This is a genomic window from Tolypothrix campylonemoides VB511288_2, assembly GCF_045999855.1.
GTDB lineage: Bacteria > Cyanobacteriota > Cyanobacteriia > Cyanobacteriales > Nostocaceae > Scytonema > Scytonema bouteillei_A.
In genome coordinates this window covers 115344-173014 of the sequence record NZ_JBFPMW010000005.1, presented here as the reverse complement: position 1 = coordinate 173014, position 57671 = coordinate 115344, and the positions used below count along the sequence as shown (strand labels likewise).

Here is a 57671-nt window from a genome sequence, read left to right as displayed (position 1 = left end):
TACCCTACTTAATATTTCACAAATCAAAGAGGTGAGAAAATGGCTCTAGCTCGATCCAAACAAATCACTTTTGAAGAATTTATAGCTTGGTATCCAGACAATTCCGAGCGTCGTTATGAACTTCATGATGGAGTAATTGTTGAAATGACACCACCGTCTGGCGAACACGAACAAGTCAAAGGCTTTTTAGCAGGAGAATTAACTGTAGAATTCAAACGTTTAAAACTTCCGTACTTCATTCCCAATCAAGCGATAGTAAAACCTCTAGACAACGAATCAGGATATTTACCTGACATTCTAATATTAAATAGTGACAACTTAGTCAATGAGCCTTTGTGGAAAAAAGAATCGACAGTCTGCCAACCCATATCAATTCCATTAATTATTGAAGTTGTCAGTACTAACTGGCAAGACGACTATTATTTGAAACTAAGCAAATATGAAATGATAGGTATTCCAGAATATTGGATAGTAGACTACGCTGCTTTAGGCGGAAGGAGATTTATAGGTAATCCCAAACAACCAACTATCTCTGTTTACAATTTGATAGAAAACGAGTACCAAGTTACTCTCTTTCGAGATAGCGATCGCATACAATCGGCAATATTTTCCGAATTGGATTTAACAGCGCAACAGATTTTTGATTCTGCGAAGTAAGTACAGTAGGGTGGGAACTTATGTCAGTAGACTGCAAATTTTTGGACACTATTGTAAGTGTAGTTAAGCTGAATCTTGTGTTTTATGAGCAAGATGAGATTTAGCTGTAGCACGAACTATACGGTTAGCGTCTTGGACAAGTTGCTGTAAAATTTCCGTTGGGGTTCTGGGATTTTGAGCTATGGCATATCGCTCCAACCAATACCAAGAACGAAAGTGTTTTGCAAGTAGTGCTTTAGGAGCCATTGGATGTAACAAAACGAACAATCGAGCAAAAGTCAGGCGATCGGAACCTGCATATTGTTCTAGAAGTGCTGATGCAGTTTCTACTTTGCGATCGAGGAGGTTTTTGATAGCGGCTGTTCTCAGCTGCTGGTTTTCTCCTGAATTATTTATGAAACTATTGAGCAAATCAATGGGTGTATGGGGGTTTTGAGCAACAGCCATGCGAACATCAAGGCACGTATCTGCTGCTAATTGTTCTAAAATATTAGCTGGAGTGTTAGAATGACGGGCAACAAGAACGCGAATTGGCAAAGAATTACTACTAGCAAGTTCTGCAAGGCTATCTGCATCAGTTTTCAAATTGTTTACGGCTACAAACTGTTTGATAATATCGCGATCGTCCGCTAGCCAACTCAAACTCAGTATCGCTTCTTCTGCAACAATATAATTTTCATCTTCTATCAATTGCAGCAAAACGTTTACAGGTGTATTTGAGTTATAAGCAACAGTAGCACGAACTTGCCAATGTGAATGTTTTCCCAATAGTTCTAGGGCTTGCTTTGGAGTGTTAGGATGACGGGCAACAACTATGCCCAAGCGCCAATCTTTATCAAGAGCTAATCTTGTAAGTATATCTCCAGATAGGTTTTGGTCTTGAGTAAAATGATAGACAAGATTTACTACCGCTAATTCCCGAACACATTCAACGAATCTACCAGCATATACAATATCTGTTCTACAATCAGCCTTATCTTGTAATAAATTTATAACAAGCATTATGGGAGTATTTGGATTGTAAGCTACAGCTCCACGAACATCTCCATGATTATCTTTTGCAAGTTGCTTGAGAATGCTACTGGATGTTTTGTTGTTGGCAGCAACTGCCTGTCTCACCTTATAGTCTATATCCCGTGCTAACTGCTCTAATATTTCTAAGGGTGTTTTGTTGTTGGTAGCAACTGCCGTTCTAACTGCATAGAATTTATCTTGCGCCAGTTGTCTTACAAGCTCAAAAGTGACATTCGGATGAGAAGCTACCGCAAAACGCACGAATTCTCCATAAGGATAGTTTAATAGCTGCTCCAGTATACTTGTGGGAGTGTCGGTATGTAACTCTATATTAAAGCGATCGTAAGATCCTAATTTTAGCTTAACATCATGGGGACAGAAACAATCAGATCTTAGTATAAAATTAGCGGTTTCTCGAACATGGTTATTGCTATCTTTTGCTAGTTTTTCTAAAGTCATTCTAGAAATATTGGCATTTTGACTGACAAACAAACGCACGTTTACTTCTGAATCTCTGCTCAAATACTCCAAAACACTTTCCGGTACATTTGCATGACAAGCAACAGCTTCACGTACAAAAAAAGTCTTATCTTGAGCTAGTAGTGCTAAAATTTTCCCAGAAGTCTTAGGATTTTTTGCTACAGCATCACGGATATAATCTTTTTCATCTGTTGCTATTCGTTGCAAAATATCTTGTGGTGTTGAAGGATTTTTAGCTATTTTTAGCAAAATAGCTTCATGACGCTTTGCTAATAACTCATTTAATAAATTAACAGTTACATTGGGATTTTCTGCTATTGCTGCACGAACTCTCCAATTTTTTTCTTGACTCAATTTTTCTAAAGTTTGTAAATGAGTATGATGATTGTTTGCTACAGATACTCTAACCTCTTGACTTTTATCTTCCGCCAATTGTTCTAAAATTTTAGTAGAAATCTTGCTATGACTAGCTACTATTTTTCTGACTCTCCAATCGTCATCTCTTGCTAACTGTTCTAAAATTTCTACTGGTGTATTGGCATGATAAGCAACCCGTTGCCGAATCAGTAACCATTGACTTTTAGCAAGTTCTGTCAGTAAATTAACAGTTGCATTTACATCTGCTACTGCTTGTTGCTGTAAGCAGAACTTTTGCAATGCCTTGAAAGATAATTTAGGATGAAGAGTAATTGATTGGCGAACTTCTACAGAATCATCACCCACCAATTGTTCTAATATATTTAAAGGTATGTTTGGGTTTTCAGCAGCGTAACATCGTACATATTTTTTTGGAGATACTGATAGCTGTTCTAAAACTGATAGAGCAGTATATGGATTTTTGGCAATTGTTTCAAGCATTTCTGGCATTAATATTGGCAGTACAAACTCAGGAAGAACACCAATTTCCCACAATAGTTGCTCGTTTGACGAGTTAAGAGTTGTTTTAAGAATTGATGCTTGTACCACTGCATCAATGTCTTCATCAATTTCCTCTACCCAGTTGATATGTAGTTTTGCGGACTCAGCAATTTCAAGGTTACATGAAGCGTCACATGCCTCAAATTCGCCGTCATAGCCGCCGTCCCCCCACATTGGATCTCTTTGAGCAGAAATATAACCTTCTTCTACATCAAAATATTTATTATGAACAATTTTTTCTAAATAATTTTTAGAAGTTTGAGGATTCATAAGGAGTGTCATTAGCACTGTTCGATCGGAATGTTGTGACGCAAAATCAAGTAGTATTTTTGGCACGTTATTCTGCATTAACAAACCTTGCAATGCTTCTACAGATAAATCTTCAAATATATTTGTTTCTTCCAGACAAAGAAGAGGAAAAATTGGATTTTCTAACACTTGTTCCGGGAATTCTTCAGCTAAATTTAGAAAAATATCTTTAGATATATTAGGATTAAGAGCAACTGCTTGACGAATTGTTCGGTCTGGGGATACTGCTAATTTAGAGAGTAATTCAGAGTCAGCACCAGGGTTTTTTGCAACTAACTGAGCAAGAGAGGAACTTTGTTGGGCAAGCTGACGTAGTTCGCTACTAGGTGTAGTGGGATCGCAAGCTCTTTGCTCGGAACTCGGTTTTTGAGTAGACATTATAATAATCTTATATGAAACTTTAATTACCACTTACGAGCAATTGTATTTTAGCAATGCGGATATAAGCTCTGAGAATTACGAGCATTGCCAACAAGCTTGTGAAGAGCTAATGGCTAATTGCTAATGGCTAATTGCTAATGGCTAATTGCTAATGGCTAATGGTTAATGGTTATGGAAAGTCGAGGAACTCGCATTCAACTCTAGCAAAAGCCTTTTGAGGATCTCAAGCTCGAGAAACGCCCAATCACTTTTGTGCAAATAAACTGTCTGAAAAAAGAACCACGTACATACAATAGTCATCAATTGGCTAAAAAATTAGAAAGCGATCGCTAAAAACTTTGGGGAGTTGGTAATTTAAGGCTAAAATTGTAGTTACACTCGTAATTACATTGGGGTAATTTTAATGATCCAGACCTTAAAGTTACACAAAATTGGTAATTCAGTAGGGGTGACATTTTCTAAGGAGTTGTTAGAAAAGCTCAACCTTTTTGAAGGAGATACTTTATTTGTGACGGAAACTGAACATGGAATTCAGCTTAGTCCTTACGATCCTGAATTTGAGAAAGCAATGGCCATTTATCGGGAAGGTAGCCAGAAGTTTCGTCATGCGTTGAAGGAACTGGCTAAGTGAAAAAAACCACGATAGCGAAATTCTAATAAGTGAAGCTCGCGATCGCAAAAAGCCATAGTGTCATTATAGTTATTGACAAAGAAGACAGCGACATAAGAAAAACTCATATAACTACACAGTAGCCAATTAACCCATTCCTAACATATAACAAAAATCAGTATGCTTATGTGAGATAAGTATTATGTCTGTTCTTCACAAACAGATAATTCTTCTATTTTGTGTAATTTTGTATCAATAAATGAATTCAAGCAATCCTGTATTAAATCGCCTTAATCAAGAACTCAATCAAGTTGTTGTCGGTCAATCTACCCTGATACAGCAGTTATTGGTAGCACTGCTAGCAGGTGGACACGTTATTTTGGAAGGAGTACCGGGAACGGGTAAAACTCTTTTAGTCAAAGTGTTGGCGCAGTTCATTCAAGCTGATTTTCGCCGCGTTCAACTGACGCCAGATGTTTTACCTTCAGATATAACAGGTACAAATATTTTTGATTTGACGACCCGCAGTTTCAGCTTAAAAAAGGGACCGGTGTTTACAGAAGTATTGCTTGCAGACGAAATAAACCGTACTCCCCCAAAAACGCAAGCAGCACTGTTGGAAGCAATGGAAGAGACGCAAGTCACGCTAGATGGTGAAAGCTTGCCTTTGCCAGATTTATTTTGGACGATCGCAACGCAAAATCCCCTAGAGTTTGAAGGGACGTACCCTTTGCCAGAAGCTCAGTTGGATAGATTTTTATTTAAACTGGTGGTCGATTACCCAGATCAAGCTGCAGAAAAGCAAATGTTACTCAATCGTCAAGCAGGATTTGCCGCACGACGAATGGATATTTCTGGTTTGCAACCAGTCGCAACCGTAGAGCAAATTTTGGAAGCCCGACAAGCTGTTAGAGAAATCAAAGTTTCTGAGGCGACGATTGACTATCTTTTGGCATTGGTAAGATCGTCGCGACAGTATCCCGATTTAACATTAGGTGCATCCCCTCGTGCGGCTGGTTCTTGGTTGCAAACATCCCAAGCAGCTGCCTATCTAGCAGGAAGAGATTTTGTCACTCCTGATGATGTAAAATCTGTTGCACCTCCTTTGTTGCGCCATCGTTTCATCCTTAAACCAGAAGCAATGCTAGATGGGGTACAAATTGATGGGGTTATTTCATCAATTTTGAATAAAGTTCCAGTCCCAAGGTAAAACGAAATCAATAGTAGTGAATTATATTCGCCAAAACTTTGCGGAAATCTTCTAAATAAGCATTTATGGTTCCATCTAAGCGAGTTTATTTCTTATTAATATTAGGAATTTTTATTGCACCAACCATAGCCATCTTTCTTGGCGTTCCAAATAGCATCTTGTTGACTTTGCTGTTTGATGTAGCAGTGCTGGTGTTAATGCTTGTCGATGGTTTGCAAGTGCGACGCCACCGAGTGCAGGTAACGCGGGAGTTACCATCAAGATTGTCCATTGGGCGGGATAACCCAGTTGTTCTTAAAGTCAAATCGGGAAATGCTACAGCAACTCTTCAAATCCGCGACTTTTACCCAACTGAATTTGGAGTATCTGTAGCACTTCTAAATGCTACTGTCCCCAGTAACAGTCATCAAGAACTGACTTACACGGTTCACCCAAGTCAACGTGGAGAGTTTTCTTGGGGTGATATCCAAATCAGACAACTCGGTGCTTGGGGTTTAGCTTGGGATAATAGAAAGATTCTTCACAGTTTGAAAGTTAAAGTGTATCCCGATCTGATAGGGTTGCGATCGCTTTCCATTCGCCTGACACTACAATCTTCTGGAGTCAACCGCCAATCCCGACAGCTGGGGATCGGTACTGAGTTTGCCGAACTGCGTAACTACCGCATGGGCGACGATTTGCGGTTTATTGATTGGAAAGCTACAGCCCGTCGCGTGGGTACTCATGGCAATACACCCCCTTTAGTTAGGGTTTTGGAACCAGAACAAGAACAAACTTTGCTCATTTTGCTTGACCGGGGAAGGTTAATGACTGCACGAGTGCAAGGTTTGCAAAGATTTGATTGGGGCTTGAATGCGACATTATCCCTAGCTTTGGCTGGATTGCAACGAGGCGATCGCGTAGGCGTAGGGGTCTTTGACCGTCAAATGCATTTGTGGATTCCTTCAGAAAGAGGTCAACATCACTTGAGCCATCTTATAGATCGCCTGACTCCCATTCAACCCGTATTACTAGAATCTGATTATGTAGGTGCAGTCACGAGTGTTGTGCAGCAGCAGTCCCGGCGTTGTCTTGTGGTTGTCATTACCGATTTAGTTGATGTGACTGCTTCTGTGGAACTTCTTGCAGCACTCACCAGACTGACACCCCGCTATCTACCCTTCTGTGTCACCCTGCGCGATCCGCTTGTTGACCGCATAGCACACACACCAGAAAGTGAAGTCACGGCTGCTTATACCCGTGCTGTCGCCTTGGATTTATTGGCACAAAGGCAAGTCGCATTTGCCCAGCTCAAACAAAAAGGGGTATTGGTACTTGATGCACCTGCAAGTCAAATAAGTAACCAATTAGTCGATCGCTATCTAGGACTCAAAGCACGCAATTTATTGTGATTTTACATTTATAAAGTTTGCGTGTGCTCTCAGTATTCTTTCCGAAACCGCCGAAAGCCCCAGTGTAGATACGGATAGATTGATTTAATAAAACGCACCGAACTATCTATACTGGAGTCCTATGAAAAACCTTCTAACACAACAACCCAAATTCAACACCCGCAACGTTGTGAAGTTAGGCTTGATTTCGTTGGCGCTCTCTCTGTCACTAGGAACTTATACTCGAGCATATGCTGAAGAAGTTGAAGTTCTATCGATTCCACCTCAAGAAGCATTCTTTATAGAAGATAAGACAGCAACAACTTCCGGTAACGATGAAGCGCCTTCACAAGGTGTTACAACCTCCACCGATGAGACAACATTGCCGGATATGCCCCACAATACAGAACACTTGCAAAGCTCTGGAAATACAGCTAACGCAGTGCCTGCAACGTCTCAAACCTCGAGCCAAGTACAAATGTAGAATTTACACCGATCGCGGAGGATTGTTGCAATGGTTATGATGGATTGTTCGTTGTTTGAATTTTAATTGAATGCAGCAGCTTAGCATCGGTAATGTTGTTAACTTAAGTTTTTATTTATACCGCTCTCACTTAAAACAGTATTTTCAATTAGCATTCACTGCACATTTATGGGTGTTAGTTCCCATTTACGGTTGGGCTAAATTTTATGCGATCGCTGGTTTAATATCTCGTTTAGCTTTTCAAGATTTAATCGGTCATCCAGAAACTATTCAAGCTGCAAAAAGCCACGTAAATCGTAACTTTTGGAAGTTTTTATCAACAGTCATAATTGTTTTTTTAACAGTCTGTATACTATTTTTGGTCTTTTATATCTTATCTTCTCTAATTGCTGGACTTCTCTTCATAATCATTTCTTTGGTTACAGGCTCTTCGCCAAGAACGATGGCAAATCCATTTAGTAGTTCTTTATTTCTCGCAATTATAGTACCAACAGTTACTGCTATATACGTTAGCCCTTTTTGGTTTTATACTTACTTTTTTGTTACAGATTTACCTTTAGTTTTAGACAAGATCAACTCCTTTCAAGCCATTAATAGAAGCTGGAAGCTCACCAGAGGTCACATTAAACGTATTTTAGGAATTATTTTTATTTCTCTATTGATAACATTCCCTCTACTCACGTTATCTTGGTTTGTTTGCAGTTTATTGATAGGAGGATTTTTAGGTATATTTTTTCAATTTTTCTTAAATAATCCTAACAATGATTCTTCTTTAGGATTCTTATTGTTTTTTGTATTAAATACAGTGACAGGAATCTTAACAATGCCTTTTTGGCAATCAGTCAAAGCTGTTGTTTACTACGATATTCGCTGTCGTAAAGAAGGTTTGGATTTGAAGATAGTGAGCCGTAAAGTTTAACTCATTTTGGCTACTTTCGCTTCCACAATGAGCCTCTTAAATAGGGAGCATCCCAATGAGTGAAAAAACACGCCTGCGATTGAAATCACGCCTATTATACAAACGCTCGTCCGCCTGTAAGGACTTTATTTAAAGCCTGCGCAGGCAGGCTTTGTTTGTGTAGCCCCAGAATTCTATTCTGAGGCAAATTTGGGATACTCCCCACTAAACAACAATAAAGTTGTTTGCACTCAATTGAGAGACGTTAACTTTTTCCAACACCAAGAAGTTATCAAACTTACTAAATTTGGTATCGCCATCCCTGTCAATACGAACTGCTGTACCGGAAGCAACTTGTTTTAATTCAACGTATTTGGAGAATCGTTGCGATGAGTTGTCATACATCGAGCTGTTGAAGATGCGACGCAAGTCGATAGTATCCTGAGTGGGGTCAAAATCAACAATTGTGTCTCCTCCTTCTTTCAAGCTGTTGTAGACAAAGCGATCGCGACCCTTACCACCGGAAAGCCGATCTTCTCCTTCACCACCGATGAGATAGTCATTCCCCTGACCACCCCAAAGACGATCTTTGCCCGAACCCCCAATCAAAACATCAAAACCTTCTCCTCCTACAAGTGTGTCATCACCCTTGCCACCGTTGAGGATATCGTTCCCTTGTTTCCCTCGCAAGGAGTCATTGCCACCTTTGCCATTTAAGATATCGTTGTTATTGGTACCATTCAATTCGTCGTTCCCATCAGTTGCCTTTGCGTCTTTGATAGGAAGAGGGGTGGTACTGGGGTTACTATGAGTTTCAATGAAGTCTTGCAGCGCTTCCCACTTTGAGGAAGTAGGTTGGTAAAGGTGTTCCAAAGCACCCCAAGAACCCCATTTATTTGGCGTGCCAATATCAGAAAAATTCACAAACGCGCTACCATCGGTCAGCTTATCCCAACTCTCTAGGTACTTGCCATACAGCTCTCCCATACGGGGATCGCGGTTGGCATTGATAAACATTTTCATAATGGCTTCATTGTTCTCGACGCCTTTGATGCCAACTAAGTGCTGTCCCCCTTCATAGGCAACTAAATTTACACCATATTTATCAGTGATTTCTTTATTGTTGGTGATGTGCTCCAGTGTTTTTGGCAGTGCAGTCTTATTCAAGTAGTCAAAAACTTTCGCTAAACCACCATCTGATTGCTTTGTCCAACTCTCTACTTCAGCTTCTTGTTGCGGTGATACATTGAATCCAACATAGGGAGCAATACCAACAGCATCAACTGTGAAGTTGGGATCGTAGGCTTGCACTTTCTTCATCAATTGCTCGGTAACCCACGGGTTTGCAGCTTGGCTACCGAGGACTGTCACGACACGATCTTTCTCGTTGCCAAACTCCTTATCCCAAATATCACCTACCTGTTCGGTACGGCGGCTTTGCCAATCCAACCAGTCGCCACCAATTTTTTTTCCTTGCTCGTTTGCCCAATGAAATTGCTCGAACTGAGAATTCCAAACCTCATTGGAATATTCCACGTAAACTTTGAGCTTTGGATCGAGCTTTTCTTTGACGATCTTGGCAAAGTTGGCGACATACTCATCTGTGGCTTGATGGGGAATTGTAAACCAAGGATTTGCTCCCGTTTTATTTGCCAGTTCCACCATCACTTCTACTGGCACGCCTTTATTGCTGTAAGTGTAGTTTGACGTTGCCGTTGTTGGTCGATTCTTCCACTCGCCTTGGTCGGAACCATTAGTTCCCATCCAATCCATAAACCTGAGTGTAGAAAAATTATCAATTTTCTCTACAAAGGTGGGATTAAAAATTTGGGTCTTGTAAGTTTTTTCGTAAGCTTCCGGTACGATGCGAACATTGCGAATGTAATTTCCCGTACCGTTGGGATCTGTTTCGGTCAGTTTCAGATAAATGCCCGAACCTGAAGGATTGACATCAATAACATCTCGACCTGGCTTGGAACTCGCTGCATCTAGTTTGGCATCAAATCCATACTCCAATTTACCTTCGCCTTCGTACAGCACCACATATTTGCCCCCAGGATAATTTTCTTTTACCCCAGGAGCAAGGGAAATGCGATTGATTAACGTTGCAACAGAAGTGTACTGGGGATTTGGGTCTCCTACCTTGGGTAATGATTTTACCCAACCATTCTCATCCAAGTTGAGTTTTATATCGCTTCCAGCATTCCAGAGTCCCGGCTTCTGTGGAAACCACGAGGCAGCTGTTTTGAAGACATCTAAAAATGGTAGTTCACTGGACCAGTAAGAAACTCCACTAAGATTTGTACCTAAAAGGCTCGACACGATCGATCTCCTTGAGTAACGTCAGTTGGTAGAAGCCGTTATAAAAGACCTACTCAAAGCTAATCAATGCTAGACATTTCTCGTCACTGGTATCTAGCTTTCACTTTGATGCTTAATTCCTGCTTCACTCTGGTGATGTCGGCATCCTCCAGTCCACAGGCTCACACTGCCTAACTAGCAGCGATGGACGAATAATTCTTAAGGTTGATTGCAGCGTTCAAGTCTCTGTTTAAACTCAGACCGCAATCACACTCAAAAGTCCTTTCTTTAAGAGACAGTTCTTTTTTAACTGTTCCACACTTGGAGCAAGTCTTAGAACTGGGGAACCATCTATCAGCAATGACAAGCTTTGAGCCATACAGTTCGCACTTGTAGGTTAGCTGTCTACGAAATTCAAAAAATCCCATATCTTGAATGCTTGCTGCTAGCTTGCCGTTAGCCATCATGCCTGATACGTTCAAGTCTTCAATAACTATTACACCGTGGTTCTTGGCTAATAATGTGGTCAACTTGTGTAATGTATCTTTTCGGATGTTGGCTATCTTTCTATGCAGCCTAGCTACTTGCATTTGGGCTTTTTTCCAGTTAGCTAAGCCTTGAATTTTATGGCGATTCAGCCATTGCATTCTAGCTAACTTGTCTTTGTATTTTTTGTACGATTTAGCTCCTTCAATAATCTCACCAGTGGACAATGTTGCTAAATTCAAAACACCAAGGTCAACGCCTACAATGCTGACATTGAGTGATTCTTGTTGCGAAGTCTGCCGGATAGAATCTTCTACCCGGAGAGCTTCGCGTGGTACATCAAACCTGAGTGAAATAAACCATCTATCAGCTTCACGACTGATGGTGACTGATTTCGGTTGAACTTGGGGTGAGACAGCCCTGCAGGCGGGAAACCCGCCGTAGGGGACTGCGAACCCGAAGGGAAGTCGTTCATAGGTTTTCAATACACCAATCTTTGGAACTTGAATTTTACAATTCCCGAGAATTTTGACAGTGCCTTCTAAAGTAAAATTGTCGTGCTGTCCTTTCTTTTTAAATTGTGGAACTCCTTTCTTCTTTTCAAAACAATACTTCCAAGCAATTCTCAACGCTCTTAGAGCTCCTTGTGGTGTAGATTTAGAACATTCGTAATACCAAGGGCACTCTGATTTTACTAATGCTACTAACCATTTATGTAAGTCAATTGCCGTCGGAAACTTGATTTTCTCTGTAGGATTTTCTTCGTTCCAATCAAGAATTTGCTTGGTTAAACCTAATCCCCAGTTCCACGCATGACGTGCCACACCACAATGTTTTAGTAACTCTGTTCGCTGTTGGTTATTTAATTTCAATTCTGTCTTAAAACCTAACAGCATTTACTTGACTCCATTAACAACTTGTGTCATACCATCAATTAATTTCTGGTTTTTCTTGCTACGTGAACATAATTATCATTATACAGCCAAGGGTAACTATTTGAGTCTATTTAAATTTTGTATTATTTTTTCTCAAAATATATTAATTCACAATGACTGGGTGTTGCAGTATGCTCGCGCAAATTTGGGATGCGCGAGCATTGTCACCTGAAAAACTTTCCACTGACATTCCCCTAAAGCTTAGCAGGCAATAAGTTCCTGCATTATTCATTTCTGTTTAATTCAGGTTAGATTTGAGAAGTGATATTAGTCAAATCACCGCATTTTTAAAAAATTCGAGGATTTTCCAGACCCTGACAATTTATTTTGACAAATGTTAAATAGCTTTTTGCCGACGGCTGAAATAAGCTACTAAAAACACAAATAATCCCATGCCCACAATATACTTCACCGGATCTGGCACAGAGGGATTGGGAGAGAAAAATCCTTCAATGATACCAGCAACAACTAACATTGGTACAATCCCAAAAACTAGCTGTACTGCCTTAGAACCATAGAACTTAAGCGCATCCATGCGGCGGTATTTACCGGGAAATAAAATGGCTCTTCCTATTAAAAAACCTGCCCCACCTGCTAAAAAGATTGCAGGTAACTCTAACGCTCCATGTGGCAAAACAAAAGCCCAAAATGGATACGCAAGATTATTTTGCCCCACAAGTGTAGCAATGGCACCAATTAACAAGCCGTTAAACACCATCAAGTAAGCCGTGTAAAATCCGGCTGTCATCCCACCTGCAACAGCACCAAAAGATACCGACAGATTATTGATTGTAATACCGCTTGAAGCTAAAGGTTCAATACCCACGATCGACCCCATCCAAAGTTTATGCTCGTCTCGCACCATTTTGATTAACCGTTCTGGCACTACACCAGACAAAAAAGCCGGATCATGCCATGCGTACCACCAAGCGACTAATGCTCCTAATAAAAACGTCCCGAAAGCTGCAGCAATGTAGGGAAAGGTTTGCTGCACGAGTGATGGTAGTCCCCAACGATAAAATTGCAGCACTGCTTGCCATTCCTGACGGCGCGAACCTTGATAAATTTGTGCATAGGCTCTGTTTGTTAAAAGATGTAAATTTTGTAGTAATGTGTTACCAAGTTGCTGGGTGCGGGCGCGTGCCAAATCTGCAGCAACCGAGCGATACAAACTTGCTAATTCTCTAATTTCACTGGAATTCAGCGATTTTAACCCTTTTTTCTCAACCTGGCTTAATAAGGCATCAAGACGCTGCCAATTTGGTTCTCGTCGAGCAATCCAACGTTGAATATTCATAAAGTTTGGGAATACTAAGTATTAATTAACTTAAGATAGCCTCAAATTCACTGCTCCACTCGATCGGCGTCTTTGAAATTATGTCCTATAATCCCGGTTCTCCGAGCCCCATACAACCTCTCAGTCTTGGTAACGTTGTCAGTGCAGGACTGAAATTATACAGTTCTCATCTTAAGTCTTATCTTACGCTGGCATCTATTGCGTATTTATGGATATTTGTACCTGTCTATGGTTGGGCAAAATGTTCGGCTAATTTGGCTTTAATATCCCGTTTGGCATTTGGTGAATTAGTCAGTCAACCCGAAAGCGTTGAAAGCGGTCGTCGTTTTGTGAATTCTCGACTGTGGCAATTTTTAGTTATGGGCTTATTAATGTTTGCCATTGGTATGGGATTGGCTATAGTTATAATCATCCCCTTTGCTATTTTTGGTGGAATTTTAACTGGGATGTTTGTTGCAAGTCAGACAAGTGGCGCAGCTGTCAATCCTGTAGTTGTCATGACAATTTTATTATTAGTACTTCTTTTGATCCCACTTATTGCAGGAGCTATATTGTGGGTACAAGCCCGGTTTTGTCTTGTTGAAATTCCCCTTGCTATTGAAGATAATGTTGATGGAACTTCAACTATCAGTCGAAGCTGGGAATTAACAAAAGGACATGTGTGGCGAATTGCGGCTATATTATTTGTTGCCTATTTAATTACTTTTCCCATACAACTTCCGTTTACTTTTGTGAGTGCCATTATTCAAGGAATATCAGAGGCTATAGTCCGGGATAATCCGGGCTACGCCATACTCTTATCTTTGCTACGTCTAGTTATTACTTTGATTGGTGGTGCTTTGGTCGTTCCATTTTGGCAGTCAATTAAAGCGGTTATTTACTATGACTTGCGAAGCCGTCGTGAAGGATTGGGCTTGAGAATACGAGATTCAGAAATTTAAACAATGGCTTTCCGGGTTTATTAGTTCCCTTCGCCCGGACACCTGCTAACAGGACTGGATTTACCAGTGACTGATGGCAAATAACGCTCCTCACTCATTCATTTTCATTATGTCAAATTACTTATGCATATATTTAATCGTGTAAAATTTCGTACACCGGAAAGTGTGGAATTAGAATTTACTCTAGCTGGTATTGGCAATCGTGCGTGGGCGTTACTGATTGACTATCATGTTTTAGCTGCAATTATGGTGGCGTTAATTGTTACGTGGACAACGGTATCCGTCCAATTGAGCGCGATCTGGACATCTATTTTTGGTAGCAAAGCCGCTCTCTGGTTGATTGCGATCGCATCCCTCTTTGGCTTTACAATTTATGCAGGATATTTTGTAATTTTTGAAACACTTTGGCAAGGCCAAACTCCTGGTAAACGAGTTGCCAAGATTCGCGTTGTTCGAGATGATGGTAGACCTGTAGGGTTGCCACAAACGACATTGCGTGCTCTGCTAAGACCGATTGATGAGTTTTTATTTATTGGTGCTTTTCTGATTATGTTTGCTCGAAGTGAAAAGCGTGTGGGAGATTTAGCAGCCGGTACAATTGTCATTCAAAATCAAACTGTACCTGCGTCGAGGACTTTTACTTTATCAGAACAGGCGAAGCAAGAGGCAGATAAATTGCTACAAGCTACCGATTTCTCAGTCATACTACCAGATGATTTTGCTGTGATTAAAGAATATTTGCACAGACGAGGTGGTATGACAGCAAAAGCAAGAGCTTCAGTCGCTTTGCGACTTGCTAAAGATGTTCAAGAAATTCTTCATTTGGAGACAATACCTGAAAACACGTCCTCTGATGTGTTTTTGGAAGCGACGTATATTGCTTATCAAAATTTTCGGGGCTAGTAACTTCTAGTCGCTACCAACGACTAACACTCCCAAGCCAGGGTAATTAAAGCATTAACAATCGCAGCAGCAACTGGAGAACCGCCTTTGCGCCCTTCCACTCGAATTTGATGCACGGTAGTATTTGCCAGTGCAGCTTTTGACTCTACAACAGAAATAAAGCCCACAGGAGCACCAATCACTAAAGCAGGAAGTTGCACTGAAGGTGTTGTCAATTGTTGGCAAAGGGCGAGTAAAGCTGTAGGAGCATTACCAATGGCAAAAATTGCTTCTGGGAATTCCTTATAGCATTGCAATAAACCAGTTTCCGTGCGTGTTTTGCCTGGAAGTGGTGTTTGAGCAATTTCCACAGCACTTATTAAAGGATTGCCAAAGGTTTGGGCTACTAACCCTGCAACTCCTTGCTTGACCATACCGACATCAGTCACGATGGGGACACGTCGATGTAGAGCTTCGATTCCCACTTGGATCGCTTTTTCGGAAAATTGTATGAGGTGCTTGAACTCAAAATCAGCGGTGCTGTGAATAACCCGGCGAACGATGGCGTACTCAGCACTGGTAAAATTATGGTCGCCAATTTCGCTGTCAATGACAGCAAAACTCTGTTCCATAATCGGATGGATGGGCAAATTCATTTGAAAACTATGTTAGTGGTTAGTGGTTGGTGGTTAGTGGTTAGTAGCTATCAACTAACCACTAACGACTAACTCATCCGAAATTCAATATTGGCCAATCTGGTTCCCGATAATAGCGAGTCATATCGTCAAATTTTCGTAACTCAGCACGGTGTATGAGAAATGCGGGTGCATTTTCTATCAATTGCTGATTGAGATTGTCAAATATGGAAGCTAAGTTATCGCGCTCTACACTGGGGGAAACGTCCCCGAAGTATCCTAAAGTAACGTGTGCTGTTAAGTGATAGTGTTGTTCAATTCCTAATGGCAGAAGATTGGAGTTTTGATAAATTGTGCGACGAAAGTTAATAATTTGCTCGTAGGAGTACTTATCTTGAGGTACTAAACATATACCTATAGCTCTTGGCATAACTGTTAGCCCTTGCATTTGCCAGCGTATTGGTTGAGATGGGGGTGTTATTGATTGCTGGTACTGTTGGAAAATTCCCGCAAAGAGCGATCGCAACTGCTCGTCGAACTTTGGATTCTTTTCACAAGCGTCTCGGTAAGCACTATCCCAAATTAAATCCGCCAGCGTCAAATGAAAGCTAGCAGGAGGAACGGGTACGATCGTTTCCGTGTTGTTGACAGGTAACTTTAAAAGTTCCTCTTGGTAGTTTTGTAAATATTTGTAGAAATCTGTGTTTTGTGAGTCCTCTTCTTGGGGAGGGGTTATAACTGTATAACCGGGAAAAGGGACTGCTTTTCTTCCTCCAGTCGGAAGCGGCTGAAATTTGGAAGATTCCTGAATATGCTGAATTTGTGTTCTGTAGGCTTCTAACAGCGTCATCCGCGCTACTCTATTTAAGTAAGTTTGATAGTTGTCGTCCAACCTATATATCCTCGCACTCTCACGCTTATTGATTGTAGGCAACAGCAGTCAACTTCACTACTTGATTTAAGAAGTATTTAGTTTTTGATATGCCAATCCATGTCTACTGGGGAGAGGATGATTTTGCCATCGAAAAAGAAGTTTCTCTCCTGCGCGATCGCCTACTCGATCCATTATGGGCTAGTTTTAACTACACTGTAGTGTCAGATGAGGACACAGATGCGCCAATCCAAGCCTTAAATCTAGTCATGACACCGCCATTTGGTGCAGGTGGTCGTTTGGTATGGCTTCCAAATAGTACCATTTGCCAGCAGTGCCCGGAAAGTTTACTTTCTGAATTGGAAAGAACTTTGCCTGTCATTGCTCCTAACTCCTACTTATTGCTAACAAGCGGCAACAAGCCTGATGAGCGTCTCAAGTCTACCAAACTTCTGAAAAAGTTTGCTGAATTTCGAGAATTTTCTCTGACGCCACCTTGGAAAACGGAAGCCCTGATACAATCCGTCAATCAAGCCGCCCAAACTGTAGGTGTCAAACTGACGCCTGGGGGTGTGGAGATGTTAGTAGAAGCAGTGGGAAATGATACACGCTTACTATATAACGAACTCGAAAAACTACGGCTTTATGCTGAGGGTAGCACGAAACCTTTAGATACAGACGTTATCGCTCAGTTAGTTAGAAATACGACTCAAAGTAGCTTAAAATTAGCAGAAGCAATTAGAACAGGAGACACAGTTCGAGCTTTGATGATTTTGACAGACTTGATCGATGCTTGCGAACCCCCTTTACGGATCGTGGCTACCCTCATCGGTCAGTTTCGCACTTGGTTGTGGGTTAAGCTGATGGTGGAAAGCGGAGAACGCAATCTGCAAGCGATCGCTAAGGCTGCAGAAGTAGCCAATTTTAATCGAGTTTATTTTTTGCAGAAAGACGTTAAGTTTATCTCTGTAAAACAACTGATCTCCTGTTTACCGATACTACTGGATTTGGAAGTTAGTCTCAAACAGGGAAACTCAGAAACATCAGTACTACAAACTAAAGTCATAGAACTTTGCCTAGTCTGTCGGGGAAAATAACATTAGAAATCAGGGATAGTACAGAAGAGTACACCTTTTGTGGAACTTCTTTCTCACAAAATAATTCAGAGTAAATTAAGATATCCCCGCTGTAGTTGTTTTGTATAAAGCTGATGAAGAAAATTTCCCATCGATTGCTCCGACTTAATCTAATTCGGATACTCTCCCAGTCTATTTTTGTGGGCTTTATTGCTACTGCTAGTTTAGTTTCTAGTGTTTGGATCTTAAACTCAAAAGCTTACGCTCAAAATCCGCCAACAGTCACTTCCAATGAAGTAACCAGCTACGCCAAAACAATGTTAACAATGGAACCCTTGCGCCAACAGGCTTTTGATGAAATTAAAAAGATGGTTGGTAGTAAAGATGTTCCTCAAATAGTTTGCAACAATAAAAACAGTTTTAATAGTTTGCCAAACAAAGCTAAAGATATTGCAGTGAATTATTGCCAGCGCTATCAAAAAGTTGTTGAAGATAATGGAATGACTATTGATAGATTCAACCAAATTACTTTAGAAGTTCAAAATAATGAGGAATTAAAACGGCAAATATACAATACATTACTGCGATTGCAAAAGAATCCCCAATCATAATCAATGATTTTTTTAAGAGTTGAATAACTGACTGTTAGACCCGTCTTGCTACGATCCAATCGTACTTGGCTCGAGATGGATATTGACAGGCGTCGCGCACAATATTTGTCTTGAAATGACCCTTCTCTAATCTCTAACCCCTAATTCCTGACCCCTATTGTTTCTGGAAATCACTCTTCCGGAGTTCCTATTTTCAACATTAAGGTAAAAAGTCAAAAGTCAGTATCGAGTTGACTTTTGACTGAGTATGAAAGATATCCCGTTTCTGTAGTAGACCTCTTGTAAAATTACCCAATGACTGCGATCGTAAAACTACAAAGACACGATTCACCTAAATTGCTTGTAGATAAGAACTACAGAGAAGGAGTCATGAAATGTGTAGATTCAGACTTTAGCCTCAAAGGGTACGTTAATGTTTACAAGGTATCTAAGATTACAAGATAAAGGATTATTATCTGTGAGGGTAGTACCCGTAAGGGTAATGTTTAATTTGAATTTTTTTAAAATTACCCATCTCAACTGAATGAACTGGAACTGGTTGTCGAGCGCTAGCGAGTGGTGTTGTTAATTTCATAAATTTGTAGTTGCGCTGTGGCTAACACCACTCTTGTGCGAACAGCATCGTAGAAATCAGTTACAGCTCGGACCGACCGAGCAAAATTAATCTGAGAGGTCGTTAGTATCGCTGTTATGCCGTTTTGCATGAATGTTCTTCATATGTTTTTTGACGGTATTCACAGTAATGTAAAGCTGGTTAGCGATTTCTTTGTAGCTGAATTTAGCCCGATAAAGACACCAAATTTCAGCTTCACGCGGTGTTAGGTCATATTTTTTAATCTCTGTAAGAGCAATATTCTTGAGAGATTCATATCTATTTTCAATAGTGACTAAAAAGCAAGAATGATGCAATCTATCTATGTTTAACCATCTGATACGTACTCGAAAAACAGTTGCTTTATCTAAAGCTATTTCATTAGACAAAACGATAGATTCTTCTGGAAAAAAGTTTTTATTTTCTAGTAATGATTTGCATAGGCTCCAAATAGCAGTTGGTACAACATCAGAGCAAGCACTGTTTTTGTTTAATTGAGCTAGAATATGATGAGCTGATGTATTAGCGTGAATAAGTTCGCCTGTTTTTGTTAATATCAAAATCCCGTCTTGTAAACTTTCAATCACTTCTTGTAGAAAAGAAGCTGCTTGTACATCATAAGATGGAGTGTCATATGGTTGTTGAGTTTGAACTAGTTTTGTTGGGAAGGTTTTTGTTATCGTTATCATATAAGGTAACTCTTCTTGCTCACCACTGTTGATTTAATAGTTTCATTTAAATTAAGATATGCACCCTGACGCGTAGTCGTTTACCTTTAAGTCATTACAATAGAAAATTAAAAAAATGTATTCGCTATTACACGGTATTTTCCGATCCCAAGTTTCTCAAAAATTTCGCAGTTTTTATGAAGACAATTTTAAATACAAGTCTGAGATCGCCTATTTCGGATGTATGTAAGTAGTCTTCATGGACTGCGTAGATCGCAGCACAAAAAAGGCGTTGGGTATTGACACGCAAACAATACCCAACGCCAGTGAAAACTACAAAATTCAACAATTAAATGAGCGTGTTAACAGTTGCTCGAAAACTGAGTTAGGTCGCAACACAACTTGTATTCCAGACCTGAAGGGGAAACACCCGACCCACACGCAGACGAACAAATTTCCTAAAACTTCAAACTCCAAGCAGCGAAAGCCAAAGCACCCCACCCAGCAATTAAAGCAGCACCTCCTAGCGGTGCAATTGCTCCTAAAGACTTCACTCCACTTAAGCTCAAAGCATACAAGCTGCCTGAGAAAATGGCAATACCAATAATAAACAGCCATCCACTCGCTAAAAGAGTAGGTGATGGTGAGTCCGTGCGAGTGAGTAACAGTGCCACTACCAAGAGTGCAAGAGCATGGTACATTTGGTAGCGAGCACCAATTTCAAAGATTTCTAGCGATCGCTCGCTGATTTTTTCTCGCAGTGCATGAGAGGCAAAAGCACCTGAAGCTACAGACAAACCTCCCAATACAGCTGCCAAGCTTAAAAAAAGTCGTGTCATACAAAGGAAACAATGTAAAGTATAGAGGATGAGGTTAAGAGCCGACAGATTCCATTGTCATCCTTTATCCTTTACCCTTCATACTATAATTTAAAGATCAAAGTGGTAAGAAATTCCTCCATCTTCACTCACCTTAAAACTAGCATTAAATATTTTTGCTTGCTCGTCTAAATATTTTCTAGCAGTTGCAGGAGGGAGTTGTGACTGCATGGCAAAGCTTAGAAGTGTAACGCGTCCGCCATTGTCCTGGAGCATTCGGTAAAAAGTCGATTGCATTTCCTCGCTAGCCTGCTGCTTGAGGACTTTTTTATCCTGCTGACTTTGACGGAACAATCCCATTGCCAGCCATACTCCCAGAATTGAGGTAGGAACACCAAAAACTAGCCCGTGCAGGGTAGTATTATCCAGTACATATATAGCTTCTTTGTTGAGAATTTCTTGTGGCTCTCCATATGGAGATGGTGGAAATGGCTTTTGCATGGAATTCTTCTGGATGGCTGCAGATGCTGATAGTGTCAAAAACATAAAGCCCAGTGAGAGCAGCCAACCCGCCGCCAATTTTTCAGCAGTCTTCATAATATCGCTGTATCTCTAAATAGAAACCTTGCTTGTGATTCTAACCTCACTTTTTGTAAATAGTTAGTAGTTAATCGTTAGTGGTTAAAATAACTAACGACTAACTACTAATGACTAACTATGACGATTCGCTTCGAGCAAGCGGGAGAAGTAGAAGCTAGTTTTCGTCATGGATTGACGTTGCACTGAAAATCCGTTACTTTCCAAAATCTTGACCACATCAGCCTCACGGTGTAAATAAGCACGAGTTGCTTTGCTAGGACCGGGAAAGAAACTGCCGATCTTCTTCAAGATACTGAGGGCAAAAGTTTTCGGTGCAAAACTGAGAATAAGTCGCGACTGCGATAAAGAACAAAGGTGAGAAATCATCTCTGCTGCTTTATCTTGAGGATAGTGAATGAGAACATCCAAGCAGATAACAGTATGGTAGCTACCACTTAAGGTTTCTAAATCCTGCACGGCAAACGTGGGGTTTTCACCCTGTCCCAAGGTATTTAGAGCCCGTTCCTTGGCTTCTTCTACCATTTTGTCAGAAATATCACTGGCATAGACCTTCGCTCCTGCTTGTGCAAGAGGAATGCTGAGACTACCTACACCACATCCAGCATCGCAGATGGACATTCCTGCTAAGTTATTGTCTGCTGTCAACCAGGATATGACTGCATCAACGGTTTGTTGATGACCGTTACGGATATCTAGCTGAACTTTGTTGACTTCGCCATCACCATAAATCCGTCTCCAACGGTCAAAGCCTGTGGAGTTAAAATAGTCTTTAACAATGGTTTTATCGTCAGTTACGTTCATGAAGTTTGGTGTTCGAGGTTTCCCAATGGATCGCGATCTCATGCCAAGCTTGGCAACGCATATGGCAACATCCTTTGCCAGGACAGTTCTTTTGAGGATTCTTTTAAGTGCCAGCGCAACAGTTGAGTCGCAGGAACGTTAGACATTATAGTCGATAAACCGATCGCACTTCTCGGTGCAACAGTCGCAAGGGCGATTGCTTTATCCACGTCACATATGTCCCACTTCACTAAGTTTTGCACGCCTGCTAACAGAGGAAGAGTTGTTCCTGATAAAGTTCCATCAAACAGTCGTGCCGTTCCCTGCTTCACTTCTATTTGGCGATTATCCCAAGGATACACCCCATCGGGTAACCCTAGAGGGGCTAGGGCGTCGCTGACAAGGAAAAGCCCGTTCCACAAGTTTTCGTGTATCTTCTGACTGGTGCGAGAAACACTAGCGCGAAGTAAAATTTGTAACATAATTGGCGATACGTGCTGACCATCGGCAATAAAACCGCACATGACATTGGGGTTGATAATTGCTGCACCTAACAATCCAGGTTCGCGATGGTGTAATGGAGGCATAACATTAAAAGCATGAGTCACCATTGTTGCGCCTGACTCAAAAGCCTTTTGTGCTTGGGCGGCTGTAGCTTGAGAATGCCCCAGACTAACGGTAATATCCAAAGAACGTAAAAACGGAATGGCTTCACCCGTGAGATCTAACTCTGGTGCTAGGGTTATAACTTTAACGATGCGAGCGCGATCGCCCAAAATCCGTTTGACTTCTTCTACACTGAGTGGTAAAAGATACTCTGCTGGGTGTGCGCCACGCTTGCCATAGTTCAAAAATGGTCCTTCTAAATGCACGCCAAGAATCTTTGCACCCACTTTTTGGTTTGCCATATACTCAGCAAAGACAGCCAGCGATCGCTGAACGTTTTCTACTGAAGTTGTAACAAGCGTCGGTAGAAAAGCATCTATACCCAAATTCCACAAAAATTGACAAATATTTGTCAGTCGGTCAGCATTTTCTGTTGAAAGGTCAGTAAACGCCAATCCTAACGCGCCGTTAATTTGTAAATCGACACCGCCTAAGGAAATCCAATCACCACCGACATCCAAAACTTGTAAATTTTCTGGTGGAACTCGTTCGAGAACTTGAGACATTGGTAAAACGTGCTCAACCATACCCCGATCGTTCACCAAGAGCATCTGTAACTCTTTGTATCCAGGTACCCTAGCGTTAATAATGTCTATCGGAGTAGCAAAGGGGTTATGCGTTACTTCAGTCATAAGATTTTGGATTTTAGATGCATGGATTTTGGATTTTTTGATTCGGAGTTGGGTATTAGTATTTCTTCCTTGTTTCCCTTGTGCCTAACCGCTTCTAAAAATCTGTACAAACCTATCCATAAGTAGATAAATATGGACAGCAACAAAAACTCTACGGTATAAGTTTTCAGCAATATCCATTAACGATCAGCGCTTGGAACTCGCCCGACTTTTACCAGTGGCTACTCGCTCGGCATAGTCCTTAACCAATGGACTCCAGTTAGAAACAGTATAATACGAGTGCCTAGACCGTATTACATCGCATTGCTTGACGAAATTATTGACTTTGACCCACCCGTGCCATACGTGTTTTCTAGAATTCATTTCCAGATAAGCGGACATGGCACGCGGTAATCTTTCACTCAAGTTCATACCTCTACGAGCAATTACAATTGCAGCAGCGATCTCACTTGAAACACCATACATTCGTGAATATTTAACTAATCCAATTAAGCTTGTAAATGCTGGATTTTTCTGGATTAGGCTAATACCACGATTACTTAAAATACTTGTCTTAAGTTCATAAAATCGGTTGTATGCCCAGCTTGATAACATTCGAGCATACTTTCTACCTTTTTCGCGTAACTCCGCTTTTTTAGATGAAAAGTCTAACTCCTCACATATAATTGGACAAGCATACTTTTTCGCTAATTCTGCAAGTTGTAAACAGACTTTAACTATTTGTCTGGTTTGTTTATTCTGAGGCAATCCCATCTGCAAAGGAATGGCACCTTTAGCTTTGAGATTACCTTGGCAATCGACATATGCCCAGCCGATAGAGCCGGGATTTATATCAATTCCGATGCATCCATATTGAATGGGTCGGCTGACACGTTCTACAGTTTTAGGTGTAAACTGAATGGCTGCAACCCATTTACCGGAAAGCTCGCCGGACAGAAGCTTCTGTCCTTTAGACTTTCCATCTTGACGATAAAAATGCCAAGTTTTAGCACCGTCATCGGGTAATCTGTTAATGTTTCTGTCAAAGTTACCAAGCTTAGTTTCAACGTACTTACCGAATTTTGGTTCTAAACAGTAAGGAACTCTGAACCGGATCTTGTCACCATCCCACTGACAAGTTTGGTTTCCAAAAGATTCATCTTTAGAACCAACTACAAAAACGTTATTTCGGGGAACAAATACTTGTAGAGGAGCATTTTTCAGATATTTTAGTTGTTGTTTTGTTTGATAAATATATCGGTTTTTATTGTGAAGAATAAACTTGAGATAACGCCAATTGGTAGATTTAAACTGTAGCGAACACGATAATGGGAATTTACAACCCATTTTTGATTTTTGCCAGTTCTTTTTAGTATAAAACTTTTGAGCGTTGAATAATCGTTTTTCAGCAGCTTTGACCCAATCAAGAGCAGATTTTAACTTGGCTTCTAACTGATTAATATGATGGAGGCGACATTTTTTAGCGGAGTCTACACGTCCAGTAGCATCAGAGATAATACCATTAGCATGGCGTTTATTGATGTTATAGGTTTTCTGTAGATAAGTGTTCCAATCAGCTTTATTAAACTTTTTTCCCGTCAGTAAATGATTAACTGTCTCACAAGTCGCTTTGTGAACTATTGGCGAATACGCTGCTAAAAACATCTCGAAGTCTGTAAAACCAAGGTTATTTAACTCGTATTCTGGTGTAGGAAGTCCTTTGCAATATGTGAGCGTAACCATTGTTCGACCTTTTTTCGTGCTATATATTAATATAGCAATACTTTGACTCGTTGTGTATGCCTTTTCAAAAAAAACATCAGTTGGGCGCAAAACCATTGAATGACACACCATTTGACCGAACACCTGTTTGTTTCAATGTCAGAGTTGGTGTCCGCGAAAAATTAAAAACCATCCCTGATTGGAAAGAACGGCTAAGAGAGTTTGTTGACCAACTTATATCAGACCTACCCAATCAAGAGTAGCAATGGGTAGAGATTGGTAGGAATTAAGTTACAGCATATTACCCTTTGTTGCTCATGATAATTTATCCTACTAAAGACAGTATGCATTATGTACGTCAATAGATGAGATGATCTTACATACAGCCTATCTAATCCCCAAGTCTAATATCCCCAATCTACGCATCTAAAATCCAAAATCCTATGACCGTTCGGTAAAACCTACCCAGAGTTGGACATAAATTGACAACTCTACCGAACGTGCAGGAACAGGATTAGACCTACGATTTTTGAGTCATGACACCAATAAATGAACGCCAGTTTATTGCTCTGTCGATTGCCATTAAGGCACGGATTAACGGTTTACAAATCCGCGTGTGGTAGTCCTAACAAGCTCTTAAATCATTTCCGAGGCAAACCTTAGTAATTAAGGATGGATACGACTATGCCTATACCTGTACAAAATGACAAAAATGTACAACTATGTCAAACAATCAAGTTACAGTTTTAAACCCCCTTGTCGGCATTATTATGGGTAGCGATTCAGACTTACCAACCATGCAAGGAGCGATCGCAATTTGTGAAGAATTTGGCGTTGTCTGCGAAGTCGCAATTGTTAGCGCTCACCGAACTCCAGAACGCATGGTGGAGTATGCTAAATCTGCACACCAACGCGGTTTGAAAGTTATTATTGCTGGTGCTGGTGGTGCTGCTCATCTTCCAGGAATGGTTGCATCTTTAACTCCGCTTCCCGTTATCGGCGTTCCCGTTCCCAGCCGTCACTTGCAAGGAGTTGATTCGCTGTACTCTATAGTACAAATGCCTGCAGGGATACCAGTTGCAACAGTTGCTATCGGTAATGCTCAAAATGCCGGTCTTTTAGCAGTACAAATTCTAGCAACCCATCAGTCGGTATTACTTGAGCAAGTGCAGCAATACCGCCAAAACTTATTGGAAACAGTTATGGCAAAGCAAGCAAAGCTAGAAAATCTTGGTTATCAAGAATATCTCGAGCAAATGCGATAAGTCGGGTACGGATTGCGCTAAGGGCGATAAGCTTCGCTTAACGGCTATACTACCGTATCGCACTCACAAGCGAGGGAGTTTGTAAAAAATGAACTCCTACAGATTTTGCTGGAGAGAAGTTTACTGCTGTCTCGTTTGAAGATTACCTAATTAAATGAACCGCAAAGGAGAAGGAAGTCAACAGAAATCTGAAAGCAAAATTAGAATTTTTTCAAAAAAAACTGTATTGAAATTTACAGAATGAAAAGAGAATTTTCATTTTGACCTTAGATTTAATTGAGAGCTTTTGACAGTCCCCGGTTAACAGTTCATAATTTTGCGAAATGAATTTTAACTATAGAGCTAGAGAGCAAACGGCAAAGCAGTAATCAGTAAATCCAAGTAAAAAGTATTAAGTGTAGAAAAATAGGAGTTCCATGAGGTAATTTTCCTAAAAAAGCCTTATAAAGCTTCTTAAAATGGTGCGCTCGAAATGGTCGGTGAGCTAACAAAGTAGCTAGTTTTCATTAGATCTCTAGATTCCTGAGTTCTTAGATAGATCGGGGTTTTGACCCATTTTTAGTCATTTCAAAAGGTATTGAGTAAAGAGTCAATAAAGCGGTCTTGACTGTTTCGCAAAATACATAATAATTTTTTAAGAATATTAGTAAAATCTGTAGAGGTAGCAACTTTAGTTTATTGACGACAAACTCATTTATTGACATACTGGTGTTCACTTAACCGCTTGAGGTCATGAAAATCAGTTAGTGTAAGCAGCCGACTTGCCCAAATGTCGAGTATCAAAAACAACTTCTACAAGCTTCAGACGTTATCCAACCTTTACTCAACGTGTTTTTACGGTATTTCTAAGGATTGGTTGAGAGCATGATGATAAAGAGCACAAACAAAAACAAATCGAGAAAAAGAAACAGGCGGCGGTTGTTACATCAGGGTAGCAGCGCACAAAATCAGCTAATTGTCAAGCAATTGAGTGCAGCTATCAAACGGTTGTCACCGAGCTGGCAAGCTTGTATTCCAGTAGCTTGCATGATTGTCCTGGCTTGGGGTTGTGCGGCGGTTGCCCAAACCCCTGCACCCGCAGGACCAACTACAGCAGACTTGAAAGTTGCTCTCGATACGCTATGGGTAGCGATCGCAGCCTTTCTAGTATTCTTCATGAACGCTGGTTTCTGTATGTTAGAAACTGGTTTCTGCCGTCAGAAAAACGCAGTTAACGTTCTTGCCAAAAACCTAATTGTATTTGCTCTTGCCACTGTTGCCTTTTGGGCAATTGGTTTTGGCTTAATGTTTGGCAATGGCAATGATTTCATCGGATTAAGTGGCTTCTTCTTACAAGGCGCAGACAACAGCCCTGCAACAGGAGATGCTTATAAGGGAGTATTTAGCGCTCTTAACTGGGCTGGTGTACCTCTTGCTGCTAAGTTTTTATTCCAACTCGTGTTTGCAGGAACAGCAGCAACCATTGTTTCAGGTGCTGTTGCCGAACGGATTAAGTTTGTTGACTTTTTAATTTTCAGCCTTTTGCTTGTAGGGGTTGCCTACGCTATTACCGGTCACTGGATTTGGGGCGGGGGCTGGCTTTACAAAAAAGGTTTCTTTGATTTTGCAGGTTCCACAGTCGTTCACTCGGTTGGTGGATGGGCTGCGTTGATGGGGGCTGCAATACTCGGACCGCGTATTGGCAAATATCAGGATGGGCAAATTGTTGCCTTACCCGGTCACAACATGAGCATTGCTACCTTGGGATGTTTAATTCTGTGGTTGGGCTGGTTTGGTTTTAACCCCGGTTCCACAATGGCTGCAGATCCCAATGCCATCACTCACATTGCTTTAACAACTAACATGGCAGGTGCTGTTGGTGGAATTGCAGCTACAGCAACAGCTTGGCTGTACTTGGGTAAACCAGACCTTTCCATGATTATTAATGGTATTCTGGCTGGTTTGGTTGCTGTCACAGCACCCTGTGCTTTCATCACTATTCCGAGTTCCTTTATCATTGGTCTTGTAGCGGGAGTTGTAGTTGTTTTTGCTGTCACCTTCTTTGACAGAATTGGTATTGATGACCCAGTAGGAGCCACCTCCGTTCACCTTGTATGTGGTGTTTGGGGGACTCTCGCAGTCGGTTTGTTTGCTGTAGGTCCCGGTAATGCAGCTTTCCCCTGGTACACAGATGGTCTTGGTCCCGCAAAAGGTTTGTTTGCTGGTGGTGGTTTGGGACAATTGGGCGTTCAGTTGCTCGGTGTCCTCACTGTTGGTGGTATGACCGTTCTTCTCAGCACAATTTTCTGGCTTGCATTGAAAGCAACTTTGGGTATCAGAGTTACTAGAGAAGAGGAAATCGAAGGCTTGGACATTGGCGAACACGGTATGGAAGCTTATAACGGATTCGTTAAAGAAGCTGGTGCAACCGGATTTACAGAAGGGAGTATTCATTCATCTGGAGTGACTCGTTCGGGAGACATACCCAATACTTTGTAGGCGTCTCCTACTCTCAAGTTGTGAGTTTCTACAGGTCTTCTATTTGATTTTAGATGGACTGAGAAAGATTTCAAAAAACAAAGCCTGCTCGAGCAGGCTTTTTATTTTTCAATCACTTTAGGACTACTCCCTTTCCGCCATAAGACTACCGATCTTCTTCTCCTCTTTCCTCTGTGTCCTCTGCGCCTCTGCGGTTCATTTAATTTTCGAAATCTTCGAGCGGGAAGGGAGTAGCCTTTCAAGATACACAAGTCTTCTCAATTGCATTCATTGCGGTTTCGATCCCCCCTAACCCCCCTTAAAAAAGGGGGGAACTTCATTCCAATTCTCCCTTTTCACGATGTTTCATCTCTTTTCTATAGATCTGTACACCACCGTAGCTTTTCAAGAAGGGGGTCTAGGGGCAATACTTGTCGGGTTTTGCCGTTTTTTCCTCCCCTGCAACCCCTGCACAAAGGTGCTTGTCTGCCGCGACAATTTTCGAGAGCCCTTGCAGTATTGGGTCTAGGGGGGATCTTCAAGGATGAGACATTGTTAACAAAACCGTATTGAGTTATAAAACCTTAAGCGACAACCTCACTCTTAAGACAGATTCTTACTGGGGATCTATTGAGATTCAATAAAAAAAACCGTGTATGTATACGGGTAAATCTTCATGAAGCGCGACGCCAGTGGTAAATTTGTTAGGAATTGGGGCTCAGAAACGAAACAACGAGTTAGCGTGTCTCTTACCAGTACAGCATGGCGATTGCTTGATGAGGAGGCTCGGTTGCGAGGGCTTTCCCGTTCCGAAACAATCGAACGCATTGCCCGCAGCTTTGGAGGTGAACCGCATCCTAATGTTAATGTTGATGGGGCGAAACAAGCTCAAAACGCTTTGCTAGAATCACAAATTATCGAGCAACAGCAAGCGATCGCACGCTTGGATCGTGAGAAACAAGATCTGTCAGCACTACTGGAAAACGCCCCAGATATTATCAGCCGAATTGATAGAAAGTTTCGCCATCTCTATGTTAGCCCTTCTATAAAACTGGCAACGGGTATTCCATCAGAGCGTTTTATTGGTAAGACCAATACCGATCTAGGAATGCCAGGGAACGTCTGTAGTATTTGGAATGACGGTTTACAGCAAGTTTTTGCAACAGGTCAGGAACAGATTATTGAATACAGTTTTCCAACTCCAAAAGGTATGCGATGGTATCAATCGCGTATCGTCCCTGAATTTGCGAGTGATGGTTCTGTGGAAACAGTCCTCAACATTGCTCGTGATGTAACTGACTACAAATATGTTGAACGGGCATTGCGAGAGAGTGAAGAGCGCCTGCAGCTATCACTGGCTGCAGCAAAGATGGTTGGATGGGACATGGATTTAAAAACCAATCGAGTGGTATGTACTCCCAATGCTTGTGAAATTTGGGGCATTCAAGAAGGTACAAAAGAAGATTTTTTTGCAGTCATTCATCCAGAAGACCGAGACCGGATGAAACAAGCAATCCAACAAGCGTTTGCTGGAGAAGCATCCTACTACAATCAAGAATACCGCACCATCAGTCCAGAGGGTGTCGTGCGCTGGCTTAACAGCCAGGGAAAAGTCTATCATGATGCGACCGGACGGGGAGTTCGCATGATTGGCGTTTCCGTCGATATTACAGAGCGCAAACAAATTGAAGCAGAGCGCGAGATGTTACGCACGCGGAGCGAACGCCTTTTAAGACAGCAGCAATTCTCGATCCAATTAAATGATGCGATTCGGACCATCCAAGACCCAAAGGAAATTATGTGGCAGGTCGTTTGTGCTACAGGAAAGCACTTCCAAGTCACACGCTGTACCTACGGTGATATCGACCCAACACAAGAATACGTCATTGTCAATCGTGACTATTGTAATGGTGTTATCAGTGTAGTAGGCAATCACCACATGAATTCCTTCGGTGTTGAAATTATTGCTGAACTCAAGCAGGGCAAAACGATCGTTGTGGATGATGTTGATGTCGATCCGCGCACGTGCGGTTCGGGTGAGGCTGCTTTTGATGCAATTCAGACGAAATCTCTTCTGTGTGTTCCCTTGGTAAAGCAAGGACGTTTTGTAGCGCTATTTGTGTTGCATCATGTTTCTCCCCGCCAGTGGACGGAGGAGGATGTGGCACTAATGGAGCAAATTGCCGAACAAACGTGGTTAGCTGTAGAGCGATCGCGAGCAGAAAAGGAATTGCGAGAAAGTGAGGCGCACCTGCAACTGGCACTGAAAGTTGGACGTATGGGAGCTTGGGACTGGGACGTGCAAACTGGTGCAATGCTTTGGTCGGAAGGGCATTTCACGGTGCTAGGGCTGCAACCCAATGAATGCCAACCCAGTTATGAGGTTTGGGCAAGCCGGGTTCATCCAGATGATTTAGCACAAACTGAGGCGAAACTTCAGCAAGCTATGCTCGACCAGAAGGAATATCACCACGAATATCGCCTGCTTTGGTTGGATGGCTCGGTACATTGGGTAGAAGCAAGAGGACAGTGTACTTATGATTCTCAGGGCAATCCCAAACATTCCATCGGAGCCGTTATTGACATCACAGGACGCAAGCAAACCGAACACGAGCGCGAAACATTGCTAGAACGCGAGCGAATTGCCCGTACTCAAGTCGAAGCAGCACAGCGTCAACTGGCAAACATTTTTGAAACTTCTCCGGTGGGAATTGGATTGTTAGACGCACAGCAGCGATTTGTTGCCATTAATGAAGCATTAGCTCAAATCAACGGACTCACACGCGAACAACACTTAGGGCATTCCATTCCAGAACTTTTTGGTCAGTCAGATCCAAAATTAGTCGAAGTCTTTTACAACATTTACACCACAGGGAACTCTTTTATCTCACCAAACTTTGCTGTAAGTGTTCCCGGACGCAGCGATCGCACCCCCGGTTACCACAACGTTTACTATCTGCCAACAATCAACTCCAACAATGAAGTAGAAGACGTTTTAGTTTATGTCGTAGACATCACAGAGCAAGTCCGGTTAGAGCAAGGTCAACGCTTTCTCTCAGAAGCAAGTACAGTTCTAGCTTCTTCCCTCGACTATCAAACTACCCTAGAGCGAGTCGCACAGCTTGCCGTACCTGAGTTAGCAGATTGGTGTACGGTGCATATAGTAGAAGAAAATGGTTGTATCGAGCAGATTGCCGTCGCTCATAACGACCCTGCCAAACTTCTCTGGGCGCACGAAATCAGACAAAAATACCCCCTCAATCCCAACGATCCTCGGGGTACTGCACTGACATTGCGAACCGGACAATCCGATATATTACCGGATATACCAGATGAGTTGCTCGTACAAGCAGCCCGCGATCCAGAACATTTGCACATTTTGCGTCAGGTTGGATTCCGCTCGGCAATGACAGTACCGTTGCGAACGCAAGACCGCATTTTAGGCGTTATTACCTTTGTAAGCTCCGAGTCCGGGCGAAGATACAATACCCGCGATTTGCAATTGGCAGAAGAACTAGCTCGCCGTGCTTCCTTAGCGATCGACAATACCCAGTTATACCGAGTCGCTCAACTCGCTCGTGACAAAGCAGAGTCGGCAAACCGGGTAAAAGACGAGTTTCTGGCGGTATTGTCTCACGAACTGCGATCGCCCCTCAATCCTATCTTGGGTTGGACAAAAATGCTGCGAAGTCATCGCTTAGATGCCACAAGAACCGAGCAAGCCTTAGAAACCATCGAACGCAACGCCAAGCTGCAAGCGCAATTGATTGAAGACTTATTGGATGTCTCGCGCATTCTACAAGGAAAAATGGCGTTAAATGTCGCACCCGTCAATTTAGCAGCCACAATCGAAGCAGCCAAAGAAACGGTACGGTTGGCTGCTGAAGCTAAGAACATTCACATCCAAACTACGCTTAAACCCATTTTAGGAACCGTTTCAGGCGATCGGAATCGACTGCAACAGGTTTTTTGGAACCTCCTGTCCAATGCTGTAAAGTTCACACCCTCTGGAGGACGGGTTGAGGTGCATCTAGAACAGGTAGGTATGTATGCTCAAATTCAAGTGAAAGACACGGGAATTGGTATCACTCCAGAGTTTTTGCCCTACGTGTTTGAGTACTTCCGCCAAGAAAACAGTACTATAACAAGACAATTCGGTGGGTTGGGATTGGGGCTGGCGATTGTTCGTCATTTCACGGAATTGCATGGAGGAACTGTTTGGGCAACCAGTCCGGGTGAGAATTTAGGAGCAACATTCGCTGTTCGGCTACCGTTAAACGCCATCGAGCAGGAGTTATCTTCTGATGAGAACCCGTCAGGAAGTACAGCACACCTTACTGGTATTGAGATCCTGGTAGTGGATGATGATGCGGATATGCGAGAGTTGGCAAAATTTATCTTGACGCAATCGGGCGCACGAGTAACGACCGTTGCTTCGGCTGTAGAAGCATTAAATTTCTTGAATCGGTTTGTTCCGGATCTGCTACTGTGTGACATTGGTATGCCAAAAATGGATGGCTACTCCCTGATTCAACATATTAGAAAGTTGTCTCCCCAACAAGGCGGAACGATTCGAGCGATCGCACTCACAGCTTATGCAGGAGAAATCAACCAACAAAAAGCTGTCGCCGCTGGATTTAATATGCATCTGTCCAAACCTTTTGAACCGGAGAATTTAGTGGAGAAAATTGTCCAACTGCTTCATCCGTTGCACCAAACAACAGACCAAAGTGATTTTATTATCTAAATGTTTGATTATATTATGAGCAAAGTTTTGTCATACCAAACACTTAATTTTGTGTCTAACTCAGGTGACTCAGTAACAAAAATTTGCAATCTTTCTATAATCTCATAACCTTTGGCTACTTGACAACTACAAGAAGAAGTATTAAATCTATAAATCTTGCTAAGATATCAAGATTTTGTAACTTTCGCTACTGTTTTAGGTATCAAAAGTTACTGAAATAAATATACTCACACAAAAAAATCACTGGTGCGCGGGAACGAAAGTAAGTGTTGAAAAAAGTGATGACGATTGGGGTTATGACCCTACTATTTCTGGGTGGACCGTTGATGGCTAACGCCGTTGCTCAAGGAACGACAACTCCACCTCCAGCCGATACAGGGTCTACAGCTTTTATGCTGATTTCAGCAGCATTGGTATTGTTGATGACGCCCGGTCTTGCGTTTTTTTATGGAGGATTTGTGCGATCGCGCAACGTTCTCAACACGCTGATGATGAGCTTCGTGCTCATGGGAATTGTGGGTGTCACCTGGATATTGTGGGGATATAGCCTATCCTTTGCACCTAATGGGTCCTTCCTGGGAAAATTCATTGGTGGGTTCCAGTGGCTGGGTTTAAATGGGGTAGGTTTTGAGACAACCGAATACGCAGCCAAAATACCCCATCAAGCATTCATGATTTACCAAGCCATGTTTGCCATTATTACCCCGGCGTTGATTTCAGGTGCGATCGCCGAGCGAATGAACTTCACGGCATACTCTTTGTTCGTCTTGTTGTGGTCAACGTTCATTTACACTCCCCTTGCCCACATGGTATGGGGTAAAGGAGGGTTCTTGGGGTTATTGGGTGGTATAGGCGCTCTTGACTTTGCAGGTGGAACAGTTGTACACATCAGTTCTGGAATTTCTGCCCTCGTTGCGGCGATTGTCCTCGGACCTCGGAAAACTTTTCCGGATCGCCTGAGCCCCCCTCACAACGTTCCCTTTATCCTGTTAGGTGCTGGTTTGTTGTGGTTTGGTTGGTTTGGCTTCAATGCAGGTAGTGCTTTAGAGGCAAATAATTTAGCAGTAGCAGCTTTTGTCAATACCAATACAAGCGCCGCCGCCGCCGCTTTAACCTGGTTGATTCTAGAAAAATCTTTGCGTGGTAAACCAACAGCAGTTGGAGCAGCCACAGGAGCAGTTGCAGGATTGGTAGGTATCACACCAGCGGCAGGGTTTGTTACACCCCTAGCATCAATCTTAATTGGTAGCATCACCACCTTTGTCTGCTTTTATGCAATCAGCTTCAAGCACAAAGTTCAAGTGGATGATGCTTTAGATACCTATCCCGTACATGGAGTCGGCGGGACAGTGGGAGCAATTTTGACAGGTGTATTTGCAACCACAACAGTCAACTCAGGAGGAAAAAACGGTTTATTGTATGGGAATCCTGGAGAATTACTGATAGAACTAGTAGCAATTGTGGTTGCATATGTTTTTGCCGGTGTTGGCACTTGGATTATTTTGAAAATTCTAGATGCCACAGTGGGTTTGCGAGTCAAAGAGGAAGAAGAATTCCAAGGTTTGGATATTAACGAACACGGTGAAGAAGGTTACAACGAAGAGTTCGGAGACCGAATTAACATTTCTCAAAAAGGATGATAAATTATGGATTATGAATTATGAATGATGGATGATGAAGTAAAAAATTTCATAATTCATCATTCATCATTCATCATTCTTAGAGTTAGCCGTGAACACTCGTGCAAAAAATCTTCCTACCTGGGCGTATCTATCGCTAGCTACCAATTGCATTTTAATCTTTGCGATCGCCCTGCTGATTGGCCGACAGCAGGAATTGGCAGCGTTTTTTAAGATCGTCTCCAACCCCAGTACGCTCGATCCAGACAGTCAATCCAAAGCTCAAGCAGCCACCTCACCCGCAGTGCCTAAATTGGGACCGCGTCACAAACTCAGTTACTGGCAATGGGTAGATGTTCTCAAACAAGAAGCCAAAGTCGCTGCTCAAAAGAACCCACAACGTTTGACAATACTTGCGGGAGATTCTCTCAGTCTGTGGTTTCCTTCCGAGTTATTACCCAAAGACAGAAATTGGCTGAATCAGGGAATTTCTGGAGAAAAAACCACAGGATTATTAAATCGATTGGATTTATTCAATGCCACCAATCCAGAGACAATTTTTGTCATGATTGGTATTAATGACCTCATTCGAGGGGTCAGTGATGAGACAATTTTAGAGAATCAGCAACAAATTGTACGTTCCTTGCGAAAGAACCATGCAACAGCGCAAATTGTAGTCCAGTCCATTTTGCCCCATGGAGTCGAACAAGTGACTTGGGAAGGCAAAGAAAAACTGCTAGCGATTCCTAACAGTCGCATTCGTCAGTTGAATCAGCAACTAGAACACTTAGCCAAAAAAGAAGGCGTAAGGTATTTGGATTTATATCCATTATTTGCTAACAGCCAAGGCAATCTGCGTCCCGAACTCAGTACTGATGGGTTACACCTAAGTCAGGAAGGTTATTTGGTTTGGAGTTCTGCTATACAGTTATATAGTCAAATAAAATTACAACAAACACCCAAAATGGCTCAACAGGTAAGCTGACATAATATTTTGTGCATCAGCTTTTGAAAATCCTTGTAAGCTCCTATTGAATTCACCTCTTTGCAAGGGAAAATAAAAAATGACAATTTAAAAGAAAAACAATGGATACCAAAGCTTTTAAACGCTCTCTACAACATTCAGAAAATTACCATCGTAAAGGGTTTGGTCACCAAGCAGAAGTCGCCACACAGTTACAGTCAGAGTATCAAAGCCATTTGATTCAGGAAATTCGCAACAGTAACTACACCCTAACTCGTGGAGATGTTACCATCCACCTAGCTCAAGCTTTTGGTTTTTGTTGGGGTGTAGAACGCGCTGTAGCAATGGCTTACGAAACCCGCACCCATTTCCCAAACGAACGCATTTGGATCACAAACGAGATTATTCACAATCCTTCTGTGAACCAACGCATGCAGGAGATGGAAGTAGAATTTATTCCTGTCGAGGGAACTAAAAAAGACTTTTCTGTTGTCGAACCGGGCGATGTTGTCATCCTACCCGCTTTTGGCGCAAGCGTTCAAGAGATGCAAATTCTTAGCGATAAGGGTTGTAAAATAGTCGATACAACTTGTCCTTGGGTGTCTAAAGTTTGGAACACTGTTGAAAAGCACAAAAAAGGCGAATACACTTCCATCATTCACGGTAAGTACAAGCACGAAGAAACAGTTGCAACCAGTTCTTTTGCTGGTAAATATTTGATAGTGCTGAATATGGGGGAAGCTGAGTATGTGACTAACTACATTCTCAACGGTGGTAACCGCGAGGAATTTTTAGCAAAATTCAATAAAGCTTGTTCTCAGGGTTTTGACCCCGATAAAGACTTAGAACAGGTGGGTATTGCCAACCAAACTACCATGCTCAAAAGTGAAACCGAGCAAATTGGAAAACTGTTTGAGCGGACTATGATGAAAAAATACGGACCTGCTGAGTTAGACAGACACTTCCAAAGCTTCAATACCATTTGTGATGCTACTCAAGAACGCCAAGATGCAATGTTGGAGTTAGTGGAACAAAAACTGGATTTAATGATAGTGATTGGTGGGTTTAATTCATCCAATACGACACAATTGCAACAAATAGCCGTTCAAAGAGGAATTGTTTCATATCATATTGACAGCGTTGCACGGCTTTTATCGGGTAATAGAATAGAACATAGAGAACTCAACGGGCAATTAGCGATCGCAGAAAATTGGTTACCTGAAGGGAAAATAGTAGTAGGAATTACCTCTGGTGCTTCTACACCGGATAAGGTGGTAGAAGATGTGATTGAAAAGATTTTTGAATTTAAGGCGATACCCGTTGTGGTGTAAAGGTAGGGCGTTGGGCATAATTCCGACGCCCATTAAAAATCTATAAATAAAAAAACCCGGTGGTGTACGCAATACCGGGTCTAATGGTTGTTGAACTTGTTTTGGTTGACCTACTTAACATAAGGTAGATCGGAAATTAGTTTTATGGAATCGTTATAAAAGAACTTTGCTAAAAATTTAAGTGAGGTTCATTCAAATTTATAGAACTTTGGATTTTGGATTGAAAAAGCCTTGCGTGTCATGAGTTTACCCCAAGCATAGCAGTCTTAAATCATTTGTCAAAATTTTCAGTACTTTAGGGTGAGCAATACCCAACACCACTTCTCCAGACGAGGGTTTGCCTGTGCGTACTTCATAAATATCTAATAGGATTGCTCTATATAGAATGTTTTGTAAGATTGGTATGATTTTTATGGTTTGCGATCGAGCAATGATATGAAAAAATTGTTAATTACAGGGGCGAGTGGTTTTTTAGGTTGGCACCTTTGCCAGTTAGCGAAGCAAGAATATGTTGTCTGCGGAACCTGCTTTTCCCACTTTGCAGACATTCCAGGTATAACCACAATAAAAGTTAACTTGACAGATTTCCAGGAGCTGAAGCAGGTTTTTAGCGATATCAAACCAACAGCAGTGATTCATACTGCAGCACTGTCTCAACCAAATTTTTGCCAAACTCATCCTCATGAATCCCATGCAATTAATGTAGAAGCCTCATGCAATATTTCCGGGCTTTGTGCGGATGCTTCTATTCCTTGTGTTTTTACCTCAACAGACCTAGTTTTTGATGGTTTAAACGCTCCTTATCGAGAAACAGATTCTGTCTCTCCTGTCAACATTTATGGAGAACATAAAGTGATGGCCGAGCAGGGTATGTTAGAGCGTTATCCTAAGACAGCTGTTTGCCGAATGCCATTGATGTTTGGTATGGAGACACCCACAGCCACAAGTTTTATACAGCCCTTTATTCAAACTCTTAAAGAAGGAAAAGATTTAAATTTGTTTATAGATGAATTTCGGACTCCAGTCAGTGCAAAAACTGCGGCAAAAGGGTTGTTATTGGCATTAGATAAAGTGCAGGGATATATTCATTTAGGAGGAAAAGAGCGAATTTCGCGATATGATTTCGGTCTAGTGATGGCAGAGGTATTTCAACTGCCAAGCAGTCAGATTAAAGCTAGCCGACAGCAAGACGTGAAAATGGCAGCCCCAAGACCTTCCGATGTTTCTTTGGATAGTTCCAAAGCTTTTGCATTGGGGTATGAACCTTTGTCTTTACGAGAAGAATTGGCTAGAGGCTAGGGCTTGTAAAACCTGATGCGATCGCTATATGTATCACAATTGTAATAAAAAGTATTGATGGAAATTGAAGACTACCACTAACACAAAGTAGCAGGGGGAGACGCAATCTGAGAGACGCGGGGCGTAGAGACACACTCCTACGCGGGGTTGCCGCCCCAAGGATCGCTGAACCCCATCTTCTATAAGTTGCTTATTTCAGTTAGGATTCAATCCCCATATGTAATATCAGAGCGCTACTAGCGTCCCACGCAAGGCGCGTATCTTCGTTGAAGGAGCGTCCAGTTGAAACTATCAACGAAATTATCGGGAAAGCAAATTCCACTAAAATAGACAAATGCTCACTCGAAAAAACAGAGGTAAAATTCATGCAAGGAATATCTAATTATATTCAAGAACTAACAAACCGCATCTTACCAATTGTAGAAAATTTATTTAAAGGCAATAGCTTTTACATGGTGAACCTAAAAAAACAAGAAAGAATTCAAGACTTAGTCAACCTTTTTGGTAACTTTTCACCTGAAGAATTTAGAGCCATCCCTAATGCTGAATTAGCACGTAGAATTGATAAGCTTCTGGCTCTAGAAGCTGTTTCCGGAACGCTCAATGACTTAACACCAGAACAAATAAAAATATTTGATGAAGCAGTGGAAGGAAGATAAATAGAGTGGCATATTTACTGGATACAAATATTGTTAGTTATCTTTTGAAAAAAAAATATAACTATAGAACAAAAGATAAAGCAGATAACTCATAGAACAAAAGATAAAGCAGATAACTCGTTTAGAAGAAGAAGTTTTTATTAGTTGCATAACCTACTATGAGATAAAAAGAGGTTTAATCGCTGTCAATGCTATAAAACAGCTAACAGGTTTGTGCGCTCGGCTGAGTACAGCTTGCGCTTCGCAAACGCGCAATCTTGATACTATGTAGTGCTTTTATACTAATAATGGTTAAAGCGGTTATGTAGCTTATATCTTACACTTGTAAAATAGACTCACTTAAAAAAATATAGTAAGCAAGTAAACAGGAACTCAAAAAATGGCTTTGACTATACCCAAACAAGTAACCTTTGAAGAATTTATAGCTTGGTATCCAGAAAATTCTAATCGCCGTTATGAACTGCATGATGGAGTAATAGTTGAAATGACACCACCAGTCGGTCCACACGAAGAAATTATAGGTTTTTTAGCTCGAAAATTAACTATTGAATTTGACAGACTAGACCTGCCCTACATTATACCTAAAACAGCCTTTATAAAACCTGAAGAAAACGAATCTGGTTACTCTCCAGATATATTACTATTAAATCGTCCTAATTTAGTAAATGAACCTTTATGGAAAAAAGAATCGACAGTGAGTCAAGTTGCATCAATCCCGCTAGTTATTGAAGTTGTAAGTACCAACTGGCAAGATGATTATTATATAAAACTTGGTAGATATGAATGGATGGGCATTCCAGAATATTGGATAGTTGACTATGCAGCACTAGGCGGAAGGAGATTTATAGGAAATCCCAAACAACCTACAATTTCTGTGTACTCCTTAGTCGATCGAGAGTATCAGGTTCTTCAATTTCGAGGTAATGACTGTATACAATCAGCAGTATTTCCAGAATTGAATTTAACAGCAAAACAAATTTTTGATTCTGCCAAATAATAGGGTAAATTATTTCATGGGAAACTTTAACTACTCCCGAATCACTATAGCAATCCTACTTCATTTATAAACACGCTTTAATTAGCCAAATTAAAAATCTGTTGTGCGGTGAGATTAAATAGTGGGAAGGTAGGAGAGACGATCGCATCATTCCCTCTAAACGTTGTTTTTATATATTCCCCATCAACCAGCTCGTGTACAAAAATAGTAGGTTGTTTGGGATAACCAATAAAATTACGCCCTCCCAAAGCAGCATAATCTACAATCCAGTATTCAGGAATACCCATGCCTTCATAATCACGGAGTTTATCGTAATAGTCGTCCTGCCAATTGGTACTAACAACTTCTACTATTAAGTTGACCGAAGTTGCATTTTGGATAATTGATTCACTTTCCCAGCGTGTCTCAGTAGCGATAGTTTCTTTATTTAAAACAATGATGTCCGGTTCGTACCCAGACTTCTCTCGGTACGGTTTTACAATCGATTCTCTGGGTATTGTCCAAATATCCCCTTTCCCCATCTCTCTAATAGCTATAAGTAATCTTTCAGCCAGAGAACCCGTCAAATTTGAATGCTTCCCTTTAGGTTTTGGCATCTCCACAATGACTCCATCGTGCAATTCGTACCGGAATTCTGACTTTTCTGGATACCATTCGATAAATTCATCAAAGGTATATAACTTTACTTCGGTTTCTGCTTGAGCTTGGGTCATAGTTACAACCGCCACATAAGATATTTGACTTTAACACCCATAGAAAATCAACGCTCAACGTGCATCTGCGTTCATCTGCGGTAGGTAATTCATTTTTTGAACTTTTGCAATCAGCTCATTAATCCGCGCCAAATCCCCATCAATCAGCCCTTTGTAACTGAGCTACTTTAGGATCGATAATTTTTTGACCCAAGTTAGCAAATTTAATGGCTAATGAAACCTTACTGTTAGAGCCAAAGATGTGAGTAATTTCTCCAATACCAAAGGTTTTGTGAAAAACTCGATCGCCCACCTGCCAATTTTCTGTCACGCCTTTTTTCCCACGGGCTGCACTCTGCTGTAGGTTAGCACTTGCACGTTGAATATAAGCCATTTGACTTTTGCGTTGAGACGCCATAAGTTCTTCTGGCAATTCATCTAAAAATTGCGATCGCAGAGCAGGTTCCCTAGATCCATACAGACGGCGTTCTCTCGCATGGGTTAAATACAACCGTTCTTTAGCGCGAGTAATTCCGACATAACACAGACGGCGTTCTTCTTCTAATGCTGCGGGATCGTTCATGGAACGGTAATTGGGAAATAACCCTTGTTCCAAACCCACCAAAAACACCACGGGGAATTCCAGACCTTTAGAAGCGTGTAAAGTCAGCAAAGAAACTGCCGTTTCTCCTTCTTTTAAATTATCTAAATCGGAACTCAAAGCCGTACTTGAAAGGAACGATTGCAGCGTTACATCATCGTTTTCTTCTTGAAATTGCAGTACAGCATTGAACAATTCTTGGACGTTTTGCACCCTATCTTCTGCTTCATCTGTCCCTTGCGACATCAAATCTTGGATGTAACCCGAACTGTCAAGTACTCCTCGTACAACTTCTGAAACAGGAACTTTATCTAATTGTTCTTGCCATTGACGAATCAAATCCGCAAAGCCATTGACGGCTTTGGCAGAACGTCCGGCTAATGTATTGACTGATGTCTCATCGCTCAGTATTTCCCACAAGGTTGTGCCTAATTCCTGAGATGCTTTGATGAGTGAATCTACCGTAGCTTTTCCAATACCGCGTCGGGGAGTGTTGATAACTCGTAATAAACTCACAGTATCCGCCGGGTTTGCGATCGCTCGCAAGTAAGCCAAGACATCCTTAATTTCTTTGCGATCGTAAAACTTAATTCCTCCCACCACAGTGTAAGGAATATTATTCCGAACCAGTAACTCTTCAAACGGGCGTGATTGAGCGTTGGTTCGGTAAAGAACAGCAAAACTACCCCAGTTCAACTCCGGGTGTTGATGTTCCAAAGTCTGAATTTGATTGATGACAAAGTGAGCTTCTACAAGTTCATCATCCGCTTTGTGACAATAAATTTCTTCTCCCGCACCACGTGTAGGTCTGAGGACTTTATCAATTCTTTGGGTATTGTTCTCAATCAGGTGGTTTGCTGCTTGTAAGATATTTTCACAAGAGCGATAGTTTTCTTCTAGCTTAACCATTGTCCTGGTGTCTTCATCTGGTAAGCCATCGCCAAAATCTTGCTGAAATTCCAACAAAATGGTAAAGTCAGCCATCCTAAAGGAATAAATGGACTGATCCGCATCACCGACTACAAACACGGAACGGTTTGTCCAGTCCCATTCACTCTTTTTCGGTTCCCCGTTGGTTGCTAATAAGCGAATTAAATTGTACTGAGTCCGGTTAGTATCTTGATACTCATCTACCAAAATATGGCGAAATTTGTTGTGCCAATAACCCAAAACTTGCTCGTTCTGCTCAAACAATTTTACAGGGACTAAGATGAGGTCATCAAAATCAAGGGCGTTATTTTCTGCAAGTCGATTTTGATAAGAAGTATAAACCTCTGCAATCACCCGTCCCCGGTAATTAGGTTGTTCTCTTTCAAATTCTTGAGGTGATAGACCCTGATTTTTAGCATTACTGATAGCATAGCGGACAGAACGAGGTTCAAATTTCTTATCATCTAGGTTCAGTTGTTTAGTCACAATGTCTTTGATAAGACTTTGAACATCAGACTCGTCAAAGATAGAAAAATTCTGCGTCCACCGCCGTCCTTTTTCATCTTCATATTTTGCAATATCAAAGCGAAGAATCCGCGAACATAAACTGTGGAAGGTACCGCACCATAAGTGTTTAACGGTTTTTTTCCAAACTTTTGACTCGAGTTTTGTTTGTTCGTATTCTGGTAGCAAGTCAAACCGTTCGCCGTGTTCCGTCATAGCCAGCTGTTCGGCGAACAGCTTCTTAATCCGTTCTTTCATCTCTCGTGCGGCTTTGTTCGTGAAGGTAACCGACAAGATATTCTCCGGATCGACACGGTGATGGGAAATGAGGTTTGCAATGCGATAAGTCAGCGCTCGTGTTTTGCCAGAACCCGCACCAGCAACAACTAGTAAGGGACCGCAAAAATGTTCAACAGCGCGGCGTTGACTGGGATTGAGGTGACTGAGAAAGTCAGTTGTTGACATGGGATAACAGTGACAAGCGATCGGTGACCAGTGACCAGTTAATGGTTACATTAATAAATAGTAGCTCCTACGAAGGCTACTCAATCCAAACGATGCTCGGTTAAAAGTTAACGTCGGCGAATCGCGGTTAAAATTCCCGAACCTATCGACAGCAGCACTAAACCCCAAATTGCTTCTTTGGGAATGTTCTTGACAACTCCAAAAGCTTGTAGGAGAAGAATGATAGCTAAAATTACTAATAAAATACCAGTAATATATAAGAAAATACTGACACCAAGGCTCGGCGGTCTAGTCACAAACTTTACTCCTCACATCCAAAATACAAGTATTTATGTATCCACTTTTTAATGCAATCTAGATATTAACGTACTTACGAGTTTTCCTTTATAAAATTCCTGAAACTCATCGAAGGTATTGTCAATAACTGCTTGTGCCAAAAGCTGTTTCAAAAATTTAAAATCATAATTTTTATTTAGATCTGCTATTGACTTTGAAAGTAATTCTCCAAATCGTACACGTAAAACTATCATTGACTGAAGTCAAACTTTTCTCCTTTGCTGTTGCTTGTCTACAATCTCCATTGCCAATGAATATAATTCTCAGACAACGCTCACCATTCTACATAAAATTGTGGATAAAAAGCTGGCTGTCGCCGTTGCAATGTATTTGTTAGAACTTGCTCAAGCGAATGTAACCCTGAATGTTTTTGCCCCCATGTCGGTAGAAAATTCCCGATTGGTTCATGACATTGCCTTCGGCTGAAACCACCCCTTGTGATTTAACGTCTACCACAATACCTATATGGTCTAGCTCTACGTTCTCAAGCAAGCAATTAAACAAAACAATGTCACCTGGTAGTGCTTTAAAACCAGCAGTGTTAGCTGAATAATAGAACTGATTCTCGGGTAAGCTTGCCCAATCATACCAAACTCTCACAATTCCTAACGTTGAACGGTGGGATGCGATCGGTTTTACAGGAAATGAAAATCCTGCTTGAAGACAGCAATAGTAAACAAAAGCACAGCACCAATCAAATCCAATAGTTTTATCAGAGTATTTTGTTGTGCTATCAATCCTGTTAAAGGCATTTCGGAAGACATTAAGATATTTTTCAATCTCTAACCCTGCTTTGTTTTCATCTCCTCGTAATTTGAGTTGTCCCTCCTGAAGAGCTACTTTAGCAAGCAATGCTCGTTTTTCCTCATAACTTTCCGTCATAAGCTTTAAAACGTTGACCTAAAATAACGGGAGCCTACATTAGCAAACAGCAAAAAATTCTAAAGCTTTTTTGTCATAAACACGCTATTTGGATCGTCAGTATATCCAACGAAAGGACCTCGATACTCAAACCCGTATTTTATGTACAAAGCTCTTGCGGGAGCAAACTCAGGCGAAGACCCTGTTTCCAAATACAGGCAATCGTAAGCACGCTGTTTGGCTTCTTGAATGATGTGTTCGAGAATCTTTGAGGCGACACCTTGATTGCGGTAAGCTTTGGTAGTACGCATGGATTTGACTTCACCGCTTGTTGAGTCTAGTTCTTTGAGCGCCCCACATCCGAGTAATTCCGATCCTTCCCAAGCCGACCAGAAAGTAATATCTGGAGATCTCAATGCCTCTAAATCAAGAGCATGAACGCTTTCAGGTGGCGTAATCTCATACATATTTTCGAGATGTTCTTGGAGAAACTCAACAATCTTTTTACCTGTCAAATCATCTTCGCGAATTTGCAATCAACTCATCTCCTTAATTTGGTAAGAAATTTTACTTTGTGAATGTTTCCGGGGACCTGCGTTTGGGTTAAAAGTTTTTATCAGTCTATCGCGATCTTCACCTCTATTTACAGAAACTCCTCCCTTAATTTCTTAAGTACTCCCAAACTGCGGGAGCATCCCAATTTGGAAAAAATATCAAGTGATTGGAAATCACGGCTACACAAACGAAGTCCCTCCGGGTTCGCCAGTTGCCTACGGCGGGAAACCCGCCTGCAGCACTGGACTCACCGCCTACGCGGACTAGTGCATAGCCTGCGGAGGCAGGCTTTGTTTGTATAGCACCAGAATTCTATTCTGAGGGCAATGTGCCAAATTGGGATGCTCCCCGAACTGCCAAAAAATTATATATAGAAGTAGGCTAGTTCCTAGCCTACCTACCGATCGCCGATCGCTATTCTTCCCGCAACAACCAAAAACCCGTGTAAGTCACACCAGAATCATCAGGTTGCACAACTAAAAAATGCAGTCCTCGACTTTGTTGCTTCCGTTGCGTAAAAACTCTAGCTGCGTTTGTAACTTCTTTATCTTCAAATGTAGCAACAACCCACCGATCGACTAAACCAGCTTCTAACACCAATCCATCAGGTGTACCAGCAATGTAATTCAAGCTTATGGGATTGGCTTGTTGCAACCACCGTGCTAAACGCATGGATTGTCGTCCACCATAGATAACCACGCCAGGAATGGGTACTGTTGATGCCAAACCTAAATTGAGGGGTTGTAAATGCTCTGGCATTTCTAAAACGGGGATGGGACGATCGCTAAATGCATCTACGATTTCACCTGCAACGAGTGATGCAAAACGCCATTGTTCTCCCCATAAATTTTCTGGTAATGGTGCGGGAGGTGGTTTGTCCAAAACTACAGGATACTGCTTTTGTTGCAACCACTGTTTTAATGCAAGAGTGTGGCGAGTTGCTTCTACTGTAATCCCCAAACTCTTTCCCGCTTGTTCGAGTATGCTGAGAGATTGGGGGCGAAAAACTTGAATGACGTTTGGCAGTTTTTCTCCGGCTGCTTGCTGAAGTTGAGAAGCAACCCAACTCGAGTTTGCTTGTGCTTGCGGACAAGTGGCTTCATATTCAAAGTCGCGATGCAAATCGCAAATCAGCACATACCATAAAACTTGTCCGGATGCATCTGGCTGGGGACATCGGTAGAAATCAGCTTGCCAAATTTTCATACACAAAGTTATTCCTACAATGCCAGCTTTTATGCACTCACCAATCTCTACTGGATAAATGCTTGGTACTGCTTATCGCTGCGAATCTTGTTAAAATCCGGGTCAGTTTTTGCTAATTTTTTATACTTCCCAGGATAAAGATTGACAGCTTTTTGCAAGTTTTCCAAAGCTAGTTTAGCATTACTTTGCAAAGCGTAAGCACAAGCTTTGTTATAGTAAGCTTCGTGCTGGTTTGGCTGAATTGCAATCGCTCGATCGTAGGATGCTATGGCTTCTTTGTAGCGTTGCAGTTTTGTTAGAGCTATGCCTTTGTTGATCCATGCTTCATGTTTGTCTGGTTTGATGGCAATTGCTTTATCGTAGGATGCTATGGCTTCTTTATATCGCTTCAAAGCACTGAGGACATTGCCTTTATTGAACCATGCTTCATGTTTGTTAGGTTGGATAGCAATTGCTTTGTTGTAAGATGCTATGGCTTCTCGATACTGGTGCAAAGAGTTGAAGGCATTACCTCTGTTATTCCAAGCTTGAGCACTTTCCGGTTTAATCAATATCGCTTTGTCGTAAGCTGCGATCGCATCTTTGTAGCGTTGCGCGTTAAACCAACTATTGCCTTGATGAAAATAATCTTCTGCCTGTTGATTGTGGTTTACTTCCGTTAGCAGTTGGGAAACATTAACTTCTTTTACGGCTTGGTTGCTATATACTCCTGGTGATTTTGTATCATTACAACCAAACAACAATAAAATTGCGAACAAGCCAGTTGCTTGAAACAAGCGCCTATGAACCATGCGTTAGTAGATAACTTACAACTACGATCCTAAACAAGATGGTTTTATCAAAAAGTATAAAGCTGTACCGATATTCTACAGGAAATATGAAATAGCTTTCTTGACAAAGCTTTTACAGGAAACAATTTTGGAAAAATGAATTTAAATCAGACTGTATCACATATCACTCTATAGCTATTCTATTGCATTTGTCAAATATTATGTTAGTTGTAACGGGCAATACCCACTGCATGAGTCTTATAGTTGGTATTGCCCACCCAACTGAACTAATTCCCGATTGCGGAGGTTGCTTCTGGTGCGATCTCGCGATTACGATGAAACCACTGTTGCATCGGGACTTGCTAGTGCCAAAATATAAACATGTCGATTGAATCAAACTCCAACTCATCTAAAGCCCACTCACAAGACTCCCACTTAGAAGACATCTTACAGCCAGATGATTTTGATGATGGGAGAGCTGAAAATCCCTTGTTCCCCAGTGAACTTGCTACCCAGCAGGCTCTAGCCGCAATTTCATCCCAACAATCCCCGCAAAGAATATCTACGCTGCAACAGTTACGTTCCGCTGTCAGCGGACGCACTCCGAGCCATGTAGCAGTAAAACCCAGAGCCCTGTTGCTTATACTCGTCGCGATCGCGATCGTAATTATTGGAATTGCCATCAACAACTCAATTGTTGGTGCGTGCGGAATCCTGATAGCTCTACTTCTATCCCTAGCGGTGCTGTTACCTGCAGTAGAAATGGCGATCAAACAGTGGTTTTCAGCACAAGAGCGAGCCATATTTGTTGCATTTTTGGGAGTGATGGCAGCCATAATTGGTACAGTCAAGTTTAGCGGTTTTGGGGAGCGACTTCTCAATTGGGGACGCAAAATTAACTGGGAGGCTTCTGGGACACTCGCAGAGTGGTTTGGTGCGTTGGGACAAATTCTCATCGCTATTATCGCGGTATATGTTGCTTGGCGACAGTACGTAATTTCTAAAGACCTAACGATTCAGCAAAACTTTCTCACCATTCAGCAAAATATCATTACCCAACAGCAGACAATTGACTCATATTTCCAAGGCATTTCTGACTTAGTATTGGATGAAGAAGGATTATTAGAAGATTGGCCACAAGAAAGAGCGATCGCAGAAGGTAGAACTGCTGCTATTTTAAGTAGTGTTGATGGAAGCGGTAAAGCAAAAATCCTGCGCTTTCTCTCACGGTCTAGACTGTTGACACCTCTGAAACGCGATCGTCGATTGGGTAGACCGATTCTAAATGGCGTTGGTGGTTATGCTGAAGACCGACTTGAGGGCGTGCGCGTTATTGATTTGGGCGTCATGCTAGCAGGAGCAGACCTTGCTGGGACCGATTTGCGGTGGACTGACTTATCTGAAGTCAATTTTGTGCGTGCTGACCTCAGTAATTGCGATTTGGTAAAAGCCAACCTATCCCGCACTATCTTATATGAAACAAATCTGATTGGTGCTGACCTCAACGGGACTCGCTTGTTCTACGGTTCTGTAGAGAAAGCATCACCGCGCAGCCGTACCGAACCACCCGATTATGAAACTGGCGAATATACTGGTGCTGTTGTAGAAAATGCTGATTTCACCGATGCTCAAAGGATGGCTGAATCTGCACGATACTATTGCTGCGCCTGGGGCGGTGAAAAAACAAGAAACACAATTCCCGGTGGTTGCGAAGGAATTCCAAATAAATTGGGGAGATGATGGTGGTTGGTGGTTAGTAGCTACTAACAACTAACCACTATCAACTAACAACTAACCATTAAGAAAAAACTTCCCCTTCCGGTAAAGTGAGAATTTCAACACCGTCTTCTGTCACAGCCAAAGTATGCTCGCATTGAGCGCTAAGTTTGCGATCGCGTGTCAGTGCTGTCCAACCATCGCTTAAAACTTCCACTTCCCAAGTTCCTTCGTTAATCATGGGTTCGATTGTAAAAACCATACCCTGTCTGAGACGTTTTCCTTTTCCACGAGTCCCGTAATGAGGAATCTCCGGTGCGGTATGAAAAATGTTACTGATACCGTGTCCTACAAAGTCTCGCACCACAGAAAAACCCTGTGATTCTGCATACTCTTGAATAGCAGCCCCAATATCTCCGATGTACGCCCCCGGTTTAACTTCCTTTATACCTCGGCGACGGCACTCTCTTGTCACCTCTACTAACTTTTTAGCCATGGGGGAAGGTGTACCGACCAAAAATGTCTCAGATGTATCTCCGTGGTAACCATCGACAATGAGCGTCACATCAATATTAATGATGTCACCATCGCGAAGAATTTGCTTGGCACTGGGAATACCATGACAAACCACTTCATTAATACTCGTACATATAGATTTGGGATAACCTTTATAACCCAGGGGGGCGCTTTTTGCTCCATGAGCTTGCGTCCAACGTTCTGCTTCGTCGTTTAGCTCTAAAGTGCTAACCCCCGGTTTAACCATTGGTTCGAGGTGACGCAACAGTTCGGCTGCTAAGCGCCCAGCCTTCCGCATTTTTTCTAGTTCTCGGCTAGATAATAAAACAATTGTTTTGCTGTTGTTCATAAAATTTAGTATAAGATACTGGGTAGTCTTAAGGACTGTAAGGTGGGCATTGCAAACCACGTGAGATGATTGGTAGGCAATACCGATCCTCCATACAGTTTCAACATCAAATAAGCGGTTAATAGATATAAATAGCTATTAGCCGCTCATTTGAAGGTGAGAACCAACGATCATAGTACCGATACCAACATCAGTAAAAATTTCCAGGAGTAATGAGTGGGGAATGCGACCATCAATTATATGTGCTGCTTTCACTCCTTGTGCGAGAGAACGGACGCAGCAATTGACTTTTGGGATCATTCCACCACTGACTACATCCATTGCGATGAGTTCTCTAGCTTCTTGAATGTCCACTTTCGGAATCAGGGTAGAAGGATCTTTGTAATCTTTCAAAATCCCTCGCGTATCAGTTAGCAATATTAACTTTTCTGCGCCCAATGCAGCTGCGATCTCTCCTGCTACAGTATCGGCGTTAATGTTATATGGCTGTCCTGTTTCGTCTGCTGCAACGCTAGACACTACCGGGATATAGCCATTGTTAACGAGTGTTTCCAAGATTTTTATATTAACATTGTTCACTTCTCCCACAAAGCCAATGCCTTCATCACCTTGAGGACGTGCTTTGATTAAATTACCATCTTTGCCGCACAACCCCACAGCTGAACCACCTGCTTGATTGATTAAAGCGACAATTTCTTTATTAACTCGACCGACTAACACCATCTCCACAACATCCATTGTGGGAGCGTCTGTCACTCGCAAACCATTTTTAAATTGAGCCTCGATTCCCAGTTTATCCAGCCAACTGTTGATCTCCGGTCCTCCACCATGTACCAAAATGGGTCGCAAACCCACACAAGATAAAAAGACTATGTCGCGAATCACTTTATCTTTGAGATTGCTGTCTTTCATAGCTGCACCACCATATTTAACAACAATGGTGCGACCGATAAATTGTTGAATGTAGGGTAGTGCTTCGCTTAGCACTTGTACGCGGGTGGCTGCATCTTGCTTAATATACTCAGTTTGGCTGACTGTCATAGACACTTCGCGGGCAGTTACTGACGTTACATATAAATTTACATCGTGAAAATACTAGCTATACAAAAATTAATATTAATCAATATTCAGCTATATATCTTCACCCTTCTGTTGGTTTTAAAACACTGGGAATCTCATTTAAGACTCGTATAGCAATTTGCTCTGGTGTTTCTCCTTCACTGACAGTAATTCTCAAATCAGCTTGTGAGTAAAGATGTTGTCTTTGTTCGAGGAGCGATCGCAGTTTCCCTTGGAGATCGCTATTCTGTAAAAGGGGTCTAGTCGTATCCTCCGCCAAACGGGCGTAGAGAATTTCGACAGGTACATCCAACCAGACAATTAAACCATGGTGAAGGTAACTCCAGTTTTGCTGTCTTAAGACAATACCTCCACCTGTTGCGATCGCAAGCTTAGTGAAAGAACACACTTGCGCCAAAACCTCAGTTTCCAATTGGCGAAACCCGGATTCTCCTTCATCTTGAAACAGCTGAGTTATGGTTTTACCACCTGCGGTCTCAATGACGGTGTCGATATCCACAAATCCGTAGCCCAAATGTTGCGCCAGTACTTGTCCTACAGTAGATTTCCCCGCCCCCATCATACCAATCAGGTATAGGTTGACTCCTTTTAATAAGTTATTTGTCATGGAAGTTGTGAGTTGTTAGTCGTTAGTTGTTGCTCTTGAAAGCCAACCACTAACCAATAACTATAGCAGTTTAAATGAAATATAAGAATAAGAGTGAAGACTGCTAATAGCTAATTGCTTTTTGACCATTAGCTATTAGCCATTAACTATTAGCAATCCATTTTTTTTACAAATGATATAGGATTGCTATATTAACCAATTTACTCTAAAGATTGAGATTTTAGACGCAGTTCTCGAATGTAGTTTTTTATTTGGTTCTCCAAGATTGTATAATTCATTAGCAGAAGATCTCCTGTTTCCCCAAAGGTTTGTAAATTTTCCTCAATTAATCGTTCGCCAATATATTCCATCAAGACAGGAATTTGAGAAAAACTCGCCGCTTTTTTTTCAATCAAAGAACGTTTCTGCAATAACTCGATAGCTTCTAGAATTAATCTCTGAGACACGCGAGGAACAAGCTCTCTCTGCAACTTACGAACTGACACAAAGTCTTGGCTTAAAGCCAACCAATACATAATCAACTTTTCCAAGTCAGACAAACGATTAAATTGTCTATCTAAAATAGCGCGAATATCTCCAAAAACGACTGTATCCTGTTCTAAAAAACTGTTGATACTACCATCAAATAATTCTTCAATTGCTGTTGCAACTAATTTAATAAATAAGGGATTACCTGCATACAAATTGATTAAAGTTTTGCATTCTTCCTCTTGGGAAGTCATTAAACCTTTAGCTTGGAGTATATTCTTGCTCTCTCCATAACTTAAGCCTGTTAATTTGAAGCAACGAACAGGTAACAATTTTCCTTCAAGCACTGAAATTTCTTGGGGTTTTTCTCGACTGGTGACAACCAAACAGCTTTGATGCTGGGAGTCTCCTACTCTTCTGAGAATTTCTCCATAAATCTCGTATCCCTGACAATAACTAATATGAGGTAGAAGATAGTCTAAAGAATGGTCTTTATTGAATGGAGCGATCGCTCTTGAAAGAGATGGCTCGTTAATATTGATATATCGACTGTATAAAATAGAATCAAAATTATCTAAGACAATGAGACATCGAGAAGAACGCAAACAATCGAGCAATTGAGAAATACGTATTTCTAAGGTTTCTGTAGGTTTGATTTCTCGCTCGGGTGATAAAATTCGTAGGAGTTGATTGAGGAGAGTGTCAGGAGATGGATTGAGATGTAGCGATCGCCAAATTACATATTCAAACTTCTCCTTCAAGTGTTCTGCTAGCTTGACAGAAAAAGCTGTTTTTCCAACGCCAGACATACCCAAAATCATCACTAAACGACAGCGTTCTCCATCAATCCATTGCTCGAGTTGAGAAACTTCTGTTCTCCTTCCATAGAACAAACTCACATCAGGCGCTTCACCCCAATCTTCTATGGGTGCTGACCTTATATCTATAGAAGCAATCTCTTGTTTTGTATTTATTTCTGGTTGACTACCAATAGGACTCGATGGAACCCGTGCTTTTTTATAACCTGCTTTTTCTAGCAATTGAGTGACACGGCTCCAATTTTTTACTTTAATGAAGTGTCCTGCTTGGTTGGTCAGCATTTCCTCTATATACTTATACAAACCATTGGAAAGATACACTCTAACAGTACTGCTACTACGACTTTGATACACGGTATTGGCGATTTCTGCGGGACTAAAACCGCAAAGTAAACCTCTCAAGAATTTTTTTTCAACGGGTGTTAGGGATTTTCCTTTCACCAAACCTAAATCTACATAAAGCTTTTCGAGTTCCCAAACATTTTTAGCTTCTATAAATTCTTCTTCTATCTGACTTGAACTGTGAAAGGTCATTAGCGTAATTTTAGATACCAAACTTTTATATCATACTGAATTTTATATAAAGCCAAATTAAATAAACGATAAATTTATAGCGAAATTAATAACATTCGTTAGGTGACTTGTAATTATTCCTTAGGTATCTTTAGGCTTAACAGAAAGTTTATAGAAATTGAGTGAAACTTTATCTTGACTTTATCGGTCAACATCAGCAAGCGTAACGGAACTCACTAAGTTAGGGGGAAATTACGTGTTTGTGCAGCACCGTGTTTCTACCAACACAGTGTTTTTGCCTCAGCAAGCCGTTGCTGCAAGCTCGAACAGACAAGTCAGGTGTTTTTTTCAAGGTGTAAAGTATGACTCATTATTTGACGAAATCCACAAAAACTCTGCTCGTAGAAGAGTTGAAGCACAAAGCCATTGCATATCCTACCTAAATCAACTCGTATATATAAGTGTGTTTTATGTGTGGTCTTTAGAGGTTTCAACCATGACTCGGATTAGAGATGTTGTAAAAAAGGCTTTAGCCACCGGTTATCTTACCGTTGAAGCAGAAAATCAACTGCGACAGCTGCTGACAACTCGGTACGATTTAGAGGACTTTAACGCTTTCATGACTTTACAAGAAGCTGCTATGACGGGAGTTGTCAAGCAAGAATCCCGCGAACGTTGCAATCTTGTGTAGAGATGCACGTTACCATGCACTCGTCACAAGTTAGCGCCGAGGAGACTTATCCTCATCCTCAAATTCATCATCCAAAAACCCCCACTCATCCTCCTCTGTAGGTTCAGGCTTGGGTGGTTGATAGGGGGGGATGATAACCCGGTAGTCCGCATCGTAAACGGATTCTGTTTTTCCCACACCAGAATTTTTTGGTTCGCGGTAGCTATAGGAATAGGATGAATCGGTTTTTGGGTTGTCTTGCGGTGCTGAAGAGCGATCGTAGGTATTAGAATCTCTGACTTGGGTTTTTTGGGAATCAGACTTGTTAAACTCCCAATCCTGATAAAGTCCGCTACCTGTTTCCCAGTCATCAACAGTGTCAGTGGTTTGGGATTCTCGCTCCCCAGAAGACGGAGGATTTGGCGGACGAGATGTTGGTTCTTCAACGCGAGTTTTGTTCCGACGTGGTTGTTCGGGAGACGATCGCAAAGGAGTTTGGCGCTGTCCCCCAACAGAACCAGATAAGTTAAACAAAATATTCAATAAGATAGTTGTAAATCCACCAGCAAATGTGCTAAATAAAATCCAAATTGCCAGTGGTAATGGTTGCGATCTCACACCTAAAAACACAAGCGGTAGAACGGGAGACCAATTTTGTAGGAGTAGCAGCGTAATTCCTCCAAGTACTGCTACTAATAGAATTAAGCGAATAAGTGCCATAGTAATTAGGAAAGGATAAAGAATAAAGGATAAAGGATAAAGTATGAAGGATAAAATTTCATCATTCATCATTCATCATTCATCCTTTAATTAATGACCTTGCCACCGTTGAATTGGGATGCAGTCAATATCTAGCTGATCCAAAGCACGGGCGACAACAAAGTCAACTAAATCTTCGATAGTTTGGGGCTTGTGATACCAAGCGGGAATAGCAGGAACAATTCTGACGCCAACTTCTGCTAAAGCTGTTAAGTTACGTAGGTGAATCAAACTCAAAGGAGTTTCACGCGGAACAACAACCAGTTTCCGACCTTCTTTAAGTTGGACATCCGCCGCACGTTCCAATAAATCTGAACTCATACCAGCCGCTAGCTTTGCTACAGTACTCATGCTACAGGGAATAACGATCATTCCTTGAGTGCGAAACGAACCACTAGCAATGTTAGCGCCGACATCACTCCAATGATGACAGTGCAATTTCCCGGATTGTGCGACAAGGGCTTGCTGTCGCCAAAATTGTTCTTGCTGAAGGGCTTCTACTGGCATGCGAATATTTTGCTCGGATTGCCAAACCATGTAAGTTGATTTGGAAGCCACTAATTCAATTTCAAAGTCAGCTTCGAGCAAAAATTTTAGAGCACGAACAGTATAAATTAGACCGGATGCTCCTGTTACGCCTATTATGAGAGGTTTTGTAGGGTTTGACACGCTTAAAAAGGGCTAATTGCTAATTGCTAATTGCTAATTGTTAATGGCTAATGGCTAGTAGTACCATTAGCCATTAGCCATTAGCTATTCTTTCTATTCATCATCAGCATAGGGATCTAAGTCATCGGGTTCAAGATCGTCGTGGCGCATATACATACCGGGATCTTCGCCATTCATATCCTTACCCATAACTGCACCATCGCTACCGACAGTCACTAAATCAATTTGTTGGCGGTAATAGTCAACACTCTTGACCTGTACGGCTACGCGATCGCCCAATCTGTAGGAAGCCCGATTCTTGCGACCAAACAGCGCTTGTTGTCTGGCGCGATATTCATACCAATCGTCTTTGAGAGAACTTACGTGAACCAGCCCTTCTACCCGTAAAGGAACTCGCGTATTTCCGCTTTCTGACTCGGTGGGTGGAACTTCGATTTCTACAAAGAACCCGTAGGATTGAACCCCGGTGATGACACCAGTGAAAACTTCACCAATGCGTTGTTTCATCAGCGAAGCTCTTTGCAAACCAGCCAGATCGGTTTCCGCTTCTTGAACTTCTTTTTCGCGATCGTTAAGCTGAACAATAATTCTCATCAATTCACTTTGCAATTCACTTTGCAATTCTGGTGGAAGAACGTTCCAGTTAATTTCGCCGTGACTTGATGAGTGGCGAAGGTTGACCCGATCTTTCACGCGAGTGTTGCGGCGATCGCGCCCGTGTTCGATCAATGCGTAAAAGACCCTTTGCATTACCAAATCTGGATAACGCCGCAAGGGAGAAGTGAAATGGGTATACTCTGGTAACGCCAAACCAAAATGAGCACCTTTGGTTGTACTGTAGGTAGCTTGCTTGAGAGTGTCTTGTAATAAGTAAGTTAAAACTTGCTCGGATGACGATTCTGCAAATACCCTAGTCAGCTGTTGGTAATCGAGAGGTTGAATTTCTACTTCCGGTTCGAGGGACAGTTCAACGCCCAAGTTCATTGCCAATTTCAGCATCTCTTGAACATCTTCGGGATCGGGCGCACCTTGGACTCGCCAAATAGCAGGAACTCCAAGAGCGTTCAAATGAGTTGCGATCAATTGATTTACCAGTAATGTATACTCTGTGAGTAAAGCTCGCACGGGTAAATCGTTGGTGACCGCACACCCCAAAGTCCCTTCATCACAGTATGGGTTTTGATTGGGTGGTAGATTCAATTGCAAACAACCGCGATTGAGGCGTACCTTTTTCAATAATTGCCGTACAGTTTCCAGTTCTTGAACGATTTGGACAGTACCGCTATTTGTTTTCGTGGATTTGTTGGCGAGAATAGTTTCTGCCTCGGATTCACTCAGTGAGGTATCGACTTTAACAACGGTAGGCTGAATTTCCCAATCTTCTATTTCTCCCGATTGTGCATCAATCGTAATTAGAAAAGAAAGCGCTAATCGGTCAACTCCAGGTAATAAAGAACACCGTTCGCCGACCACTTCTGGGAACATGGGCAGTACTAAATTACCAAGATACACCGAACGCCCGCGCTTGAGTGCTTCCCGGTCAAGAATTTCTTCTGGTTGAATGTAATGGGTAGCATCGGCAATGTGAAAGCCCAATCGCCAATTGCCCTCATTATTTTTTTCCAGAGAAAAGGCGTTTTCTACAAATTTGGAATCACCATTATTGGGAACTATGCTAAATGCAAACTTTTGGCGCAAGTCCAAACGATTTTTTAAATCTGCTTTCAGCAGCTTTTTAGGTAATTTTGAGGCTGCTTCCTGAATGGGGTCTGGAAAACTACGAGCCAGATCGTGTTTGCAGGTGACTAAATCTATGTCGGCTGCTGCTTCCGCATCGCTACCCAAAATTTGTACGACTCTACCCAAAGGTGGATATTGGGCTAACGGATAACGCAAAACCTCTACATGAGCCAGGTGATCGATGGCTTGTTCGAGTTGATTGTTATTGATGAGCAGTTTCAGTTCAAAAAGCAATCTATCGTCTAAAGGTACGGCGCGGTAGCCCCCTTCTACCTGCTTGATCCGTGCTAATAAAGTGTGATTTGACCGTTCTAGGATGAGCTTAACTTCTCCTTCTGGCGATCGCCTCCGACTACCTTCTTTAAGAACTTTGACCAAAACGCGATCGCCATTCCAAGCATTGCTCAGATGACTTTCACGAATGTAGATGTCTTCTGCGCCTTCTACATCCTGAATCGCAAAACAAAAACCTTTGCTGGAACAGCGAAGTTTGGCTTCAATCACCCCCTCTTCCGAGATACGGCGGTACTTACCTCGTTCTTTGGCCAAAATCCCAATTCTTTCAAGTACTTCCAAGGCGATGTGAAGTCTTTCTAAACTGGGTTCATCTTCGCAACCAAGTTTCTTTTCTAACAGTTTACGAGCGACCAATTTATCATCAGTAAAATTGGCGAGAAGTGTAGCG

The 57671-nt window shown here is 41.7% G+C and carries 48 protein-coding genes (1 of these 48 only partly in view); 22 read left to right on the top strand and 26 right to left on the bottom strand.

Annotation, left to right across the window (positions count from 1 at the left end; translation table 11 throughout):
- Positions 1 to 39: 39 nt before the first annotated feature.
- Complete coding sequence (locus AB0756_RS17225; RefSeq protein ID WP_038085563.1) at positions 40 to 657, top strand: Uma2 family endonuclease; 618 nt, start codon at positions 40 to 42, stop codon at positions 655 to 657.
- A gap of 63 nt (positions 658 to 720) precedes the next feature.
- On the opposite strand, the gene AB0756_RS17220 is transcribed toward AB0756_RS17225, so the two are convergent.
- Positions 721 to 3756: a variant leucine-rich repeat-containing protein gene (locus AB0756_RS17220; RefSeq protein WP_038085564.1), complete on the bottom strand. Its 3036-nt coding sequence runs from the start codon at positions 3754 to 3756 to the stop codon at positions 721 to 723.
- Between the two features lie 406 nt (positions 3757 to 4162).
- On the opposite strand from AB0756_RS17220, the gene AB0756_RS17215 reads away from it, so the two are divergent.
- From AB0756_RS17215 to AB0756_RS17195, 5 genes are all read left to right on the top strand, one after another.
- Entirely contained in the window at positions 4163 to 4390 is a 228-nt protein-coding gene (locus AB0756_RS17215; RefSeq protein WP_038083433.1) for an AbrB/MazE/SpoVT family DNA-binding domain-containing protein, read from the top strand.
- A gap of 238 nt (positions 4391 to 4628) precedes the next feature.
- Positions 4629 to 5579 carry an AAA family ATPase gene (locus AB0756_RS17210; protein WP_038083435.1) on the top strand — a complete coding sequence of 317 codons (951 nt, stop codon included), beginning with the start codon at positions 4629 to 4631 and terminating at the stop codon, positions 5577 to 5579.
- A 65-nt stretch (positions 5580 to 5644) separates the two neighbouring features.
- Positions 5645 to 6970 (top strand): DUF58 domain-containing protein, encoded by a 1326-nt coding sequence (locus tag AB0756_RS17205; RefSeq protein WP_038083436.1) that lies wholly within the window; start codon positions 5645 to 5647, stop codon positions 6968 to 6970.
- 121 nt (positions 6971 to 7091) lie between these two features.
- Positions 7092 to 7433, top strand: a complete 342-nt coding sequence (locus AB0756_RS17200) for a hypothetical protein (protein WP_050045961.1) — start codon at positions 7092 to 7094, stop codon at positions 7431 to 7433.
- A 70-nt stretch (positions 7434 to 7503) separates the two neighbouring features.
- Positions 7504 to 8352 (top strand): hypothetical protein, encoded by an 849-nt coding sequence (locus AB0756_RS17195; protein ID WP_038081507.1) that lies wholly within the window; start codon positions 7504 to 7506, stop codon positions 8350 to 8352.
- A gap of 204 nt (positions 8353 to 8556) precedes the next feature.
- Here AB0756_RS17195 and AB0756_RS17190 read toward each other — a convergent pair whose 3' ends face one another.
- The 3 genes from AB0756_RS17190 to AB0756_RS17180 all read right to left on the bottom strand — a co-directional run bounded on the left by AB0756_RS17190 (position 8557) and on the right by AB0756_RS17180 (position 13350).
- The gene (locus tag AB0756_RS17190) at positions 8557 to 10653 is read right to left on the bottom strand and encodes a type I secretion C-terminal target domain-containing protein (RefSeq protein WP_038081506.1); all 2097 of its coding nucleotides are present in this window, start codon (positions 10651 to 10653) and stop codon (positions 8557 to 8559) included.
- Between the two features lie 170 nt (positions 10654 to 10823).
- A complete protein-coding gene (locus tag AB0756_RS17185) occupies positions 10824 to 12014 on the bottom strand; it encodes an RNA-guided endonuclease InsQ/TnpB family protein (protein WP_038081505.1) in 1191 nt (396 codons plus the stop codon).
- Between the two features lie 376 nt (positions 12015 to 12390).
- Entirely contained in the window at positions 12391 to 13350 is a 960-nt protein-coding gene (locus AB0756_RS17180; RefSeq protein WP_038081504.1) for a stage II sporulation protein M, read from the bottom strand.
- Between the two features lie 80 nt (positions 13351 to 13430).
- Between AB0756_RS17180 and AB0756_RS17175 the strand changes: the two genes are divergently transcribed.
- Together AB0756_RS17175 and AB0756_RS17170 are read left to right on the top strand one after the other, a co-directional pair.
- Positions 13431 to 14291 (top strand): hypothetical protein, encoded by an 861-nt coding sequence (locus AB0756_RS17175; protein WP_038081502.1) that lies wholly within the window; start codon positions 13431 to 13433, stop codon positions 14289 to 14291.
- Positions 14292 to 14414: 123 nt separating this feature from the next.
- Positions 14415 to 15194 (top strand): RDD family protein, encoded by a 780-nt coding sequence (locus tag AB0756_RS17170; RefSeq protein WP_038081500.1) that lies wholly within the window; start codon positions 14415 to 14417, stop codon positions 15192 to 15194.
- 23 nt (positions 15195 to 15217) lie between these two features.
- Here the strand turns inward: AB0756_RS17170 and AB0756_RS17165 are convergent, their stop codons facing one another.
- Entirely contained in the window at positions 15218 to 15829 is a 612-nt protein-coding gene (locus AB0756_RS17165) for a cobalt-precorrin-8X methylmutase (RefSeq protein ID WP_038081498.1), read from the bottom strand.
- A gap of 73 nt (positions 15830 to 15902) precedes the next feature.
- Positions 15903 to 16700, bottom strand: coding sequence for a DUF1868 domain-containing protein (locus AB0756_RS17160; protein WP_082051724.1), 798 nt, complete (start codon positions 16698 to 16700; stop codon positions 15903 to 15905).
- Between the two features lie 89 nt (positions 16701 to 16789).
- Here AB0756_RS17160 and holA point away from each other — a divergent pair, with 89 nt between their 5' ends.
- Entirely contained in the window at positions 16790 to 17776 is a 987-nt protein-coding gene (holA, locus tag AB0756_RS17155) for a DNA polymerase III subunit delta (protein ID WP_038081493.1), read from the top strand.
- A 113-nt stretch (positions 17777 to 17889) separates the two neighbouring features.
- Positions 17890 to 18366 carry a DUF4168 domain-containing protein gene (locus AB0756_RS17150; protein ID WP_038081490.1) on the top strand — a complete coding sequence of 159 codons (477 nt, stop codon included), beginning with the start codon at positions 17890 to 17892 and terminating at the stop codon, positions 18364 to 18366.
- Positions 18367 to 19026: 660 nt separating this feature from the next.
- Here the strand turns inward: AB0756_RS17150 and AB0756_RS17145 are convergent.
- From AB0756_RS17145 to AB0756_RS17120, 6 genes are all read right to left on the bottom strand, one after another.
- Positions 19027 to 19647, bottom strand: a complete 621-nt coding sequence (locus AB0756_RS17145) for a helix-turn-helix transcriptional regulator (RefSeq protein ID WP_038081488.1) — start codon at positions 19645 to 19647, stop codon at positions 19027 to 19029.
- Positions 19648 to 20084: 437 nt separating this feature from the next.
- A complete protein-coding gene (locus AB0756_RS17140) occupies positions 20085 to 20465 on the bottom strand; it encodes a DUF423 domain-containing protein (protein ID WP_050045962.1) in 381 nt (126 codons plus the stop codon).
- 90 nt (positions 20466 to 20555) lie between these two features.
- Entirely contained in the window at positions 20556 to 21041 is a 486-nt protein-coding gene (locus tag AB0756_RS17135) for a hypothetical protein (RefSeq protein ID WP_038081483.1), read from the bottom strand.
- Positions 21042 to 21155: 114 nt separating this feature from the next.
- A complete protein-coding gene (gene bchM / locus AB0756_RS17130) occupies positions 21156 to 21845 on the bottom strand; it encodes a magnesium protoporphyrin IX methyltransferase (RefSeq protein ID WP_038081480.1) in 690 nt (229 codons plus the stop codon).
- A 38-nt stretch (positions 21846 to 21883) separates the two neighbouring features.
- On the bottom strand, positions 21884 to 23122 hold the full coding sequence (nagA, locus tag AB0756_RS17125; protein ID WP_038081477.1) for an N-acetylglucosamine-6-phosphate deacetylase: 1239 nt from the start codon (positions 23120 to 23122) through the stop codon (positions 21884 to 21886).
- 186 nt (positions 23123 to 23308) lie between these two features.
- A complete protein-coding gene (locus AB0756_RS17120) occupies positions 23309 to 24844 on the bottom strand; it encodes a hypothetical protein (protein ID WP_038081476.1) in 1536 nt (511 codons plus the stop codon).
- Positions 24845 to 24900: 56 nt separating this feature from the next.
- On the opposite strand from AB0756_RS17120, the gene AB0756_RS17115 reads away from it, so the two are divergent.
- The 10 genes from AB0756_RS17115 to AB0756_RS17070 all read left to right on the top strand — a co-directional run bounded on the left by AB0756_RS17115 (position 24901) and on the right by AB0756_RS17070 (position 40161).
- Positions 24901 to 25086: a hypothetical protein gene (locus AB0756_RS17115; RefSeq protein WP_038081475.1), complete on the top strand. Its 186-nt coding sequence runs from the start codon at positions 24901 to 24903 to the stop codon at positions 25084 to 25086.
- 459 nt (positions 25087 to 25545) lie between these two features.
- On the top strand, positions 25546 to 26088 hold the full coding sequence (purE, locus tag AB0756_RS17110) for a 5-(carboxyamino)imidazole ribonucleotide mutase (RefSeq protein ID WP_038081474.1): 543 nt from the start codon (positions 25546 to 25548) through the stop codon (positions 26086 to 26088).
- A gap of 867 nt (positions 26089 to 26955) precedes the next feature.
- On the top strand, positions 26956 to 28566 hold the full coding sequence (locus AB0756_RS17105) for an ammonium transporter (protein WP_038081514.1): 1611 nt from the start codon (positions 26956 to 26958) through the stop codon (positions 28564 to 28566).
- A gap of 655 nt (positions 28567 to 29221) precedes the next feature.
- Positions 29222 to 33292, top strand: a complete 4071-nt coding sequence (locus AB0756_RS17100; RefSeq protein WP_038081472.1) for a PAS domain S-box protein — start codon at positions 29222 to 29224, stop codon at positions 33290 to 33292.
- Between the two features lie 281 nt (positions 33293 to 33573).
- Entirely contained in the window at positions 33574 to 34932 is a 1359-nt protein-coding gene (locus AB0756_RS17095; RefSeq protein ID WP_272899751.1) for an ammonium transporter, read from the top strand.
- 91 nt (positions 34933 to 35023) lie between these two features.
- On the top strand, positions 35024 to 35896 hold the full coding sequence (locus tag AB0756_RS17090) for an SGNH/GDSL hydrolase family protein (RefSeq protein ID WP_038081467.1): 873 nt from the start codon (positions 35024 to 35026) through the stop codon (positions 35894 to 35896).
- Between the two features lie 101 nt (positions 35897 to 35997).
- Entirely contained in the window at positions 35998 to 37206 is a 1209-nt protein-coding gene (locus AB0756_RS17085) for a 4-hydroxy-3-methylbut-2-enyl diphosphate reductase (RefSeq protein ID WP_038081465.1), read from the top strand.
- A gap of 435 nt (positions 37207 to 37641) precedes the next feature.
- Positions 37642 to 38505: an SDR family oxidoreductase gene (locus AB0756_RS17080; protein ID WP_038081464.1), complete on the top strand. Its 864-nt coding sequence runs from the start codon at positions 37642 to 37644 to the stop codon at positions 38503 to 38505.
- A gap of 365 nt (positions 38506 to 38870) precedes the next feature.
- A complete protein-coding gene (locus AB0756_RS17075; RefSeq protein ID WP_038081512.1) occupies positions 38871 to 39164 on the top strand; it encodes a hypothetical protein in 294 nt (97 codons plus the stop codon).
- A 379-nt stretch (positions 39165 to 39543) separates the two neighbouring features.
- The gene (locus AB0756_RS17070) at positions 39544 to 40161 is read left to right on the top strand and encodes a Uma2 family endonuclease (RefSeq protein WP_038081463.1); all 618 of its coding nucleotides are present in this window, start codon (positions 39544 to 39546) and stop codon (positions 40159 to 40161) included.
- Positions 40162 to 40238: 77 nt separating this feature from the next.
- On the opposite strand, the gene AB0756_RS17065 is transcribed toward AB0756_RS17070, so the two are convergent.
- The 7 genes from AB0756_RS17065 to AB0756_RS17035 all read right to left on the bottom strand — a co-directional run bounded on the left by AB0756_RS17065 (position 40239) and on the right by AB0756_RS17035 (position 47102).
- Positions 40239 to 40874, bottom strand: coding sequence for a Uma2 family endonuclease (locus AB0756_RS17065; RefSeq protein ID WP_038081461.1), 636 nt, complete (start codon positions 40872 to 40874; stop codon positions 40239 to 40241).
- Between the two features lie 139 nt (positions 40875 to 41013).
- On the bottom strand, positions 41014 to 43353 hold the full coding sequence (gene pcrA, locus AB0756_RS17060; protein WP_038081459.1) for a DNA helicase PcrA: 2340 nt from the start codon (positions 43351 to 43353) through the stop codon (positions 41014 to 41016).
- A gap of 107 nt (positions 43354 to 43460) precedes the next feature.
- Positions 43461 to 43649, bottom strand: coding sequence for a hypothetical protein (locus AB0756_RS17055; RefSeq protein WP_050045963.1), 189 nt, complete (start codon positions 43647 to 43649; stop codon positions 43461 to 43463).
- A gap of 373 nt (positions 43650 to 44022) precedes the next feature.
- Positions 44023 to 44571, bottom strand: a complete 549-nt coding sequence (locus tag AB0756_RS17050; RefSeq protein WP_050045964.1) for a CHAP domain-containing protein — start codon at positions 44569 to 44571, stop codon at positions 44023 to 44025.
- Between the two features lie 59 nt (positions 44572 to 44630).
- The gene (locus tag AB0756_RS17045) at positions 44631 to 45086 is read right to left on the bottom strand and encodes a GNAT family N-acetyltransferase (protein WP_038081456.1); all 456 of its coding nucleotides are present in this window, start codon (positions 45084 to 45086) and stop codon (positions 44631 to 44633) included.
- A 433-nt stretch (positions 45087 to 45519) separates the two neighbouring features.
- Entirely contained in the window at positions 45520 to 46311 is a 792-nt protein-coding gene (locus AB0756_RS17040; protein WP_038081454.1) for a Tab2/Atab2 family RNA-binding protein, read from the bottom strand.
- A 47-nt stretch (positions 46312 to 46358) separates the two neighbouring features.
- Complete coding sequence (locus AB0756_RS17035; RefSeq protein WP_050045965.1) at positions 46359 to 47102, bottom strand: tetratricopeptide repeat protein; 744 nt, start codon at positions 47100 to 47102, stop codon at positions 46359 to 46361.
- 360 nt (positions 47103 to 47462) lie between these two features.
- Between AB0756_RS17035 and AB0756_RS17030 the strand changes: the two genes are divergently transcribed.
- Complete coding sequence (locus AB0756_RS17030; protein ID WP_038075040.1) at positions 47463 to 48821, top strand: pentapeptide repeat-containing protein; 1359 nt, start codon at positions 47463 to 47465, stop codon at positions 48819 to 48821.
- A gap of 58 nt (positions 48822 to 48879) precedes the next feature.
- Here the strand turns inward: AB0756_RS17030 and map are convergent, their stop codons facing one another.
- From map to AB0756_RS17010, 4 genes are all read right to left on the bottom strand, one after another.
- Positions 48880 to 49662, bottom strand: coding sequence for a type I methionyl aminopeptidase (gene map, locus AB0756_RS17025; RefSeq protein ID WP_038075042.1), 783 nt, complete (start codon positions 49660 to 49662; stop codon positions 48880 to 48882).
- A 138-nt stretch (positions 49663 to 49800) separates the two neighbouring features.
- Positions 49801 to 50703 (bottom strand): acetylglutamate kinase, encoded by a 903-nt coding sequence (gene argB / locus AB0756_RS17020; RefSeq protein ID WP_038075045.1) that lies wholly within the window; start codon positions 50701 to 50703, stop codon positions 49801 to 49803.
- Between the two features lie 100 nt (positions 50704 to 50803).
- Positions 50804 to 51349, bottom strand: coding sequence for a shikimate kinase (locus tag AB0756_RS17015; RefSeq protein WP_038075047.1), 546 nt, complete (start codon positions 51347 to 51349; stop codon positions 50804 to 50806).
- A 200-nt stretch (positions 51350 to 51549) separates the two neighbouring features.
- Positions 51550 to 53169, bottom strand: a complete 1620-nt coding sequence (locus tag AB0756_RS17010) for an NB-ARC domain-containing protein (RefSeq protein WP_038075050.1) — start codon at positions 53167 to 53169, stop codon at positions 51550 to 51552.
- Positions 53170 to 53644: 475 nt separating this feature from the next.
- Between AB0756_RS17010 and AB0756_RS17005 the strand changes: the two genes are divergently transcribed.
- Positions 53645 to 53839: a hypothetical protein gene (locus tag AB0756_RS17005; protein ID WP_038075116.1), complete on the top strand. Its 195-nt coding sequence runs from the start codon at positions 53645 to 53647 to the stop codon at positions 53837 to 53839.
- 30 nt (positions 53840 to 53869) lie between these two features.
- On the opposite strand, the gene AB0756_RS17000 is transcribed toward AB0756_RS17005, so the two are convergent.
- The 3 genes from AB0756_RS17000 to AB0756_RS16990 all read right to left on the bottom strand — a co-directional run.
- Complete coding sequence (locus tag AB0756_RS17000) at positions 53870 to 54538, bottom strand: hypothetical protein (RefSeq protein ID WP_038075119.1); 669 nt, start codon at positions 54536 to 54538, stop codon at positions 53870 to 53872.
- A 90-nt stretch (positions 54539 to 54628) separates the two neighbouring features.
- Positions 54629 to 55246, bottom strand: a complete 618-nt coding sequence (locus AB0756_RS16995; protein ID WP_038075052.1) for a flavin prenyltransferase UbiX — start codon at positions 55244 to 55246, stop codon at positions 54629 to 54631.
- A gap of 93 nt (positions 55247 to 55339) precedes the next feature.
- A protein-coding gene (locus tag AB0756_RS16990) for a ribonuclease R family protein (protein WP_038075055.1) crosses the window boundary here: on the bottom strand, positions 55340 to 57671 show its 3' portion. The gene runs 14 nt beyond the window's last position; 2332 of the gene's 2346 nt are visible here — the last part of the coding sequence; its start codon lies beyond the right edge, outside the window; the stop codon is at positions 55340 to 55342.

Coding starts and splice junctions, on each gene's coding strand:
- AB0756_RS17225 (WP_038085563.1), top strand. CDS start 40: ATGGCTCTAGCTCGATCCAAACAAATCACTTTTGAAGAATTTATAGCT.
- AB0756_RS17220 (WP_038085564.1), bottom strand. CDS start 3,756: ATGTCTACTCAAAAACCGAGTTCCGAGCAAAGAGCTTGCGATCCCACT.
- AB0756_RS17215 (WP_038083433.1), top strand. CDS start 4,163: ATGATCCAGACCTTAAAGTTACACAAAATTGGTAATTCAGTAGGGGTG.
- AB0756_RS17210 (WP_038083435.1), top strand. CDS start 4,629: ATGAATTCAAGCAATCCTGTATTAAATCGCCTTAATCAAGAACTCAAT.
- AB0756_RS17205 (WP_038083436.1), top strand. CDS start 5,645: ATGGTTCCATCTAAGCGAGTTTATTTCTTATTAATATTAGGAATTTTT.
- AB0756_RS17200 (WP_050045961.1), top strand. CDS start 7,092: ATGAAAAACCTTCTAACACAACAACCCAAATTCAACACCCGCAACGTT.
- AB0756_RS17195 (WP_038081507.1), top strand. CDS start 7,504: ATGCAGCAGCTTAGCATCGGTAATGTTGTTAACTTAAGTTTTTATTTA.
- AB0756_RS17185 (WP_038081505.1), bottom strand. CDS start 12,014: ATGCTGTTAGGTTTTAAGACAGAATTGAAATTAAATAACCAACAGCGA.
- AB0756_RS17180 (WP_038081504.1), bottom strand. CDS start 13,350: ATGAATATTCAACGTTGGATTGCTCGACGAGAACCAAATTGGCAGCGT.
- AB0756_RS17175 (WP_038081502.1), top strand. CDS start 13,431: ATGTCCTATAATCCCGGTTCTCCGAGCCCCATACAACCTCTCAGTCTT.
- AB0756_RS17170 (WP_038081500.1), top strand. CDS start 14,415: ATGCATATATTTAATCGTGTAAAATTTCGTACACCGGAAAGTGTGGAA.
- AB0756_RS17165 (WP_038081498.1), bottom strand. CDS start 15,829: ATGAATTTGCCCATCCATCCGATTATGGAACAGAGTTTTGCTGTCATT.
- holA (WP_038081493.1), top strand. CDS start 16,790: ATGCCAATCCATGTCTACTGGGGAGAGGATGATTTTGCCATCGAAAAA.
- AB0756_RS17150 (WP_038081490.1), top strand. CDS start 17,890: ATGAAGAAAATTTCCCATCGATTGCTCCGACTTAATCTAATTCGGATA.
- AB0756_RS17145 (WP_038081488.1), bottom strand. CDS start 19,647: ATGATAACGATAACAAAAACCTTCCCAACAAAACTAGTTCAAACTCAA.
- AB0756_RS17140 (WP_050045962.1), bottom strand. CDS start 20,465: ATGACACGACTTTTTTTAAGCTTGGCAGCTGTATTGGGAGGTTTGTCT.
- AB0756_RS17135 (WP_038081483.1), bottom strand. CDS start 21,041: ATGAAGACTGCTGAAAAATTGGCGGCGGGTTGGCTGCTCTCACTGGGC.
- bchM (WP_038081480.1), bottom strand. CDS start 21,845: ATGAACGTAACTGACGATAAAACCATTGTTAAAGACTATTTTAACTCC.
- nagA (WP_038081477.1), bottom strand. CDS start 23,122: ATGACTGAAGTAACGCATAACCCCTTTGCTACTCCGATAGACATTATT.
- AB0756_RS17120 (WP_038081476.1), bottom strand. CDS start 24,844: ATGGTTACGCTCACATATTGCAAAGGACTTCCTACACCAGAATACGAG.
- AB0756_RS17115 (WP_038081475.1), top strand. CDS start 24,901: ATGCCTTTTCAAAAAAAACATCAGTTGGGCGCAAAACCATTGAATGAC.
- purE (WP_038081474.1), top strand. CDS start 25,546: ATGTCAAACAATCAAGTTACAGTTTTAAACCCCCTTGTCGGCATTATT.
- AB0756_RS17105 (WP_038081514.1), top strand. CDS start 26,956: ATGATAAAGAGCACAAACAAAAACAAATCGAGAAAAAGAAACAGGCGG.
- AB0756_RS17100 (WP_038081472.1), top strand. CDS start 29,222: ATGAAGCGCGACGCCAGTGGTAAATTTGTTAGGAATTGGGGCTCAGAA.
- AB0756_RS17095 (WP_272899751.1), top strand. CDS start 33,574: ATGACGATTGGGGTTATGACCCTACTATTTCTGGGTGGACCGTTGATG.
- AB0756_RS17085 (WP_038081465.1), top strand. CDS start 35,998: ATGGATACCAAAGCTTTTAAACGCTCTCTACAACATTCAGAAAATTAC.
- AB0756_RS17080 (WP_038081464.1), top strand. CDS start 37,642: ATGAAAAAATTGTTAATTACAGGGGCGAGTGGTTTTTTAGGTTGGCAC.
- AB0756_RS17075 (WP_038081512.1), top strand. CDS start 38,871: ATGCAAGGAATATCTAATTATATTCAAGAACTAACAAACCGCATCTTA.
- AB0756_RS17070 (WP_038081463.1), top strand. CDS start 39,544: ATGGCTTTGACTATACCCAAACAAGTAACCTTTGAAGAATTTATAGCT.
- AB0756_RS17065 (WP_038081461.1), bottom strand. CDS start 40,874: ATGACCCAAGCTCAAGCAGAAACCGAAGTAAAGTTATATACCTTTGAT.
- pcrA (WP_038081459.1), bottom strand. CDS start 43,353: ATGTCAACAACTGACTTTCTCAGTCACCTCAATCCCAGTCAACGCCGC.
- AB0756_RS17050 (WP_050045964.1), bottom strand. CDS start 44,571: ATGACGGAAAGTTATGAGGAAAAACGAGCATTGCTTGCTAAAGTAGCT.
- AB0756_RS17040 (WP_038081454.1), bottom strand. CDS start 46,311: ATGAAAATTTGGCAAGCTGATTTCTACCGATGTCCCCAGCCAGATGCA.
- AB0756_RS17035 (WP_050045965.1), bottom strand. CDS start 47,102: ATGGTTCATAGGCGCTTGTTTCAAGCAACTGGCTTGTTCGCAATTTTA.
- AB0756_RS17030 (WP_038075040.1), top strand. CDS start 47,463: ATGTCGATTGAATCAAACTCCAACTCATCTAAAGCCCACTCACAAGAC.
- map (WP_038075042.1), bottom strand. CDS start 49,662: ATGAACAACAGCAAAACAATTGTTTTATTATCTAGCCGAGAACTAGAA.
- argB (WP_038075045.1), bottom strand. CDS start 50,703: ATGACAGTCAGCCAAACTGAGTATATTAAGCAAGATGCAGCCACCCGC.
- AB0756_RS17015 (WP_038075047.1), bottom strand. CDS start 51,349: ATGACAAATAACTTATTAAAAGGAGTCAACCTATACCTGATTGGTATG.
- AB0756_RS17010 (WP_038075050.1), bottom strand. CDS start 53,169: ATGACCTTTCACAGTTCAAGTCAGATAGAAGAAGAATTTATAGAAGCT.
- AB0756_RS17005 (WP_038075116.1), top strand. CDS start 53,645: ATGACTCGGATTAGAGATGTTGTAAAAAAGGCTTTAGCCACCGGTTAT.
- AB0756_RS17000 (WP_038075119.1), bottom strand. CDS start 54,538: ATGGCACTTATTCGCTTAATTCTATTAGTAGCAGTACTTGGAGGAATT.